53 protein-coding genes and 2 pseudogenes (1 of these 55 running past the window's edge) are annotated in these 55,769 nt (G+C 59.4%); 34 read left to right on the top strand and 21 right to left on the bottom strand.

Features of this window, described 5'->3' with window-relative positions; all coding sequences use genetic code 11:
- Positions 1–1,211, bottom strand: the 5' portion of a protein-coding gene (locus tag BMZ32_RS11695) for a class II fumarate hydratase (RefSeq protein ID WP_090242187.1). 184 nt of this gene lie to the left of the window's left edge; the window shows 1,211 of its 1,395 coding nt (coding positions 1–1,211); the start codon lies at positions 1,209–1,211; its stop codon lies off the left edge, out of view.
- Positions 1,212–1,327: 116 nt separating this feature from the next.
- A complete protein-coding gene (locus tag BMZ32_RS11690; RefSeq protein WP_090242186.1) occupies positions 1,328–2,338 on the bottom strand; it encodes a DUF2804 domain-containing protein in 1,011 nt (336 codons plus the stop codon).
- Between the two features lie 263 nt (positions 2,339–2,601).
- Here BMZ32_RS11690 and BMZ32_RS11685 point away from each other — a divergent pair, with 263 nt between their 5' ends.
- The 12 genes and pseudogenes from BMZ32_RS11685 to BMZ32_RS19820 all read left to right on the top strand — a co-directional run bounded on the left by BMZ32_RS11685 (position 2,602) and on the right by BMZ32_RS19820 (position 15,352).
- Positions 2,602–3,102, top strand: a complete 501-nt coding sequence (locus tag BMZ32_RS11685; RefSeq protein ID WP_090242184.1) for a DUF2059 domain-containing protein — start codon at positions 2,602–2,604, stop codon at positions 3,100–3,102.
- A gap of 13 nt (positions 3,103–3,115) precedes the next feature.
- Positions 3,116–3,409, top strand: coding sequence for a BolA family protein (locus BMZ32_RS11680; protein ID WP_090242182.1), 294 nt, complete (start codon positions 3,116–3,118; stop codon positions 3,407–3,409).
- 165 nt (positions 3,410–3,574) lie between these two features.
- Complete coding sequence (gene trhO / locus BMZ32_RS11675) at positions 3,575–4,513, top strand: oxygen-dependent tRNA uridine(34) hydroxylase TrhO (protein WP_090242180.1); 939 nt, start codon at positions 3,575–3,577, stop codon at positions 4,511–4,513.
- Positions 4,514–4,515: 2 nt separating this feature from the next.
- Complete coding sequence (locus BMZ32_RS11670) at positions 4,516–5,148, top strand: DsbA family protein (protein WP_090242176.1); 633 nt, start codon at positions 4,516–4,518, stop codon at positions 5,146–5,148.
- Positions 5,141–6,922, top strand: coding sequence for an ABC transporter ATP-binding protein (locus BMZ32_RS11665; protein WP_090242174.1), 1,782 nt, complete (start codon positions 5,141–5,143; stop codon positions 6,920–6,922). Before BMZ32_RS11670 ends, BMZ32_RS11665 begins: the two co-directional genes overlap by 8 nt.
- Before the next feature lie 394 nt (positions 6,923–7,316).
- Positions 7,317–8,399, top strand: a complete 1,083-nt coding sequence (gene hppD / locus BMZ32_RS11660) for a 4-hydroxyphenylpyruvate dioxygenase (protein WP_090242172.1) — start codon at positions 7,317–7,319, stop codon at positions 8,397–8,399.
- A 220-nt stretch (positions 8,400–8,619) separates the two neighbouring features.
- A complete protein-coding gene (locus tag BMZ32_RS11655; RefSeq protein WP_090242168.1) occupies positions 8,620–9,759 on the top strand; it encodes a homogentisate 1,2-dioxygenase in 1,140 nt (379 codons plus the stop codon).
- The gene (locus BMZ32_RS11650; protein ID WP_090242166.1) at positions 9,759–10,745 is read left to right on the top strand and encodes a fumarylacetoacetate hydrolase family protein; all 987 of its coding nucleotides are present in this window, start codon (positions 9,759–9,761) and stop codon (positions 10,743–10,745) included. The genes BMZ32_RS11655 and BMZ32_RS11650 overlap by 1 nt, the downstream gene beginning before the upstream one ends.
- A gap of 96 nt (positions 10,746–10,841) precedes the next feature.
- Positions 10,842–11,492 (top strand): maleylacetoacetate isomerase, encoded by a 651-nt coding sequence (gene maiA / locus BMZ32_RS11645; RefSeq protein ID WP_090242164.1) that lies wholly within the window; start codon positions 10,842–10,844, stop codon positions 11,490–11,492.
- Between the two features lie 82 nt (positions 11,493–11,574).
- Positions 11,575–13,035, top strand: coding sequence for a sodium-dependent transporter (locus BMZ32_RS11640; protein ID WP_090242162.1), 1,461 nt, complete (start codon positions 11,575–11,577; stop codon positions 13,033–13,035).
- A gap of 361 nt (positions 13,036–13,396) precedes the next feature.
- Positions 13,397–14,494, top strand: a pseudogene (locus BMZ32_RS19825) (methyl-accepting chemotaxis protein); the annotation flags it as partial.
- On the top strand, positions 14,471–15,352 hold the full coding sequence (locus BMZ32_RS19820) for a methyl-accepting chemotaxis protein (RefSeq protein ID WP_425272879.1): 882 nt from the start codon (positions 14,471–14,473) through the stop codon (positions 15,350–15,352). The pseudogene BMZ32_RS19825 and the gene BMZ32_RS19820, both read left to right, overlap by 24 nt.
- A gap of 25 nt (positions 15,353–15,377) precedes the next feature.
- Here the strand turns inward: BMZ32_RS19820 and BMZ32_RS11630 are convergent, their stop codons facing one another.
- The 7 genes and pseudogenes from BMZ32_RS11630 to BMZ32_RS11605 all read right to left on the bottom strand — a co-directional run bounded on the left by BMZ32_RS11630 (position 15,378) and on the right by BMZ32_RS11605 (position 23,637).
- Positions 15,378–16,442, bottom strand: a complete 1,065-nt coding sequence (locus tag BMZ32_RS11630) for a metal-dependent hydrolase (RefSeq protein ID WP_090242158.1) — start codon at positions 16,440–16,442, stop codon at positions 15,378–15,380.
- Positions 16,443–16,594: 152 nt separating this feature from the next.
- Positions 16,595–17,299: a methyl-accepting chemotaxis protein gene (locus BMZ32_RS19815; RefSeq protein WP_425272878.1), complete on the bottom strand. Its 705-nt coding sequence runs from the start codon at positions 17,297–17,299 to the stop codon at positions 16,595–16,597.
- 408 nt (positions 17,300–17,707) lie between these two features.
- A pseudogene (locus BMZ32_RS19810) lies at positions 17,708–18,232 on the bottom strand (MCP four helix bundle domain-containing protein); the annotation flags it as partial.
- A 299-nt stretch (positions 18,233–18,531) separates the two neighbouring features.
- Positions 18,532–19,941: a GntR family transcriptional regulator MpaR gene (mapR, locus tag BMZ32_RS11620; protein ID WP_090242153.1), complete on the bottom strand. Its 1,410-nt coding sequence runs from the start codon at positions 19,939–19,941 to the stop codon at positions 18,532–18,534.
- Positions 19,942–20,005: 64 nt separating this feature from the next.
- Positions 20,006–21,421, bottom strand: a complete 1,416-nt coding sequence (ccoG, locus tag BMZ32_RS11615) for a cytochrome c oxidase accessory protein CcoG (protein ID WP_090242152.1) — start codon at positions 21,419–21,421, stop codon at positions 20,006–20,008.
- A 201-nt stretch (positions 21,422–21,622) separates the two neighbouring features.
- Positions 21,623–22,957, bottom strand: coding sequence for an ATP-binding protein (locus tag BMZ32_RS11610; RefSeq protein WP_090242151.1), 1,335 nt, complete (start codon positions 22,955–22,957; stop codon positions 21,623–21,625).
- The gene (locus BMZ32_RS11605) at positions 22,954–23,637 is read right to left on the bottom strand and encodes a response regulator transcription factor (protein WP_090242150.1); all 684 of its coding nucleotides are present in this window, start codon (positions 23,635–23,637) and stop codon (positions 22,954–22,956) included. The genes BMZ32_RS11610 and BMZ32_RS11605 overlap by 4 nt, the downstream gene beginning before the upstream one ends.
- A gap of 176 nt (positions 23,638–23,813) precedes the next feature.
- On the opposite strand from BMZ32_RS11605, the gene dsbD reads away from it, so the two are divergent.
- The 5 genes from dsbD to BMZ32_RS11580 all read left to right on the top strand — a co-directional run bounded on the left by dsbD (position 23,814) and on the right by BMZ32_RS11580 (position 29,370).
- Positions 23,814–25,574: a protein-disulfide reductase DsbD gene (dsbD, locus tag BMZ32_RS11600; protein WP_090242149.1), complete on the top strand. Its 1,761-nt coding sequence runs from the start codon at positions 23,814–23,816 to the stop codon at positions 25,572–25,574.
- On the top strand, positions 25,574–26,383 hold the full coding sequence (locus BMZ32_RS11595) for a TlpA family protein disulfide reductase (RefSeq protein WP_090242148.1): 810 nt from the start codon (positions 25,574–25,576) through the stop codon (positions 26,381–26,383). Before dsbD ends, BMZ32_RS11595 begins: the two co-directional genes overlap by 1 nt.
- Positions 26,384–26,385: 2 nt before the next feature.
- Complete coding sequence (gene dsbG / locus BMZ32_RS11590) at positions 26,386–27,150, top strand: thiol:disulfide interchange protein DsbG (protein ID WP_090242147.1); 765 nt, start codon at positions 26,386–26,388, stop codon at positions 27,148–27,150.
- A 250-nt stretch (positions 27,151–27,400) separates the two neighbouring features.
- Positions 27,401–28,549, top strand: a complete 1,149-nt coding sequence (locus tag BMZ32_RS11585; protein ID WP_090242146.1) for a DUF2500 domain-containing protein — start codon at positions 27,401–27,403, stop codon at positions 28,547–28,549.
- 2 nt (positions 28,550–28,551) lie between these two features.
- Positions 28,552–29,370, top strand: a complete 819-nt coding sequence (locus tag BMZ32_RS11580; RefSeq protein WP_090242145.1) for a mechanosensitive ion channel family protein — start codon at positions 28,552–28,554, stop codon at positions 29,368–29,370.
- A gap of 43 nt (positions 29,371–29,413) precedes the next feature.
- Here BMZ32_RS11580 and BMZ32_RS11575 read toward each other — a convergent pair whose 3' ends face one another.
- Positions 29,414–30,040, bottom strand: a complete 627-nt coding sequence (locus BMZ32_RS11575; RefSeq protein ID WP_090242144.1) for a cysteine hydrolase family protein — start codon at positions 30,038–30,040, stop codon at positions 29,414–29,416.
- A gap of 118 nt (positions 30,041–30,158) precedes the next feature.
- On the opposite strand from BMZ32_RS11575, the gene BMZ32_RS11570 reads away from it, so the two are divergent.
- From BMZ32_RS11570 to BMZ32_RS11550, 5 genes are all read left to right on the top strand, one after another.
- On the top strand, positions 30,159–31,109 hold the full coding sequence (locus BMZ32_RS11570) for a helix-turn-helix domain-containing protein (RefSeq protein WP_090242143.1): 951 nt from the start codon (positions 30,159–30,161) through the stop codon (positions 31,107–31,109).
- A 243-nt stretch (positions 31,110–31,352) separates the two neighbouring features.
- Positions 31,353–31,601 (top strand): hypothetical protein, encoded by a 249-nt coding sequence (locus tag BMZ32_RS11565; RefSeq protein WP_090242142.1) that lies wholly within the window; start codon positions 31,353–31,355, stop codon positions 31,599–31,601.
- Positions 31,598–31,897 (top strand): cell division protein ZapA, encoded by a 300-nt coding sequence (locus BMZ32_RS11560; RefSeq protein ID WP_090242141.1) that lies wholly within the window; start codon positions 31,598–31,600, stop codon positions 31,895–31,897. Before BMZ32_RS11565 ends, BMZ32_RS11560 begins: the two co-directional genes overlap by 4 nt.
- Positions 31,898–32,254: 357 nt before the next feature.
- On the top strand, positions 32,255–32,623 hold the full coding sequence (locus BMZ32_RS11555; RefSeq protein ID WP_090242140.1) for a CidA/LrgA family protein: 369 nt from the start codon (positions 32,255–32,257) through the stop codon (positions 32,621–32,623).
- Positions 32,616–33,344 (top strand): LrgB family protein, encoded by a 729-nt coding sequence (locus BMZ32_RS11550; protein ID WP_090242139.1) that lies wholly within the window; start codon positions 32,616–32,618, stop codon positions 33,342–33,344. The genes BMZ32_RS11555 and BMZ32_RS11550 overlap by 8 nt, the downstream gene beginning before the upstream one ends.
- A 56-nt stretch (positions 33,345–33,400) precedes the next feature.
- Here the strand turns inward: BMZ32_RS11550 and BMZ32_RS11545 are convergent, their stop codons facing one another.
- Entirely contained in the window at positions 33,401–34,342 is a 942-nt protein-coding gene (locus tag BMZ32_RS11545) for a LysR substrate-binding domain-containing protein (protein ID WP_090242138.1), read from the bottom strand.
- 155 nt (positions 34,343–34,497) lie between these two features.
- Between BMZ32_RS11545 and BMZ32_RS11540 the strand changes: the two genes are divergently transcribed.
- The 6 genes from BMZ32_RS11540 to BMZ32_RS11515 are packed head-to-tail and all read left to right on the top strand — an operon-like array spanning position 34,498 to position 38,859.
- Positions 34,498–35,619: an NAD(P)/FAD-dependent oxidoreductase gene (locus BMZ32_RS11540; RefSeq protein ID WP_090242137.1), complete on the top strand. Its 1,122-nt coding sequence runs from the start codon at positions 34,498–34,500 to the stop codon at positions 35,617–35,619.
- Positions 35,609–35,947, top strand: coding sequence for a (2Fe-2S)-binding protein (locus BMZ32_RS11535; RefSeq protein WP_090242136.1), 339 nt, complete (start codon positions 35,609–35,611; stop codon positions 35,945–35,947). Before BMZ32_RS11540 ends, BMZ32_RS11535 begins: the two co-directional genes overlap by 11 nt.
- Entirely contained in the window at positions 35,937–37,343 is a 1,407-nt protein-coding gene (locus tag BMZ32_RS11530; RefSeq protein WP_090242135.1) for an NAD(P)/FAD-dependent oxidoreductase, read from the top strand. The genes BMZ32_RS11535 and BMZ32_RS11530 overlap by 11 nt, the downstream gene beginning before the upstream one ends.
- A complete protein-coding gene (locus BMZ32_RS11525; RefSeq protein ID WP_090242134.1) occupies positions 37,340–37,690 on the top strand; it encodes a RidA family protein in 351 nt (116 codons plus the stop codon). The genes BMZ32_RS11530 and BMZ32_RS11525 overlap by 4 nt, the downstream gene beginning before the upstream one ends.
- Before the next feature lie 49 nt (positions 37,691–37,739).
- Positions 37,740–38,522 (top strand): ABC transporter substrate-binding protein, encoded by a 783-nt coding sequence (locus BMZ32_RS11520; RefSeq protein WP_090242133.1) that lies wholly within the window; start codon positions 37,740–37,742, stop codon positions 38,520–38,522.
- Between the two features lie 4 nt (positions 38,523–38,526).
- Positions 38,527–38,859 (top strand): hypothetical protein, encoded by a 333-nt coding sequence (locus BMZ32_RS11515; RefSeq protein WP_090242132.1) that lies wholly within the window; start codon positions 38,527–38,529, stop codon positions 38,857–38,859.
- 96 nt (positions 38,860–38,955) lie between these two features.
- On the opposite strand, the gene BMZ32_RS11510 is transcribed toward BMZ32_RS11515, so the two are convergent.
- Positions 38,956–39,168: a co-regulatory protein PtrA N-terminal domain-containing protein gene (locus tag BMZ32_RS11510; RefSeq protein ID WP_090242131.1), complete on the bottom strand. Its 213-nt coding sequence runs from the start codon at positions 39,166–39,168 to the stop codon at positions 38,956–38,958.
- 286 nt (positions 39,169–39,454) lie between these two features.
- On the opposite strand from BMZ32_RS11510, the gene arfB reads away from it, so the two are divergent.
- Positions 39,455–39,868 (top strand): alternative ribosome rescue aminoacyl-tRNA hydrolase ArfB, encoded by a 414-nt coding sequence (gene arfB / locus BMZ32_RS11505; RefSeq protein WP_090242130.1) that lies wholly within the window; start codon positions 39,455–39,457, stop codon positions 39,866–39,868.
- 188 nt (positions 39,869–40,056) lie between these two features.
- A complete protein-coding gene (locus BMZ32_RS11500; RefSeq protein ID WP_090242129.1) occupies positions 40,057–40,476 on the top strand; it encodes a VOC family protein in 420 nt (139 codons plus the stop codon).
- Positions 40,477–40,529: 53 nt separating this feature from the next.
- Here the strand turns inward: BMZ32_RS11500 and ggpS are convergent, their stop codons facing one another.
- The 6 genes from ggpS to phhA all read right to left on the bottom strand — a co-directional run bounded on the left by ggpS (position 40,530) and on the right by phhA (position 48,152).
- The gene (gene ggpS, locus BMZ32_RS11495; RefSeq protein WP_090242128.1) at positions 40,530–42,797 is read right to left on the bottom strand and encodes a glucosylglycerol-phosphate synthase; all 2,268 of its coding nucleotides are present in this window, start codon (positions 42,795–42,797) and stop codon (positions 40,530–40,532) included.
- Between the two features lie 96 nt (positions 42,798–42,893).
- Positions 42,894–44,171 (bottom strand): MFS transporter, encoded by a 1,278-nt coding sequence (locus BMZ32_RS11490; RefSeq protein WP_090242127.1) that lies wholly within the window; start codon positions 44,169–44,171, stop codon positions 42,894–42,896.
- 127 nt (positions 44,172–44,298) lie between these two features.
- Positions 44,299–45,639: a DUF2254 domain-containing protein gene (locus BMZ32_RS11485; protein WP_090242126.1), complete on the bottom strand. Its 1,341-nt coding sequence runs from the start codon at positions 45,637–45,639 to the stop codon at positions 44,299–44,301.
- A 99-nt stretch (positions 45,640–45,738) separates the two neighbouring features.
- A complete protein-coding gene (locus BMZ32_RS11480; protein ID WP_090242125.1) occupies positions 45,739–46,935 on the bottom strand; it encodes an amino acid aminotransferase in 1,197 nt (398 codons plus the stop codon).
- Complete coding sequence (locus BMZ32_RS11475; protein ID WP_090242124.1) at positions 46,932–47,285, bottom strand: 4a-hydroxytetrahydrobiopterin dehydratase; 354 nt, start codon at positions 47,283–47,285, stop codon at positions 46,932–46,934. Before BMZ32_RS11475 ends, BMZ32_RS11480 begins: the two co-directional genes overlap by 4 nt.
- 81 nt (positions 47,286–47,366) lie before the next feature.
- Positions 47,367–48,152, bottom strand: a complete 786-nt coding sequence (gene phhA / locus BMZ32_RS11470) for a phenylalanine 4-monooxygenase (RefSeq protein ID WP_090242123.1) — start codon at positions 48,150–48,152, stop codon at positions 47,367–47,369.
- Between the two features lie 256 nt (positions 48,153–48,408).
- On the opposite strand from phhA, the gene BMZ32_RS11465 reads away from it, so the two are divergent.
- Positions 48,409–49,962 (top strand): sigma-54-dependent transcriptional regulator, encoded by a 1,554-nt coding sequence (locus BMZ32_RS11465; protein WP_090242122.1) that lies wholly within the window; start codon positions 48,409–48,411, stop codon positions 49,960–49,962.
- Between the two features lie 5 nt (positions 49,963–49,967).
- Here the strand turns inward: BMZ32_RS11465 and BMZ32_RS11460 are convergent, their stop codons facing one another.
- From BMZ32_RS11460 to BMZ32_RS11450, 3 genes are all read right to left on the bottom strand, one after another.
- Positions 49,968–50,525 (bottom strand): nucleoside deaminase, encoded by a 558-nt coding sequence (locus BMZ32_RS11460; protein WP_090242121.1) that lies wholly within the window; start codon positions 50,523–50,525, stop codon positions 49,968–49,970.
- Between the two features lie 300 nt (positions 50,526–50,825).
- The gene (locus BMZ32_RS11455; RefSeq protein ID WP_090242120.1) at positions 50,826–51,761 is read right to left on the bottom strand and encodes a hydroxymethylglutaryl-CoA lyase; all 936 of its coding nucleotides are present in this window, start codon (positions 51,759–51,761) and stop codon (positions 50,826–50,828) included.
- A 76-nt stretch (positions 51,762–51,837) separates the two neighbouring features.
- Positions 51,838–53,040: a CaiB/BaiF CoA transferase family protein gene (locus BMZ32_RS11450; protein ID WP_090242119.1), complete on the bottom strand. Its 1,203-nt coding sequence runs from the start codon at positions 53,038–53,040 to the stop codon at positions 51,838–51,840.
- Between the two features lie 181 nt (positions 53,041–53,221).
- Here BMZ32_RS11450 and BMZ32_RS11445 point away from each other — a divergent pair, with 181 nt between their 5' ends.
- The 3 genes from BMZ32_RS11445 to BMZ32_RS11435 all read left to right on the top strand — a co-directional run.
- On the top strand, positions 53,222–54,142 hold the full coding sequence (locus tag BMZ32_RS11445; RefSeq protein ID WP_090242118.1) for a LysR family transcriptional regulator: 921 nt from the start codon (positions 53,222–53,224) through the stop codon (positions 54,140–54,142).
- A 118-nt stretch (positions 54,143–54,260) separates the two neighbouring features.
- A complete protein-coding gene (locus BMZ32_RS11440; protein WP_090242117.1) occupies positions 54,261–55,265 on the top strand; it encodes a DctP family TRAP transporter solute-binding subunit in 1,005 nt (334 codons plus the stop codon).
- A 177-nt stretch (positions 55,266–55,442) separates the two neighbouring features.
- Positions 55,443–55,769 (top strand): TRAP transporter small permease (locus BMZ32_RS11435; RefSeq protein ID WP_139213954.1); only part of this gene is annotated, 327 nt, incomplete at its 3' end.

Genomic DNA, 55,769 nt, shown 5'->3' with positions numbered 1-55,769 from the left:
AGGCCGCGTTCCAGGTGTTCGGCCATGCGTTTAGCGTCTGGTTGCAGCCCAGCGATGCAGTGTTGCTGGAAGTTATGGCAACCGTCAGCCAACAATCGCACTGATTGCAGCAAGTTGTGAATAATTACTGGCTTAAACACATTGAGCTGCAGATGCCCTTGGCTCGCGGCAAAGGCAATCGTGGTGTCGTTCCCCAGTACCTGGCAGGCCAGCATCGACAGTGCCTCACATTGGGTTGGGTTGACCTTACCCGGCATGATTGAGCTGCCAGGTTCATTGGCTGGCAGGCGAACTTCGGCAATACCTGCGCGCGGCCCAGAGCCTAATAAGCGCAGGTCATTGGCCAGCTTCATAAGGACCACTGCGAGGGTTTTTAACGCGCCCGACAATGCGACCAGCGGCTCGTGGCCCGCCAGGGCGGCAAATTTATTGGGTGCGCTGACCAGTGGCAGGCCGCTCAGAGGGCCGAGTTCGGCCGCCATGGCTTCGGCAAACCCTTGTGGCGAATTCAGCCCGGTGCCCACTGCGGTGCCGCCTTGGGCCAGTTCGCAGACGGCGGGCAGGGCGACCTGGATGGCCCTTTCGGCGTAACCCAGTTGGGCGACGAAGGCCGACAGTTCCTGGCCGAAGGTCATCGGCGTGGCGTCCATCATGTGCGTGCGTCCGGTCTTGAGCAGATGGGTATGGCGCTCGGCCTGTTCCTGCAGGCTTTCACGCAACTCACGGATAGCCGGTAACAGTTGCTGCTGTACGGCCTGTGCGGCGGCGATATGCATGGCAGTAGGGAAGCTGTCGTTGGAGCTTTGCGCGCGATTGACATGGTCATTGGGGTGCACGGGTGACTTGCCGCCACGGCCATTACCGGCCAGTTCATTGGCCCGCCCGGCGATGACTTCATTGACGTTCATATTGCTCTGCGTGCCGCTGCCGGTCTGCCAGACCACCAGAGGGAATTGTGCATCGTGTTGACCGGCCAGCACCTCATCGGCGGCTTGCTCGATCAGCCTGGCCAGGTCGGCAGGTAACTCGCCAATGCGTTGGTTGACGCGAGCGGCAGCCTTTTTGATCAGCGCCAGGGCATGCACCACCGGCAACGGCATGCGCTCTTGGCTGATTGCAAAGTTGATCAATGATCGCTGTGTCTGTGCGCCCCAGTAAGCCTCATCCGGTACTTCAATCGGGCCCAGGCTGTCGGTTTCAGTGCGGCTCATTGCGGCTCTCCTTATCATGCGCATGCAGTATTGAGGGTTGCCGGGCCATTACCTGGCTCGACCTTATCTCAGCTTAGGTCGCCCAGTAGGCGCAGAGGTTCAACATTGAGGCTCTTCTACCAGCGCGCGCGAGTGTCGCCGAGCCAGCCAAGGGCGTTTTGGACTGGCACGCATTCGCCTTGCGGCCCACGCAAGACCCCGTCGAAATGCCCGAACCACTGCCGTGTATCGGCATAAAACGGACCTAGCCGACGATAGGCTTTGTGGCGTTGGCGCGGGGTAAAGGTCAGGTTGACGCTGTCATCCGCGCTACGCAGTTGCCAAGGCGCCAACGGGTTATGCGGTGACTGAGCGATGGCGATGGGCAAAGCCAGGTGCTGCAGTTCGCCGCCAAACCACAGGGTGTTTTCCGATAGACCGCTGTAGTCCGTCCAGCCCGAGCCAAAGTTACCGGCGATGCCGCCTGGCGCAGCGAAGGCGGCGCGGGTCCAGTGACTGTTGAGCGGCCAGACGCCGCGCCCGAAGTCCAGCGAGGCAAAGCTTTGCCCGGTGAGGCAGCTGTACTGCTGTTTACCCAAGCGCACGCTGCCGCTGCAGGGCAGGCCAAGATGACGGCTGGTGGCATGGAAGCACTGCGGGCCAAGCGGGGCGACCAAGTTGACTGAGTCCAGGTGGGACGGGCGTTGGACATCCAGATCAACCTGTAACGGCTGACCGCCAACACTCGAGGCGTTGATGGTGATGCGGCTGCGCCCCGCATGTTCGGCTACGCGTAATTGCAGGTGAGGATGGTTGAACGCGTGACTTTGCTGCGGTTGATCTGGCAGATCATGGCCGCGGCCGAACAGGTGGAACTGGCTATAGGCGGCGGCCTGACCGGTTTCCAGGTCAAGAAAATAGGCGGCGGCATAACCCAGATAGTCGAGGTCGGCTTGGGTAAAAGACAACATCCAGTCCGGCGTTGTGATGCACCAGTGATTCCAGCGTTTGCGCCGACCGAAGTGACCTGGGATGGCGCAATCAACCATCGGCCGAGGTGACCAGCCGACCGCTTGGGGGTTGAGTTGACCGCGGCTGTCGCATAGCGCGAGGGCTGCGAAGGGCTCAGGCTGAGCAAAACTATTCATCAGACACGTCCATGTGTGTACGAGTGCTTGGCCTTATAAGCCTGGGCACATTGAAGCGTAATAGGGCAATACGCCGAGCATGCCCGGGCGTGCGTTAGTGCGGCAATTGCTGGCATTTTGGCCTCTAAGCAGGCTGTGCGCCAGTGCACAGTTGTAGCGTCAATGAGCGGGAATATCCCCTGCGCTTGAGTAGGACGAGCGCTTGGGCACAAAATGCCGGTAGTTGAGTCAAACAGGCTCTTTCTCTGGTTCAGGAGTAGTACATGTCACGTTCACTTGCCTTTTGCGCTGCCCTAATACTGACGTGTGGCAGTGCTCAGGTGCTGGCAGATGCCGAAAGCCACGCCGCCGATGCCGAGCGCTTCTTGCTCCTGGCTCATGCCGACAAGCTGGCAGTGCCGGTGTATGCCCAAGTGCAGCAGATGTTTGCCCAGCGTTTTGCTGAGAGCAACGCGCCGCAGAGTGAGAAGGCCCTGCTCGAAACCTACCAGGCCCAGGCCAACACAGCTCTTCAGCAGGCGGTGGGTTGGGACAAGCTAAAGCCGGATATGATCACGCTCTACACCCGCAACTTTAATGAGCAGGAAATGAAGGAGCTGATCCGCTTCTACGAGTCGCCAGTGGGTAAAAAGGTCTTAGAAAAAATGCCGACTCTGACCGCGCAATCGGCCCAGCTTACCCAGAGCAAGCTCGAAGTTGCGGTACCCAAGGTCAACCAGTTACTGGCAGAAATGACCGCTAAGCTGACGCCAAAAACTCCCTGATTGGATGCCTGAAATGCCAAAAATAGATCTGTTGCAGGAAGTCCTGAACGGCCTGCAACCGCAACACCTCGAGGTGCTGGATGAAAGCCACATGCACAGCCGCGGCCTGGAAACCCATTACAAGGCAGTGATCGTCAGCGAGCAGTTCGCGGGGCTGAATGCAGTCAAGCGCCACCAAAAAGTTTATGCCAGCCTGGGTGAATTGATGGGCCAGATTCATGCACTAGCGCTGCACACCTATACCCCGGATGAGTGGGCGCTGCAGGGTGCTGCTCCCGCATCGCCGACCTGCAAGGGCGGCCACTGAGGCAATTCGCCTCTACACGGCGCTTCTCGAGAGCAGTAAACTACACACCCCGCCGGCCTAGCGCCGGCGGTTTTGTTTGTGGGCCGCCAGTCTATCAACGCGGCTGTTGGCCACTTTTTTATCCCAGTCCGCCCTTTACGTGGGTGACTACTGAAGGACATATCCATGACTGACAAAGTCGTCGTCGCTGCGCTGTATAAATTCGTCTCTCTTCCTGACTTCCATGAGCTGCGCGAGCCGCTGCTGCAAGCCATGCTGGATAACGGCATCAAGGGCACCTTGCTGATTGCCGAAGAGGGCATCAACGGTACCGTGTCTGGCAGCCGTGCCGGCGTCGATGGCCTGCTGGCTTGGTTTGGTTTGGATACGCGCCTGGCTGATATCGACCACAAAGAGTCGTATTGCGATGAGCAGCCGTTCTACCGCACCAAGGTCAAGCTGAAGAAAGAAATCGTCACCCTCGGCGTGCCCGGCGTCGATCCAAATCAGCAGGTCGGCACCTACGTCGAACCCAGGGATTGGAACGCACTGATCAGTGATCCCGAAGTCCTGCTGATTGATACGCGCAATGACTACGAGGTGTCGATTGGCACCTTCGAAGGTGCGGTAGACCCGAAAACTAAATCATTCCGCGAGTTCCCCGATTACATCAAGGCGCACTTCGACCCGGCCAAGCACAAGAAAGTCGCGATGTTCTGTACCGGCGGCATTCGTTGTGAAAAAGCCTCAAGCTACATGCTCGGTGAAGGCTATGCCGAAGTCTTTCACCTCAAGGGCGGCATCCTCAAGTACCTGGAAGAGGTGCCGCAGGAACAAACCAAATGGCAGGGTGACTGCTTTGTCTTCGATAACCGCGTCACCGTGCGCCATGATCTGACGGAAGGCGACTACGACCAGTGCCACGCCTGCCGTACGCCGGTTTCCGTGGAGGATCGTCAGTCCGAGCTGTACACGCCTGGGGTTAGTTGCCCGCATTGCTGGGACTCACTGCCGGAGAAAACCCGGGCCGGCGCCCGCGAGCGTCAGAATCAGATTGAACTGGCCAAGGCGCGTAACCTGCCTCATCCATTGGGCTATAACCCCCGTAAATCGCGCGAGGCTTAAACATGCACGCACGCCTGCTCTATGTGATGGACCCGATGTGTTCCTGGTGCTGGGGTTTTGCCCCCGTGCTGCAGTCCCTCGCCGAGCAGGCCGCTATGGCCGGGGTTAGCTTGCAGCTGGTGGTGGGTGGTTTGCGCCGCGACAGCGTGGCCATTGATGCCGCTGCGCGGGTGCGTTACCTCGGCTACTGGCAGGCGGTGAATGCCAGCACTGGCCAGTTGTTCAACTTCAATGACGGTTTGCCTGAAGGCTTGGTTTACGACACCGAGCCGGCGTGCCGGGCTTTGGTGACTGCGCGCCATCTAGCTCCGACATTAGCCTGGCCGTTGGCCCAGTTGATCCAGCGTGCGTTCTACACCGAAGGCGTGGATGTAACTCGAGCCAGCGTGCTGGTGGACCTGGCCGAGCGCGCTGGAATTGCGCGTGCCGCGTTTGCGGAAGCCTTTGACAGCGCCGCGCACCGTGCCGACACCGCCGCCGACTTCAGCTGGGCCCAGGATCTAGGGATTGCCGGCTTTCCGACCTTGCTGGCTGAGCGTAACGGCCAACTGGCGCTGCTGACCAACGGCTATCAACCACTTGAAGTGCTACAGCCGTTGCTGGCGCGCTGGCTGGAGCAGGTCGCCCATGCCTGATCGTTTAAGTTGGACGGAAATTCGTCGGCTGGCCCTGCAGCATCGCAAAGCTCTGGTGTGGGCCAATCTGGTCGCCGTGCTGGCGACCCTGTGCAGCGTGCCGATCCCATTACTGTTGCCGTTATTAGTCGACGAAGTGCTACTCAATGACGGCGACACTGCGCTCAAGGTGATGGATAACTTCCTGCCGAGCAACTGGGAAACGGCCGCCGGCTATATCGGCCTGATGCTGGTGCTGACCTTTTTCCTGCGCAGCGGCGCGTTGGTGTTTAACGTGTTACAGGCGCGGCTGTTTGCGCGCTTATCCAAGGACATCGTTTATCGCATCCGCATCCGTTTGCTTGAGCGGCTCAAACGTATTTCCCTTGGTGAATATGAAAGCCTCGGCGGCGGCACGGTGACCACGCACCTGGTCACCGACCTGGACACCCTCGACAAGTTTGTCGGCGAAACCCTTAGCCGTTTTCTCGTGGCGATGCTGACCCTGGCCGGCACCTCAGCGATCTTGATCTGGATGCACTGGCAGTTGGCGCTGCTGATCCTGTTGTTCAATCCTTTGGTGATCTACGCCACGGTATTACTCGGTAAGCGGGTCAAACACCTGAAGAAGCTGGAGAACGATAGCACCTCGCGCTTCACCCAGGCGCTGACCGAAACCCTTGAGGCGATTCAGGAAATCCGCGCAGGTAATCGTCAGGGCTTTTTCCTCGGCCGCCTCGGTGGCCGCGCTAAGGAAGTACGCGACTTTGCGGTGAACTCACAGTGGAAAACCGATGCCTCTAATCGCGCCAGCGGCCTGCTGTTCCAGTTTGGTATCGATGTGTTTCGCGCGGCCGCCATGCTCACCGTGCTGTTTTCCGACCTGTCGATCGGGCAGATGCTCGCGGTGTTCAGCTACTTGTGGTTCATGATCGGTCCGGTTGAGCAACTGCTCAGCCTGCAATACGCCTTCTATGCCGCCGGCGGCGCGCTGACACGGATCAATGAGCTGCTGGCGCGCCAGGATGAGCCGCAGTACCCCGCGCGCGTTGACCCGTTCAAAGGTCGCGACACCGTCGGTATTGAAATCAACGGGCTAACCTTCGCCTACAGCAACGCCGAACCAGTGCTGAACACACTCAACCTGAGCATTGCTCCAGGCGAGAAGGTGGCCATAGTCGGCGCCAGCGGCGGCGGTAAAAGCACCCTGGTGCAACTGCTGCTCGGCCTGTATACGCCGCAGGCAGGGACTATTTGTTTCGGTGGCAGCAGCCAGGAAGAGATTGGCCTGGAAGCTGTGCGCGAGCATGTGTCGGTGGTGCTGCAGCATCCAGCACTGTTCAACGACACGGTACGCGCCAACCTGTGCATGGGCCGCGAACGTACGGATGAGGCCTGCTGGCAGGCGCTGCAAATAGCCCAGTTGGCCGATACTATGCGCGCTTTGCCGCAAGGGCTGGACAGCATTGTTGGGCGCTCCGGCGTGCGGTTGTCTGGCGGCCAGCGCCAGCGCCTGGCAATTGCCCGCATGGTCTTGGCTCAACCTAAAGTAGTGATACTCGATGAGGCCACCTCAGCCCTGGATGCGGCCACCGAATACGCCCTGCACCAAGCCCTCAACCAGTTCCTGCGCGGCCGTACCACGCTGATCATCGCCCACCGCCTGAGCGCGGTGAAGCAGGCCGATCGGGTGCTAGTATTCGACGGCGGCAGCATCGCCGAAGACGGCGGCCACCAAGAGTTGATTGCCGAAGGTGGGCTCTACGCCAAACTCTATGGGCATTTGCAGCACTGATAGGCGCGCTGGGAAAAACCGTAGGGTGGATGACGCACTTTTCATCAACCTTGAAGTCGCATTGGTGGATGGATAAAGCGTCATCCACCCTACGATGCCTTTTGATCGCGCCTTTCCTTGCGGGTATTGACCCGGTTAGATGCACTGCGGCCCTGCACCTGGCAGTTAAATCGACCGCTTTGTAAATCTTTCGTTACGCGGTGTGGGTGGTTGCAGTCAGCAATCACGCTGTTTTCCTGGGTGTATTAAAAACTTGCCGGAAGGCCTAGCCAATCCTGCTGCAGGGTGCTCTGGGCCTGCTTGTTAGCGCGGCCGCGCTCGGTTGTTATGAGGTCAATGCGTGCCGTGCGACCAGGCGTCGCAGGGTTGATCAAAACAACAACGAGGAGGCGCAATGAACGCCGTGAACAAGATCGAACAGCACAACCCCATCGGCACCGACGGCTTCGAGTTTGTGGAATACACCGCACCGACGTCGGAAGGGATTCAACAGTTGCGTGAGCTGTTCACTGCCATGGGTTTTACCGAAACCGCCAAGCACCGCTCCAAGGAAGTCTGGCTGTTCCAGCAGCACGATATCAATTTCGTGCTGAACGGCAGCCCGACTGGGCATGTGCGTGAATTCGGTCTGAAACACGGCCCCAGCGCCTGCGCCATGGCCTTCCGCGTGCAGAATGCCGCGCAAGCTGCGGCCTATGTCGAATCTCAAGGCGCCACACTGGTCGGCAGCCATGCCAACTTCGGCGAGCTGAATATCCCTTGCGTCGAAGGCATCGGTGGTTCGCTGCTGTACCTGGTGGATCGTTATGGCGACAAAAGCATCTATGACGTCGATTTCGAGTACATCGAAGGCCGCACGCCGAACGACAACTCGGTCGGCCTGAAAGAGCTCGATCACCTGACCCACAATGTCAAACGCGGGCAGATGGATGTGTGGTCGGGCTTCTACGAGCGCATCGCTAATCTGCGCGAGGTGCGCTACTTCGATATCGAGGGCAAGCTCACCGGGCTGCTGTCGCGCGCCATGACTGCGCCGTGCGGCAAAATTCGCATCCCGATCAACGAATCGTCTGACGACAAGTCGCAGATCGAGGAGTTTATTCGCGAATACCAAGGCGAAGGCATCCAGCACATCGCCCTGAGCAGCGAAGATATCTATGCCACCGTGCGCCAACTGCGCGCCAATGGCGTGGATTTTATGGTCACCCCCGGCACCTATTACGACAAAGTAGACACCCGCGTGGCCGGGCATGACGAACCCACCGATGTGCTGCGCGAGCTGAATATTCTGATCGACGGCGCGCCGGGTGATGACGGCATCCTGCTGCAGATTTTTACCAACACGGTAATCGGCCCGATCTTCTTCGAGATCATTCAGCGCAAGGGTAATCAGGGCTTCGGTGAAGGCAATTTCAAGGCGCTGTTTGAGTCCATCGAGGAAGACCAGATCAAGCGCGGTGTGATCAAAGCGGATTGATCTGCAAACCGTAGGAGGGGGTAGGCACGTCTATTGTTACGGCAGGCATAGCGCGATGGCGCCGCGCCGTAACCCACCGTTGCGCGCCAATGAGGTGAGTAGTGGGTTACGCGGCGCCGATGCATCGCAGTATCCGCACCTTCGCGTTTAGCGCCGCTAACCCATCCTACGGTTTTGCTTTATTCGCCCACAGTGGCGTTGTATCGAGGAGACACCGGCCATGAGCCGTAACTGGATCAGTTTTCCCCTGCGTGAAGGCGAGTGCTCCCGGCAGGCGCACTGCGACTTTCCCGAAGGCACCTACGAACGCGAGATGGGCCGCGAAGGCTTCTTCGGCCCCACGGCGCATCTGCACCACAAGCATCCGCCCACCGGTTGGATCGACTGGGAAGGGCCGCTGCGTCCGCATGCATTCAACTTCAATGACATTGCCAGTGAGCGTGATTGCCCGCTGGCCGCGCCGCTGACGTTGCATAACAGCGACGTGAAGCTGCGCGTGTGGAAAACCGTTGGGGCCATGCGTCATCTGGTGCGCAACGCTGATGGCGATGACCTGCTGTTTATCCATGAGGGGGCAGGGCACTTCTACTGCGATTTCGGTCATCTGACCTATCGCGACGGTGATTACCTGCTGATTCCTCGCGGTACGGCCTGGCGTATCGAGGCCGATGAGCCGACCTTTATGCTGCTGATCGAAAGCACCGACGGCGCCTACCAGCTGCCGGACAAAGGCCTGGTTGGCCCGCAAGCAATCTTCGACCCGGCGGTGCTCGATCATCCGCGCATCGATGACGCCTTCAAGGCTCAACAGGACGAAAACACCTGGCAGATTCGCATCAAGCGGCGCGGCCAGATCAGCACTGTGACCTATCCCTACAACCCGCTGGATGTGGTGGGCTGGCATGGCGACAACACCGTGGTACGGCTCAATTGGCGCGATATTCGCCCGCTGATGAGCCATCGCTACCACCTGCCACCATCGGCACACACCACCTTCGTGGCCAATGGTTTTGTGATTTGCACCTTCACTCCGCGCCCGGTGGAAAGCGACCCTGGCGCGTTGAAAGTGCCGTTCTATCACAACAATGACGACTACGACGAAGTGTTGTTCTACCACCGTGGCAACTTCTTCAGCCGCGACAACATTGAGCAGGGCATGGTCACTCTGCACCCGTGTGGCTTCCCTCACGGCCCGCACCCCAAGGCGCTGAAAAAGGCCCAGACCGATCCAGCGACCTTTATCGATGAAGTGGCGGTGATGATCGACACCCGCCGCGCCCTGGAAGTCGGCGAAGCCGCTGCTGGGGTGGATGTTCCCGACTATGTAAATTCCTGGCGTGCGCCGGGCAAGGAATCCTGATGAAACTCGCCTCACTCAATCAAGGCCGCGATGGCGCGCTGGTCGTGGTCTCCCGTGACCTCCGTCGGGCGGTCAAAGTGCCAGGCGTCGCCGCCACCTTGCAGGCGGCGCTGGATAACTGGGCGGTGGCCAAGCCCAAGCTGGAAGCGGTGTATCAGCGTCTTAACGATGGCCTGGAAGAGGGCGCGTTCGCGTTCGATCAGGCGGCCTGTCACAGCCCATTACCGCGCGCCTATCACTGGGCCGATGGCAGTGCCTACGTCAATCATGTGGAGTTGGTACGCAAGGCGCGCGGCGCTGAGATTCCGGAAAGCTTCTGGCATGACCCGCTGATGTATCAGGGCGGCGCCGACTGCTTTATCCCGCCGCACAGCCCGATTCAGATGGCCGACGAGGCCTGGGGCATTGATCTGGAAGCCGAGATCGCGGTCATCACCGATGACGTGCCGATGGGCGCCAGCGCTGCCGAGGCTGCCGGGCATATCCAGCTGTTGATGCTGGTCAACGATGTGTCGCTGCGCAATCTGATTCCTGGTGAGCTGGCTAAGGGCTTCGGCTTCTATCAGAGCAAGCCGTCGTCGAGCTTCTCGCCGGTGGCGATTACCCCGGACGAGCTGGGCGATACCTGGCGCGATGGCAAGGTGCATCGGCCGCTGGTGTCGCATATCAACGGCGCGTTGTTCGGCCAGCCGGATGCCGGCGTGGATATGACCTTTAACTTTCCGACCCTGGTGGCCCACGCGGCCAAGACCCGCCCGCTGGGCACGGGCACCATCATCGGTTCCGGTACCGTGTCCAATTACGACCGCAGCGCGGGCTCCAGTTGCCTGGCCGAGAAGCGCATGTTGGAAATCATCGAGAGCGGCGAGGCGAAAACCCCGTTCCTCAAGTTCGGTGACCGGGTGCGTATCGAGATGTTCGACGCCGCCGGCCACAGCCTGTTCGGCAAGATCGATCAGCTTGTAGAACCGTACAACACCCACTGACATGAGCCGGTGCCGTGGGAAGGGCTTCAACCGCGACGCACGTCTCTAAGGTTAATCGTGGCTAAAGCCACTCCCACGCTCGGTAAGGACTTCGACATGTTGACGCTCTACGGCTATTGGCGCTCCAGCGCCGCCTACCGCGTGCGCATTGCCCTGAACCTCAAAGGCCTCGCCTATGAGCAGGTGCCGGTGCATCTGGTCAAGGATGGCGGCCAGCAGCACAGCGCGGCGTACAAGGCGCTGAATCCGCAAGAGTTGCTGCCGCTGCTGGCGGATGAAGGCCATGGCGGGGTGAAAATTGCCCAGTCGCTGGCGATTCTCGAATACCTGGATGAAGTATTTCCCGAAACGCCGCTGCTGCCGCGCGATCCTTTGCGGCGCGCGCAGGTGCGGGCATTGGCGCTGCACATCGCCTGCGACTTGCACCCGCTGAATAACCTGCGGGTGTTGCAGTACCTCACCGGCGAACTGGGTGTGAGCGACGCCGCGAAAGACGCCTGGTACCAGCACTGGTTGCACAACGGCCTGGCGGCGGTCGAAGCTGGTTTGGCGCCGTTTGAGGGTGGTTTTTCGCTCGGTGAGCAACCGGGATATTTGGAAGCCTGCCTGGTTCCGCAGCTGTATAATGCGCGCCGTTTTAACTGTGACCTTGATGCGTACCCTCGCATCCTCGCCATGACGGCGCGCTGTGAAACCCTCCAGGCGTTTGCGCAAGCCGCTCCGGAGGTGCAACCCGACGCTGTTTAAGGTGTATCCGCCTTGCCCACTCCGCCGCGCCATAAGCGCTGCGGGTTCTATTTCGTCACAGATAAAAACAAACAGGTGACGCATGACCCGTGAAAAACCCAAGAACCTCTGGCTCTCACGCTGGGGCTTTATCCTTGCTGCAACTGGCTCCGCTGTGGGCCTTGGCAATATCTGGAAATTTCCCTACATCACCGGCGAATACGGCGGTGGTGCGTTTGTATTGATGTACCTGGCCTGCATCCTGGCCATTGGCATTCCGGTGATGATGACCGAGATCGCCATTGGCCGACGCGGTCGCGGCAGCCCGATTGATGCGATCAGCCGGGTGGTCAAAGAGAGTGGTGGCAGCCAGCTATGGAAGGCCGTGGGCGGCATGGCCATGCTCGCCGGTTTTATGATCCTGTGTTTCTACGTGGTGGTCGCCGGCTGGGCGTTTGCCTATACGGTGAAAATGCTCGACGGCTCGCTCGCCGCAACCAGTGTCGATGCGCTCGGCGCGGTGTTTGAGGCGCACAACGCCAACCCCTGGCAGCTCGGCGGTTGGAGCGTGCTGGTGGCGTTACTGACCCTGTGGATCGTCGCCAAAGGCGTGCAGAAAGGCATTGAGAGTGCCGTGCGCTGGATGATGCCGGGTCTGGCCGTGATGCTGGTGGTGCTGGTGGGGTACGCCTTTACCAGTGGTGGTTTCAGCGCTGGCTTTGATTTCCTGTTCAGCTTCGATGCCTCGAAAATCACTGGCGAAGCACTGCTGGCGGCCTTGGGTCATGCCTTCTTCACCCTGAGCCTGGCCTCTGGGGCGATCCTCACCTACGGCTCCTACCTGCCGGATGGCCAGTCGGTGGCGCGTACCACCTTTGTTGTGGCCATCTGCGATACCTGTGTGGCGCTGCTGGCGGGTTTGGCGATCTTCCCGATCATCTTTGCCAACGGCATGAGCCCGAGCGCCGGCCCTGGGTTGATCTTTATGAGCCTGCCGTTGGCGTTCCAGCAAATGCCATTCGGTACCGCCTTCGGCGTGCTGTTCTTCGCCATGGTCTCGATTGCCGCACTGACCTCGGCGATTTCCATGATCGAAGCCACGGTGGCCTACCTTAACGAGAAGTACGGCGTCAGCCGTTTCAAGGCTGCGGCTGCTTCCGGCGCGGTGTTGCTGGTGATCAGCCTGCTGGCGATGTTGTCGTTCAACCTGATGGCGGGCTGGACGCCCATGGGCAAGAATTTCTTCGACTGGCTGGATTACCTGACCTCGCGTTGGATGATGCCCCTAGGTGGGATTTTTATCGTGCTGCTGGCTGGTTACTCACTGCGCAGCGACATCATGCGTGATGAGCTGGGGCTGCCGCCGCTGGGCTACGCCCTCTGGCTGTTTATGGTGCGCTACGTCAGCCCGGTGCTGATCATGGTGGTGTTCCTGCACGCCTTGGGCTGGTTGATGTTTGATCCGGTTGGCCACTGGTACTGGATTGTCGGGGCTATTGGTCTGCTGGCGGTGCTCGGTGAGGTGCTGCGGCCGCGGGTGATGCCGGCGCTTGCCGGGCGTTAAATCGTCTAACTGAGCCATCATATAAAAGGGTACACGGGCAAAAGTCGTGCGCCCTTTTTGCTGCCTGCAGCTTATTTCGTCATAAGTTTGGCGCTGATTTTATGGCGATAACTCGCCACGCCCAATGAATAATCGGCGTAAACCCGCCGATAAAGCCTGCGCCTGCGTCTCCTAATGGGCGGATGTATCACGCGGGCTCTGCGCTAACGGCTTTGGCGCTGGCCTTTTAGGTTTATCTATGGCGGAGCAGGGCTATGGCGCAAGGCTTGCAGTAAGGCGAGGCTGAACTGCTAGCTGTCGCTGGCCTGGGCCGTTATTGCGGCATCGGGTCGCGCTCGATAATAAAAATGGAGTCGTTGTTATGTCCTCTTCTGTTGCCCGCCTGTTGGCCGACTTGTCTGTCGGTAAAAAGCTTATGTGTGGTTTCGGCCTCGTGCTGGTGCTGACGGTTGCCGTCACCGGCAGTGGCTTTCTCGCGGTGCAAGCGGTGCTTGAAGGGCATGCCAGTACCAGCGGCCTGTCGGCAATCGATGCGCAGGTATTACAGGCGCGTCGTGCCGAGCGTGACTTTGCCTTGAACCAGAGCAGCGAGGCGGCCGCTCAGGTGCATGAGCAACTGGATCAAGTGGGCGCGACACTGGCTCAGCAGCTAGCGGCGGCCTCGAGTGCCGAGCAGGCGCGCTTTAACAGCATGCAGCAGGCCCTTGATGACTACCGCCGCCAGTTCGATAGTTTTGTTGAGCAGCAAAACAAAGCCCGCGCGGCGCGCCCGCAGATGCGCGAGGCGGCCGGCGAGGCGCGTGATCAGTTTGATGTGATCGAGTTGGATATGTATGACGCTGTGCGTGAGTTGCGTCTGGAGGGCGACAAGCTGCGCGGCAGTGATCCGCTGACTCTGGCCGAAACCGCTTCTGGCCTGAGCAAGCGCATGCTTGACCTGCGCAGCCATGAAAGCCAGTACATCATCGACGGTTCGCCCGAGGCCTTGGAAGAGTGGACCTATATCAACGATGACCTGCAAAGCGTCGCGCGTAGCCTGATGATTTGGCTCGACGACGACCAAAAGCGCTCGATCGAAACCGCCTTGCAGGCATTGACGCTCTACCAGCAGGCGTTCAGCAATTACCAGCAGATGCATGCGCAGAGCCAAAAAAATGAAGCCGCCATGGTGGAGCAGGCTCGCAACGTGCTCACGCTGGTGGGTGAAGCCAAGGTGCAGCAAGAGCAGATGATGACGACTGACAGCCGTCAGGCCTTATTGATGCTCGGTGCCATGGGCATTGCTGCTGTGCTTGTCGGCATGCTGGCAGCGTTGATTATTTCCCGTTTAATTGTTGCGCCACTGCAGCAGACCGTGGTGTTTGCCCAGCGCATCGCCGCCGGCGACCTGACCCATGACTTGCCGCAGGACCGCCGCGACGAGCCTGGCCAGCTGATGGCAGCCATGCAAGTGATGAGCGTAAGCCTGCGCACCTTGGTCGGGCGCATTGGCGGTGGCGTCAGCCAGATTACCGCTGCCGCCGAGCAGCTGTCAGCGATTACCGCGCAGACCAGCGCTGGCGTGCAGAACCAGAAGATGGAAACCGAACAAACGGCCACCGCCATGCATGAAATGGCTGCGACCGTGCAGGAAGTGGCGCAGAACGCCGAACAGGCGTCCCTGGCCGCCCGCGTCGCCGACAACGAAGCACAGCAGGGTAATCAGGTGGTGCAGCAGGCGGTTAGTCAGATCGGCCACCTGGCCTCCGAGGTGGAGGAATCAGCCGAAGCCATCGCCGCACTCAATCAGGAAAGCGCGCGAATTGGCGGTGTGCTCGAGGTGATTCGCAATGTCGCCGAGCAGACCAATCTACTCGCGCTGAACGCGGCTATCGAGGCAGCTCGGGCTGGCGAACAGGGTCGTGGTTTTGCTGTGGTGGCCGATGAAGTCCGTGCCTTGGCTAAGCGTGCGCAAGACTCCACCGAGGAAATCGAAGGGCTGATCGCCAGCTTACAGCGCATGGCCAAGGGTGCCGTGGAGAAAATGGACAGCAGCCGCAGCCTGACTCAGCGCACCGTAGTTTTGGCCGGTGAGGCGGGCGCTGCGCTCGGGCGCATAACTCAGGCGGTGAGCACTATCGAACAGATGAATCAGCAGATCGCCGCCGCCGCCGAAGAGCAGAGTGCAGTGGCGGAAACCATCAGTGAAAGCGTGACGCGGGTGCGTGACATTGGCGAGCAAAGCGCCAGTGCTAGCCAGCAGACCGCAGCCTCCAGCGCTGAGCTGGCGCGTCTTGGGGTTGAGCTGCAGGGGCTGGTCGCGCAGTTTCGCAGCTAACCCACTTTTCGCAGCTAAATCCGTGCTAGGGCGTGCGGCTGCTGGCTAGCGGCGCTCGGCGCAGTTCCTCCGCCCAGGCTAGGAGCGGCACCTGCACATCAGGCTGCCAGGTGCGTGACCACAGCAATTTTAGGCGCGAGAGGTCGCCGCGTTCAGTTGGCAGGCGCTGAATCTCGTTATGTAGGCGCCATTGGCCGTTTTCCAGGGTGGCAAAATCGAAGCGAAACGGGTGAAAGCCGGTCATACCCAAGCGGATATCAGTGACCACCAACTGCTCGCCTAACTGGTCATAGCGCAACACGCCATCGGTAAACCAGGCAAGGCGCGCATGTGCCGGCGAGTCAGCCAGGGCAGCAGCCAGGTGCGTGCCACGGGGGATGCGCTCCAGCGTTGGCGGCGCATCATCAAACCAGCTGACCAAGGCTTCATGGTAGTCCTCGCCATCCAACACGATCACCCGCCACAGCAGGCTATTGAACGGCGTCGGCGTGCTGAACAATTGCTGCGCCTGAATACCTTGTCGCGCCAGTTCGGCTTCTACCCGCTGTTCAGCCATGTATTTGCCGCCCAGGGTTGAAGCCAGGTACAGCGATGAAATCAGCAACGCCAGTGCAGGGGCTTTGGCGGCTTTGTCGCGTAAGCCAAGCAGCAGCCCCAGCGCCACGGCAATACACAGTGGCACTGTGTACAGCGGGTCGATGATAAAGATGCTCGACCAGGCCGTAGGGATCGGCGTTAGCGGCCAGAGCAATTGCGTGCCATAGCTGGTGAAACTGTCGAGCAGCGGATGGGTAATCAACACCAGCCATATCGTTAGAAACAGATGTTGTGATGAGTAACCGGGGTTATGCCTAAAGCGCCGGGTCAGCCAGGTCAGCAGAAGCGCTAGTCCGCTGAGGAAGAACAGCGAGTGGCTGAAACCACGGTGATAGGTCATGTCGGCTACTGCGTCGCCGTAATCGATGACCACATCCAGATCCGGCAAAGTGCCGAGTATGGCGCCATACAGCAGCGCCTTGCGGCCTTGCCAGCGGCCGAGCAGTGCGCCCTGAATACTGGCGCCGAGTACCGCCTGGGTTATCGAGTCCATGACCGCTCTCTAAATTTAACAGGGGTTAAATTAGCCGACTGATCTAGTTTTAGCTGTGGCTAATGTTCAAGCAAAGGTTTCAGCTCAGAGCTGAGCCGCGAGACTAGCCAAGCAGTCAGCCCATCTGACCAAGCTGCTTGGCTACATCCCGTTTAGAGTTTGAAGAAACTAACTTTGTCGGTCAGGCGATTCGCCAGGACCGTTAGCTCACGGCTGGAGGCGGCCACCTGCTCGGAGCCGGCTGAGGTTTCCAGGGTGGCGTTATGGATGCGGTTGATGTTCTGGTTGACCTCTTCAGCCACTGCGCTTTGTTCTTCTGAGGCGCTGGCGATCTGCGCGTTCATGTCGTTGATGGCCGTAACTTCACTGCGGATTTTGTTCAGTGCAGTTTCTGCCTGGCCAGTCTGCTCGACGGTTTGCTGCGCCAGTTGACGGCTGTTGCGCATCACTTCGGCAGCTTTGCCGGCACCTTCCTGCAGTTTGCCGATCATGCCGCGAATTTCCCGCGTGGAATCCTGGGTGCGAGTGGCCAGCGAGCGTACCTCATCGGCCACTACGGCAAAGCCGCGACCATGTTCGCCAGCGCGCGCGGCTTCAATAGCTGCGTTCAGGGCGAGGAGATTGGTCTGCTCGGCGATGGCGGTAATCACCTCGATGATTTTCTCGATATTTTCGCTGTCGCTGGAGACCTGCTGCACACTTTCAGCGGCGCTCTCCAGGGTACGTGCTAGGTTCTGAATGGCGCTGGCTGTGGCGCTGACCACCTGGTTGCCGGTGGCAACTTCGCCGTCAGCATTGCGTGTGGCCGATGCTGCACTGGCCGCATAGTTGGCCACTTCATTGACGGTGGCGGCCATCTGGTTAATGGCGGTGGCCATCTGTTCGGCCTCGCTGGACTGCAAGCGTATTTGCTGGTTATTGCTGTCAGAGGTGGTGAGCAGTTGGTCTGAGGCCAGGGTCAGCTCACTGGCGGCGCTGCGCACCTGAGCGATAGTTTCGGCCAGGTGTTTGACCGTGTCCTGCAAGGCGCTCATGACGCTATCCGGGTAACGGGTCTGGATGCGCTGGTTGAGTTCGCCATTGGCCAGGCGCTGAATCACCTGGGCGACTTCGTAGGGCTCGGCACCGAGGGTCGATTTCAGCTTATTGATGATCAGCACCGAGACGCCAATGCTCAGCAAAATAGCCGCCCCGGTCATTAGCAGTATCAACAAGCGGAAGCCATTTGCCGCCTCGCGCACAGCATTAATGTCTTTGCTCGTACTCTGTTCCTCAAGGTCGATAAAGGCATTGATGCGCTTGAGCCACTCACTGTATGCCGGCGCTGTTTGCTCCAGTAGGAAGTCGTTAGCCAGGGCTATGTCACCCTGGCGACGCGTGCTTAGCAGTTGTTCGGTTAATGCCAGCGTACGGCGCTCGATCTCCTTAATATCACTCAGCAGGCGTTGTTCATTGGCCGTGGGTGCCTGTTCGCTGAGCAAGCGATCCATCGCTTGGGCTGAATCTTGATAAAGACCATTGAGGCGTTGAATTTCCTGCAGTTGCCGCTCGAGAGCCTGGTCGTTATCCACCAGCACGGCATCACGAATCGCAATGGCGCGGTCGTGCACGCTGCCGCGGAAGTTAATGGCATAGCGCTGTTTTATCGAAGCGCCTTCGCTGACCATGGTCAGGGTTTCATCGATAAAACCAACGCGCTGCACACCAATAAAGGTAATCAGGATCATCAGTGACAGGATCAGACCAAACCCTAGGCTCAGGCGTTGAGCAATGCTCAGTTGTGATTGCATGAAATCAATTCCTCATACCCTGTTGGGCGGCGACGGCTGACTGCGATTAAAGGACGAGACTTAGCAAAAGTTAGAAGTGCTCTCTTGTGCAAATCTTATACATTAGATCGATTTTGTACAATTATGTTTTGCCTGTGAATAATCTTGAGCGATAGCCGGTTGTCGGCCTGCCGTGTATGCAGGCGACTTGATCTGGTTGCTAGTTCAAGGGTTGTACAGCTTTTGCGGGGCGGGGTGGAGGGGCTATGGGCAAAGAAAGTGCCGTCACCTGGTGCTTAACTCGGCCAGCTTGCTGAGAATTAGAAGGAGTCGATGATGCGCCCAAGCACGACCATGGCCTGTTCGCTTTGCGCGTCCCAGGGATGGCCATAATTGAGCCGGGCGCAGTGGCCGAAGCGTCGAGTAGCCGAAAAAATTGGCCCGGGAGCCAAGCTGATGCCCTGGGCCAAAGCCAGTTGGAACAGGCGCAGCGCATCAACCTGCTGAGGGAACTCAAACCAAAGAAAATAACCGCCACTGGGCCGGGTGACTTTGCTGCTGGCCGGGAAGTGTCGTGCTGCCGAGGCCAGCATCGAAGCCTGTTGTGCTTCCAGGGCATGGCGCAGTTTACGCAGGTGGCGGTCATAACCGCCGTGTTGCAGGTAATCCGCCAGCGCGGCCTGGGCCGGTACCGAGGGTGAAATGGTGGTCATCAGTTTGAGCCGGCTGATTTGCTCGGAATAACGCCCGCCGGCCACCCAGCCGACCCGATAACCGGGCGCCAGGCATTTGGAAAACGAGCCGCAGTGCATCACCAGGCCTTCGCGGTCGAAACTCTTGACCGGCTTGGGCGGCTGGCTGCCGAAGTACAGCTCGGCGTAAACGTCGTCCTCAATCAATGGCACCTGATGGCGTTGCAGCAGCTCATATAAGCCGCGCTTCTTGTCGTCACTCATGCTCGCGCCCAGCGGGTTCTGCAGGCTGCTCATAAACCAGCATGCTTTGATCGGCAGGCTGCTCAAGCGCTCGGCCAATACGTCCAGGTCGATACCCTCACGCGGATGGACTGGAATTTCCACGGCCTTGAGCTGCAAGCGTTCGAGTACCTGTAAACAGGCGTAGAAGGCGGGCGCCTCGATGGCCACCAAATCTCCAGGCTGGGTCACCGTCTGCAGGCAAAGGTTCAGCGCTTCCATGGCGCCGCTGGTGATCACCAATTCCTCCAGTGGCAGCATCACCCCACTGAGCATATAGCGCAGGGCAATCTGCCGGCGCAGGTTGGGGTTACCTTCGGTTATGTCGGCGATTATCGCTTGCGGCTGCATATCGCGCAGAGCGTGGGCCATGGAGCGGGCCAGTCGCGGCAGGGGGAACAGTTGCGGGCTGGGGAAAGCCGAGCCGAACGGCACGGTGCCGGGGTCTTTCAGCGAAGCCAGCACCGAAAACACCAGTTCGCTGACACCCACCTCGGTGGTTTGCGTCGGCTGTTGGCTGGTTTCGGGTTCGGCCAGCGAATGTCGCGCCAGCTCTCTAACGAAATAGCCGGAGCGGGCGCGCGCCTGAATCAGGCCACGGTCTTCCAGCAGGTAATACGCCTGGAACACCGTCGACGGGCTGACCCCGTAGGTGCGGCTGGCGTGGCGCACCGATGGCACTTTTTCGCCAGGGGCAAGCACGCCGGTGCGGATCAGTTCGGCAATCTGCTCGGCAAATTTCTCGTAGCGTTTCATCGTGTCCATCGTTGCGCTGAGCGGCTCTGCGCACTTTACGGGGACTTGCTTGGCCATGCGACTGTCAGCGCCCGCGAGGCGAGAGAAAGGTGCTTCGCGTTTGCGCTTGCTCGCGGCTATCGGCCAGGTTGTGGATCGCAAAGTGAACGGGCATGGCGCTCGTCTTGGCCTGTTGATCTTCTAGTACCACGGTGACCGGTACATCGAGAATTTCCCCAGGGTTCAGCTGCAACTGTTGCGGTGCATCCAGGCGCAGGCCAGGGCTGTCGAGCAACGCCAGGGCATACTGCTGCGGTTGCTGAGTTTTGTTGATCACTTTGAGCAGGTAGGTGTTTTCAATCTGCCCCAGCTGGTTTTCACGGAACATGCTGCGGTCCTTGGCCGAGTCGATGGACAACATCGAGCGTGCGTTCAAGGCCCAGACGAAGGCGGCGAGCATCAGCAGCAGCGCGATGGCATAACCCACCAAGCGTGGGCGCATCCGTTGGGTTTTACTCCCCTGTAGTTGGCGCTCGGAGTGATAGCCCACCAGCCCTCTGGCGTAGCCCATTTTGTCCATGACCGAGTCGCAGGCATCGATGCAGGCACCGCAGCTGATGCAGTCGATCTGCAGGCCGTCGCGGATATCGATACCGGTCGGGCACACCTGCACGCATACCTGGCAGTCGATGCAGTCGCCCAAGCCCTCGGTTTTGTGATCGCTGTCTTTTTTGCGTGGGCCACGGCCTTCGCCGCGTTTGGCGTCATAGGCGACTAACAAGGTGTCGTCATCGAACATCGCACTCTGAAATCGCGAGTAAGGGCACATGTGCACGCAGACCTTCTCGCGCAGCCAGCCGGCGTTGAGGTAGGTGGCCGCCATAAAGAACAGCACCCAGACCAGCGTACCGCCGTCCAATTGCAGGCGCAGCAGGTCGCCGGCCACGTCACGGATCGGCGTGAAGTAGCCGATAAAAGTCACTGCTGTGAGCAAGCTAACGCCCAGCCAGATGCTGTGCTTGGCACTGCGTCGCAGCAGCTTGTTCAGTGACCAGGGCGCGGCATCTAATTTGACCCTTTGGTGGCGCTCACCTTCGGTGATTTTCTCCGCCCACATAAATACCCAGGTCCACACGCTTTGCGGGCAGGTGTAACCACACCACACGCGCCCAGCCACCACGGTGATGGTGAACAGGCCAAAGGCGGCAATGATCAGCAGCGCCGACAGCAAGATGAAATCCTGCGGCCAGAAGGTCGCGCCGAAGATGTAGTAACGGTGCTCGGCGAGGTTCCACAACACCGCTTGACGACCGTCCCAGTCGAGCCAGGCGGTGCCGAAGAAAATCAGAAACAGCAGGCCTGCACCGTACAGGCGCAGGTTACGATAAAAGCCAGTGAAGCTGCGGGTGTGGATTGGGCCACCGGCCTGCGAAGGCGTCAGGCGGATGGGCTTGCTCGGATCGATAGTCTCGATGATCTGCGCGGGAATACGTTCGCTCATTGCGGGCCTCGTGGGCTTTATCAGGCGGGGCGAATGATGCGACTGGAGCTGATCCGATAACAGACTCAGGTTTTCAAATAAAAAGCGGATCAGATGGCCGAGCAGGCTATGTGGCGGTGAGTGGTGGCAGGCTTAGAACAGTGTTGGCGCTCAACAGCCGTCTTAATGCGCCACGTTTCGGGCTGCTCAAGGCTGGCTCTGCTAAAGCGGGTCACTGGCGGATCGGCTCGGCAGCACTAAGTTCACCCGCAGGCCGTTGGCGCTGCTGACAAACTCAAGCGCGCCACCGCAGCGCTGAGCGATGGCGTTGACGATGGAAAGGCCGAGGCCGCTGCCGTCACCGGATGAGTTGCGCCAGAAACGCGCGGTCAGCTGGGGCAGCTTCTCGGGTGCCACGCCAGGCCCTGCGTCTTGCACGCTAAAGCACACGTGCTCCCCACGAAGTTGCACACTCAAACTCACGGCCGTGTCGGCTGAGTTATGCCGTTGTGCGTTGTCAAGCAGGTTGCGCAACGCGGCAATGGCCAAGGTGGGTGGCATCGCCAGTAGACGCTGGGCGCTGGCATCGAGCAGGTGCAGTTCGATAGGCTGGCTGCCCGGTTGCTGAGCATCACTGATGGCCATATGGGCCACTTGCGCGGCGCTGTATTGCAGGGGTTCGTCAAACGGTAGACGGCCTTCCACGCGGGCCAGTAGCAGCAGTTGTTCCAGGGTTTGGTGCAGGCGGTCAGTGCCGGCTTCGGCATGCGCCAAGGCCTGACGGGCAGTCGCGCCTTCAGTCATGCTGGCCACTTGCAGGTGGGTTTTGATTGCCGTGAGCGGGCTGCGCAACTCATGGGCCGCGTCGTCGGTCAGCCGGCGTTCGCGCTCAATCGCCTGGCCAATGCGTTGAAACAGCTGATTCTGGGTGGCTACCAGCGGTTGTAGCTCTTGCGGCAGGCCGTCGATATGCAAGGGTTCGATGCTGTCGGCGCTGCGCTCAGCCAACGCCTGGCGAATGCGCCGTAAGGGCGATAGCTCGCGGCTCAGGCCAACCCATAGCACAAGCAAACTGCCGAGCAACGCGAGCACTACAGGTGCTGCAGCCGCCAGCAAAATCGAGCGGTTGAGGGTGTCGCGCTCGTCTAGACGGTCTGCTGTGGTCACGCGCATGTCACCTTCAATTAAGGTGAAGGTGCGCCAGGTGACGCCGTCAATGTTGCGCTCATGGAAGCCTTTTTCCTCCACGCCCAGGGCGCTGCCCGGCGCGGCGCGGCTGCTGGCGAGAATCTCGCCACGCACCGAACTGATCTGGCAGGCAATGCCTTCCGGCATACCCAGCTGTTCGGTACTGAGCGGAGCGCTGCCCTCGGTTTGCTGCAGTTGCGGCAGTTGCAGGAGCAAGCCCGAGACCATCCGCGCCGAGGACGCCAGGCGTTGATCGAGGGTCAACATCAGTTGGTTACGCAGGTCGAACAGCATCCACACGGCGGCCAGCGACCAGAGCAATACAAAGGCAGAGCCGAGAATCAGGCTGAGGCGCAAGCGTAAGCTCATGGCGTGTGATCCTCGTCGTGTCCGGCAGGGCCGAGGCGGTAACCCAGGCCGCGCACCGTCTCAACGATGGCGCTGCCTAACTTGCGCCGCAAATGGTGAATATGCACGTTGAGGGCATTGCTCTCGACCTCGCCGTCAAGGCCATAGACCGCATCCTTGAGCTGTTCGCCACTGAGCACCCGGCGAGGGTTGTGCAGCAGCGCTTGCAGCAGCACCTGCTCGCGGCGTGACAGGTCGATTGGCTGCCCATGCAAAAATGCTTGGCAGGCCACCGGGTCGTAGCGCAGCGGGCCGTGTTCGATCAGTGAGCTGGCGCGCCCAGCTGCGCGGCGTAGCAGGGCATGCAAGCGGGCGGCGAGTTCACGCAAATCGAACGGTTTGACCAAATAGTCGTCCGCCCCCTCTTGCAGGCCAGACACGCGGTCGGCTACCGAATCGCGGGCTGTCAGCAGCAACACCGGTATGACCACACCGCGTTGGCGCAGGCGCCGCAGAAGGCTCAAACCGTCTTCATCCGGCAGGCCCAGATCCAGCACCCACGCATCGAACTGCAGCGTGCGCAGCAGGGCTTCAGCTTCAGCGGCGCTGGCCGCATGCATAACGCGAAAGCCCTGGGCGGTGAGCCCGGCCACAACGCCGCTGGCAATCAGGGCATTGTCTTCAGTCAGCAATATGTTCATGACGCCGATCCGTGGAGGGGAGGTGAAGTATCCATCAGCAGGATTAAGTCAGGGTTATAGCTGGGCCACGAATGATAACGGGCGGGGGACATTTACGCGGATTAACCCGGGTTTAATCCTGACTTAACCGCCAACTGCGATGCTCGCCGCCTGGTTATTTATCGGTGTGGTTTTGCATGCGTTGGTTTCTGCTGTTTTCGTTGTTCTGGGCTTGGCTGCTGCAGCCCGTCCAGGCCGCCAGTTTTTCCGCCAACCCGCTGCAGGCGGGCAACACCCAGCAAGCGGTTTTCCTGCCTGTGGAGCAGGCATTCAACCTCAGCGTCGAGCCGCAGGCCAGTGGTGAAACCCTGCTGCGCTGGGACATTGCCCCCGGCTACTACCTGTATCAGCAACGGTTGCAGTTCAGCGGCTTGCCGGCAGATGCCTACCCTGAGTTACCGGCAGGCTTGCCTTATAGCGATGAGTTCTTCGGTGATTCGCAGATTTATCGCGAGCACTTAACGCTGAAACTCCCCGCTGGGGTTGCCGGCAGCATTCAGGTTGGCTGGCAAGGCTGCGCCGATGCCGGGCTGTGCTACCCGCCACAGACCCAGCAGGTTGATGTGTCGAGCCCCGGTGCGCCAAGCGAGCCGGGCGCCAACCTGGCTGAGGACCAAGCCCTGGCCGGTGGTTTGCAAAACCAACACCTGGTGTTGAGCGTATTGCTGTTCTTTGGGCTGGGCCTGCTGCTGGCATTTGCCCCGTGTTCCTTGCCGATGCTACCCATTCTCGCTGGCATTGTGGTGGGCAGCGGAGCCTCGCCCCGACGCGGCTGGGCGCTGGCTGCCACCTATGTGGTGAGCATGGCACTGGTGTATGCCGCGCTGGGCGTGGTCGCTGCATTGCTGGGCGCTAATCTGCAGGGGCTGCTGCAACAGCCCTGGTTGCTGGCCAGCTTCGCCGCGTTGTTTGTGCTGCTGGCCTTGCCGATGTTCGGGCTGTTTGAGCTGCAGTTGCCCGCGGCCCTGCGTGACCGCTTAGCGCATGCAGGGCGCAAGCAGCAAGGCGGTAGCTTGGTCGGTGCGGGCATGCTCGGTGTGTTCTCCGGCCTGCTGGTGGGGCCTTGCATGACCGCACCGCTGGCCGCCGCGCTGCTGTATATCGGGCAAAGTGGCGACGCGCTGCACGGCGGCCTGGTGTTGTTCGCCCTAGGCCTGGGCATTGGTACGCCGCTGGTTTTGTTGGTGACGCTCGGCAATCGCTTCCTGCCGAAACCCGGCGCGTGGATGAATCGGGTCAAGGTGGTGTTCGGCTTTCTGTTTCTGCTCACCGCACTTTTAGTGATTCGCCCGCTGCTCGCGGAGCCGACCTGGCTGGGTTTGTGGGGCGCGCTATTGATTCTGCTGGCCAGTGCGTTACTGCACCTGTCGCGGCAAGTGCTGCAACACGCCAGCGTGGCCAAGGCCATTGGTGCGTTGCTGGGTATTTGGGGCATGGCGATGGTGCTGGGGGCCGCCGGGGGTGCCAGCGACCCGCTGCAGCCCCTCAAGGTGTATGCCAGCACGGGCATTGCGGCCGCGCCGAATGCACAGCACGTTATCGGCATGAGCGAGCCGGCCACGCTGGAGCGTGAGCTGGCGGCGGCCAAAGCCGAGGGCCAATGGGTGCTGATTGATTACTACGCGGACTGGTGTGTGTCGTGCAAAGTCATGGAGAAAACTGTGTTCGCTAACCCCGACGTGCAGGCCCGCCTGCAAGGCGTTCGCGTCTTACGCCCCGACGTGACTCAAAGCAATGCGGCAAGCCGTGCGCTGCTGGAACGCTTTAAAGTGCTGGGCCCGCCCACGTTGTTGTGGATCGGCCCTGACGGTGAGGAGCGCCGCGCACAGCGCATAACGGGCGCGGTGAATGCCGAGCAGTTCTTACACATATGGACGACCACCCAGGAGCGCGGTTGATGCTGACAGTGAATATCGGTCCTCTGGCCCTCAGCACCGCCCACGTGCTGTTGATGATCAGCCTGCTGCTGGCGACCGTTACCGGCTGGTACGTCGGGCGGCGCAGTGCGGTCAATCCGGAAAAACAGCTGTTTCGTTTGTTGCTGGTGGCCTTGCTAGTCGCACGGCTGGCGTTTGTTGCCGTGTACGTCGAGCACTACCGCGCACAACCTTGGCAGGCGCTGGATATCCGTGACGGTGGCTTTATCGCCTGGCCTGGCGTGCTGGCCGCGCTGCTGTTGGGGGTCTGGCAGGCCTGGCGTACGCCGGCCATCAGAACATCCTTAGCCAGCGCATTGGCCGTCGGCGTGTTCAGCTGGGGCTTGGGCAGCCTGACGCTGTATGGGCTTGAGCAGGGCACCCGGCTGCCATCGTTGTCCTTTAGAGACAGCAACGGCGCCACAGTGGCGCTGCACGACTACGTCGGTAAACCGCTGGTGGTCAACCTCTGGGCCACCTGGTGCCCGCCGTGCCGCCGGGAAATGCCGGTGCTGGCCGAGGCGCAGCGCAATCATCCCGAGTTAACCATCCTGTTCGTCAATCAGGGCGAGGGCCAGGGTGAGGTCAACCAATACCTGGACGCTGAAGCCCTCGGCTTGGACAACGTATTACTCGACAGCGGCGGCCGCTTGGGCCAGCACGTCGGCTCCATGGCGTTACCCAGCACGCTGTTTTACGACGCCAAGGGTCGCCAGGTTGGCAGCCACTTGGGTGAATTGTCTCGCGCCAGCCTGGCTCGCGCGCTTGAAGTACTGAAGAAGGATCAATAATCATGCTGCGACCTACCCACCTGGCTGCACTGTTCTCGACGCTCTTGGTGATGCCCCTGGCGCAGGCCGAGGAATGGCCGGCCGCGATCAAGGCGATCGAGGCGCGTGGCGCTGAGATTATCCAGCGCTTTGACGCGCCCAGTGGCCTGCAGGGCTATGCCGCGCGCTTCAACGGCCAAGGCGTGGCCCTGTACCTGACGGCCGATGGTGAGCACGTGTTGGTCGGCAGCCTGCTTAATGCCCAAGGTGAAGACCTCAGCCGTGAACCGCTGGATAAACTGGTGTACGGACCGCAGGGTAAGGCAATGCTGATCAAGCTGGAAAACAGCAGCTGGATCACCGACGGCAAGGCCAGCGCACCGCGTATCGTTTATGTGTTTTCCGATCCTAACTGCCCGTACTGCAACCTGTTCTGGAAACAAGCGCGACCTTGGGTTGAGGCTGGTGCTGTGCAGGTTCGCCATGTAATGGTCGGCATGTTGCGCCAAGACAGCGCCGCCAAAGCCGCCGCATTACTCAGCGCCAGTGATCCCCAGGCGGCGCTGCATGAGCATGAGGCGGCCGGCAAAGCCAGCACCTTGCAAGGGCTGAAAAAGATCCCAGACGCCATTCAGCAGCAGCTTGACCACAACCTTGGCCTGATGGCTGAAATGGGCGCCTCGGCTACGCCGGCGATTTTCTATAAAGATGCAAGCGGCCAGCTACGCCAACAGCTCGGCGCACCGAGCCCCGAGCTGCTTATACAAATCCTGGGGCCGCGCCCCTGAGTTCAATACGGAGAAATGGGCTGGGGGATCGGGCGGTGAGTAGTCTGCTGTTTGGCTGCCAACCGCGTGGTGAGCGCGGTCGCAAGTCTCTGCGGGTTGCGCAAGCTTTTCTCTAGCAATCGCGATGCCGTTGGTTAAAAGCTTGGCGTTGCCGGCCACGAGCACATCACCTTTACTTAAACATGCGCTCCGTGTCGGCTACCATCGGCACAGCCGATTTAGGCAGACGCGTGCACAAAGGCGGTGCCCATTGACCGAATTGATTCCACTGGCTGACTACGCAGCGCCGACGATGCCGACTGAGCATGCCGTTCGCAAAGCGCTGGACAAGCTTAAGAAGAGGCTTGTCGGCGACAACGAAGAGTCAATGCTGCAACAGGAGGGGCTCGAACGGGCTTCGCTTAAAGGCCTCGACGAGGTGTGCTCAAACCCCAATGGCTTCTTCCGTGATGCCCTTGATGAGCATCTGGCCCCTTGGTTGACGGACGAGGAGCCGAACTCGTGGCTTAAGCTGCTGATTGTGCCCTCGTGTGACCCTCGGGGGCTCGCCGAGGACTGGGCCCATGCCGCTGGGCACCAAGTGCTTGCGCCGCCTCAGCGCCAGCAATTGCTGGAGGGTTACAACGTCGTACCGAACCTGCATGGCAGTGGTCTGTTGGTGATACCGCACCTTGAACACTGGTTTATCCGCCAGCGCCACGGCCTGCACATGTTTCGCGCCTTGCTAGCTCAGCTGGCGAAGCTGGAACGGCACTGTTTGATCTGTTGCAATTCCTGGGCTTGGCGCTTTTTGGTCAAGGCGGTGGGTGCCGATCTCTCGCTGCCAAGCCCACAAACCTTGGCTGCTACCGATGCGCCAAGCCTGCAAGCCTGGTTCGAGTCGATTGCAGTTGATGATGACGGCAAGCGTATTACCTTTCGCCTGGCGAAATCGGGCTATGACGTGCTGGCGAGCGGCGACAGCGGCAAATTACACAACACCCACTTGCAGCAGCTCGCGGCGCGCAGCGGCGGCATTCCCTGGGTGGCTGCGCACCTGTGGCGAGCGAGTTTGAACGTCAGGCGCAGCCCCGACGCCGACCTGCCAGAACGTGCCCGCCGCGCGACCGGAAACGACGAGCGCACGTTGTGGATCATCAGTGTGGATGACAGTCGTTTGCCACAGGGCCACGAGGACCGATCGTTATTGGTGCTGCAGGCATTACTGATTCATGGCTCGTTAACCGCCGAAGAGCTGAATACGGTGCTCCCGGCGACCGGTGAACCGGATGTACTGCCGGCACTGTTATCGACTGGAATTGTCGAGCGTGATGCAGCTTTATTCCGCGTCCGAGCAATCGCCTATCCCGCCGTGCGCCAGGCTTTGCGCTCGGCCGGCTTTCCGTCGGGAGGGCTATAAATATGGCCGCTGTGCATGAAAATCAGCAGAAAACCGCCCAACTGATTTACGACCTGCAGGACATTAGCTTTACCAAAATCGGCTTAATCTTATTCGGCACCTGGCTCATCGTTTTGACCGCGCGCCGGTTGCTGCCGTACCTCGCCGAGCGCGGACCGAGCCAGTTACGCCTGTATTTGCTCGGTGGCGTGCCCATCATCCGTATGCTGATGCTGGTGATCGCGGTTCTGTGGGTCATCCCGATCATCTTCAACATCACCTTCCAGAACTTTCTGATCATCTCAGGTGCGCTGGGCGTAGCCGTCGGCTTTGCGTTTAAAGATTACGTAAGCAGCCTGATTGCCGGCATGGTGGCCATTTTCGAGCGCCCCTATCGCCCCGGTGACTGGGTTGAGATCGACGGTGATTATGGCGAAGTGCGCACGGTGGGTATGCGTGCGATTGAAATTTGCACAGCGGACGACAACGTCATCCACGTACCGCACGACAAAATCTGGAAAAATAACATCTCCAATGCCAACGATGGCTCCCACACATTGATGTGCGTGACGTCGTTCTACGTCGCCCCTGATCATGATCCTGCCAAGGTGCGCGCTGTGCTGCGCGACGTGGCCATGACCAGCGCGTTCCTCGAGTATGACAAGCCGGTGCTGGTGATGCTGACCCAGACCCCGCTGGCAACGCACTACCAGCTAAAAGCCTATCCGTTCGATTTGCGCGACCAGTTTGAATTTGTCAGCGACCTGACCATCCGTGGCAAGCATGCCCTCGCTGACGCTGGTGCCACTGAGGTGCAAGCCATATCCAGCCTCGCCGGTTGAGGCAAGGCCGCGCAGCGCAAGGTGCGCGGCCCAAACATTAGGCTCAGCGGTCTTGGATAGCGCGCTGGTTAGACAGATAGATGTTATCTGATTGCAGCACTTCGCCATTGTCCAAGGCTGCCAGCCACTCTTCGGTGCTGACCACGGCGGCAAAACCGGTGTGCATGACGATGCTGAATACCCGGTGGATTTCCTCGGCGGTAGCCGTACCCAGGCTGTTGCGGTAGGGCGGCGTGCCGGTAGCGTCGTGCAGCAGTTCGACCTGCCAGCCTTCGTGGTGGGCTTGGCGCACAGTCGAGTCGTCGCAGTGCTGGAGCATGTAACCGACCACGCTGAGGGTGTCGATCTCACGCTCGCGCAGCCATTGGCCGAGCTCGGTGCCGACGAAGGAACTGGCCATGGCCTTCTCGATTAGAAGGTCGCGTGGGCGTTCGCCAACCAGCGGGTGCAGCTCGGCGGCCTGGCTGCCGCGCGCGAACACTGGTGAGTCGGCGCCGGCGAAGTGCTGCACCACGACTACAGGAATATTCGCGGCGTGGGCGGCGTCCATGGCTTTAGCGATGTTGCCCAGGGACAGCTCGATGCTTGGGTATTCGATACGTAGGTTGCCGCTGACGTATTCGTTCTGCACATCGATGACGATCAGTGCGCGCTTCGGCTGTTGGTTCATATCGCAACTCCTTGATGAGTGGGGGGTATCGATTGTTCTCCGGCGCCGATGCGGGCAGTGAGTGGCCCGATAGTCAAACTGCGCTAGGATCGGGCCAAGTCTTTAAGCAGGAATTCCCATGCAGCCTCATCGTGTTGCGGTAATTGCGTTCGACCAGATCAGCCCCTTCCATTTATCTGTACCTTGCTTGGTCTTCGGCGAGTCCTTGCCCGGTGAGCAGCACTATCAGCTGTCGGTGTGTGCGACAGAGCCAGGCCGCCTGCGCACCAATGCAGGCTTCGAACTGAACGTCGAGCTGGGGTTAGCGGCGTTGAGCGAGGCGCAGACAATCATCGTGCCGAGCTGGAACGACCCGGCCGTGCGCCCACCGCAAGCGTTACTTGATGCGCTGCGCGCCGCCCATGAGCGTGGCGCACAGCTGGTGGGTTTGTGCCTGGGCGCTTTTGTACTGGCTGAGACTGGCTTGCTCGACGGGCGCCAGGCCACCACTCATTGGGCCTGGGCACGGCAGTTTGCCGAGCGTTACCCGGCAGTGCACCTGGATGCCGACGTGCTTTATGTTGAGGATGGCACGCTGCTGACGTCGGCCGGCACCGCCGCCGGAATCGATTGCTGCCTGCACCTGTTGCGTCAGCACTATGGGGCCAAAGCGGCCAACCGAGTGGCGCGACATTTAGTGGTACCACCCCACCGCCAGGGTGGCCAGGCGCAGTTTATTGAACAACCGCTCCCCGCTACCGCCCGTGATGACCGGCTCAGCGATTTGCTCGATTGGGTGCGCAGCAACCTGGAGCAGGTACACAGCCTCGACAGCCTCGCGGACAAGGTGCTGATGAGCCGACGCAGCTTCACTCGGCATTTCCGCCAGCTCACCGGCACCACGGTAGGAGATTGGCTATTGGCTGAGCGATTGGCCTTGAGTCAGCGTCTGCTGGAAAGCACCGAGCAGTCGATCGACAGCATTGCTACGTTGGCCGGTTTCGGTTCGTCGGTGTCCCTGCGCCATCATTTCGGCCGCAGCCTAAGTGTGTCTCCCAGTGCTTACCGGCAGAGCTTCAGGGAACGCTAAATCGACTGACGGATTTGAAGAAATCAACCGCTGTTGCTGCAGCGAGTCTACCCGCTGCGCCCTTATCTGGCGGTGAGAGTCAGGGCAAGGGGCTTTACTAGGCGCAGCCTCAAGCTTTAGCGGTAGGGTGTATTGTTGATCAACCTCAACCCGTTAAACGACCTGACCGTCCAGCTGCTCACCTGGCTTCTCTCGACGCTTTTCTTTATTCTAGCTACCCGCCAAAAAGCTTGAGTAATCAATATGTTGGAAAATAATCTGAGTCAGTTGGAACAACTTGTCAGCGAGTTGGTGCAAGAGAACAAAGCGCTGCAGGCGGCGACCCAGCAGATTCGTAACGAATTGGCTCAACTCAAGGACGAGAATGAGGCGCTGCAGATGAGCGCGCTGGAGCAAGACGAGCTGCACAGCACCACCGCCGCGCGCATTCAAGCGCTGGTTCAGTTGGCCAGCGGCAGTGCTAGCGCGTCGCCGAGTCCTGCCCAGGCATGAGCCTCGAAGGGGACACGGTCACAGTCATTTCCATTCTCGGCAATGACTACAGCATCAAGGCGCCTGCCGGAAAACAGCAGGCCTTGAGCGAGTCGGTACGCCTGCTCAAAGAACGCCTGGCTGAAAGCAAGGCGGGCTCACCAGCACTGATTGGCGACCGCTTGCTGGTACTTACGGCGTTAAAACTGTGCGCCGAGCAGGCTGAGCAGGAGCAACGTCATCGTCAGGACGTGCAGCGCCTTGAAGAGCAGGTGAGTCAGCGCATCGCTGGCATTGCCAGCCTGATCCCGCGATAAATCGTCCTGTTCGGGCTCGCCGCCTATAGCCAGGAGCCCAAACCGGCTAGCTGCCCTCCACATAAACATCTCAGCCCGTGCATTCTGCGAACCATCTGATCCGTGTTTTTCCGCCAGATCTGCAGCTGTTTCCGTATCAGCTGCGCGGGCATAGTGTGGCGCAGATAAAAGCCACGCCCGTAGCCGTTCCCATTTTCTATACCCCGGCATATGAGTGAGTAGGTGATCAGCTTAGCTGTGCGCTAGGGCAAGACCGCCGAGGCGGCGTTCAAGGGACTGCTCGGCGTGAGTGTGGTATACGAGCGGTCGGCGGTTGAGCCGCACCACTGTTACGCCGGCACAATTAAGGAGTTTGTCATGGTGTTGAAAGGGCTGACCTGGCTGGTCCTGCTGCAAATTTTCGGCAGTCTCGTCAGTGAGTTGTTGTTACCCATTCTGCCCGGCAGCGTGATCGGCCTGCTGCTGTTGTTTGGCTATTTATTGCTGTGTGGTGAGGTCAGTGAGCCATTGAGCCAGGCCACCAGTACCCTGTTGCAGTACCTGCCGCTTTTGTTCGTCGTACCCGCTGCGGGGATTATGGTGGCCAGCGACGAGCTGCTCGCCGACTTGCCGGCGATCCTGACAGCCTTGTGTGTATCGCTACTGGTTACGGTGCCGCTGTGCGGCTGGATGATGCAGCGCCTAGCGCGACGTGTGGAGCAGCGCGCGAAGGCTGATCATGAGTGAGTTTTCCTGGCTGACGGTGGGCCGTCTGGTGGTCGATCACCCGCTGTTCCCCGTAGGACTGACGCTGCTGGCGTTCCAGTTTGCCTTGTGGCTGTACCGGCGCAGTGGCTGGCTGGTGCTGCAACCGGTGATGGTTTCTATGTTGTTGGTGGTGGGCACGTTGCTGGCCTGCGGCATGGATTACGCTACTTACCGAGAAGGTGCTGCGCCCATCGCCTTTCTACTCGGCCCGGTGACCATTGCCCTGGCCGTGCCCTTGTACAACAACATCAAACGTATTCGCCTGCTGGCTATGCCAGTGCTGCTGACTGTACTGGTCGGCGGTACGCTGACGGTTATGTTGACGCTGTTGATTGCCCATAGCATGGGTGCGCAACTGCCGGTGCTGGCGAGCCTGTCAGGCAAGTCGGTGACCATGCCCATTGCCATGCTGGTGGCCGAGCAGCTCGGCGGTCTGGCGTCTTTGGCTGCGGTGTTCGTCATGCTGACTGGGGTGATCGGTACCGCATTGGGCCCCTGGCTGCTGGGGTTGTTTAAGGTGACCCACCCGGCGGCGCGTGGCCTGAGTTACGGCATCAATGCCCATGCCATCGGTACGGCGCGTGCGCTGGAAGAGAGTTCGGAGTGTGGCGCTTTTGCCGCGCTGGGCATGAGCCTGCTCGGGGTGATCAGCGCGGTGTTGCTGCCGTTGTTGATGGGCTGGGTGTTGGCCGGCCTCTGATCTGCGGGTTGCTGTTGCGGGGCGCGCGCGTGTCCCGCAGGCCTCTAGGGTTCAGCTCATGCGGGCGGCGCGTCATGGTCTGGAGCAACCGTGGTTGCCTGCAGGGTGTTCGCCACCTCGCTCGCCACAAATTCGCGCATATGTTGCATAAAGCTTTCCTGAATCCGAGAAGGGCGGCTCTGCGCTGACATCAGCATGCTGAAGTCCACCTCAACAGCCGGCTCAAACGGCCGAAACACAATGCCGTCGCCGCGGTATTCCAGCGCACTGATGGTGTCCACCAGCGCCACCCCTGCACCCAGCTCAACGAAGGCGCACATGGATGCCGACAATTGGGTTTCCAGTTGCAGCTGCCGGGTAACCCCATGGGCGTCGAAAATGGCATCCAGGTGGTGCCGTGAGCCGACTGCCTGGGGATAGGAAATAAACGCCTCACCCTCGAGGTCCTCGGGCACTACCACGGCTTTATCCTGCAGGCGGTGGCCGCGGGGCAGGGCGCAGAGCATGCTCGAACGCAGCAACTGCTCACCCCGTGGGCTGGGGTAGGTGTTGGGTTCTGCGATAAAACCCAGATCGCAGCGCTGGCCCACGACCTGATCGACCACCTCGCGTGAGGGCAGCACCTGCAGGCTGATTTGCGCGTGCTGATGCTGCTTGGTGAACGCGTGTATGGCCCTGGGCAGAAAGGACAGGCCCATCACTGGCGCGCAGGCTAGATGCAGCGAGCCGCGCGTCAGGCTGCCAATCTCCTTGGCGGTGCGGGCGATGCGCTCCACCCCCAGCAACGAGCGCTGCACCTCTTCATACAGCACCAGCGCATCGGGTGTTGGATGCAGCCTGCCTTTGATGCGCTCGAACAATAGAAAACCAATGTCCTCCTCCAGCGCCGCGATCAGCCGCGTCGCGGCGGGCTGGGAGATGTGCAGCATTTCCGCGGCACGAGTCACCGTCTGCCCGAGAATGACTGCGCGGAAGGCCTCAAGCTGTCGTAGGTTCACTGTGGAGTCCATAACAAAAAGACATAGGCTGGCGAAAATAAAGCATTTTTAACCGACAGGTAAGCCTCCTAGCATCCGGGTTATTCAAATAGTGATCTTGAGTCTAAAAGCCTCAAGGGCATAGTCACCTTGCTGCAATGGCCGAGACGCACCCTATGCATAAAACACAGACGACAGTCATTGGTGGGGGCCTGTTAGGCATGGCCACCGCGTATGGCCTGGCTCGGCTTGGGCAAAAAGTCTGCGTGCTGGATGAAGGTGATACGGCATTTCGCGCCTCGCGCGGTAACTTCGGCTTACTTTGGGTGCAGGGCAAGGGCTACGGCATGGCCCCCTATGCGCGCTGGACCCGGCAGGCGGTTGCGCTATGGCCAGAGTTGGCCAGCTTGCTGCTGGCGGAAACCGGCATTGACGTGCAGCTGCGTCAGTCGGGTGGTTTCCAACTCTGTTTGTCTGAGGCTGAGCTGGCAGAAGAAGTGCGCCGCCTGCAGTGGTTAAAAGATGAATTGGGCGACTACCCTTTTGAAGTGCTACGGAACGCGCAGCTGAGCCAGCGTTTGCCAGGGGTTGGCCCGGCTGTGGTCGGCGCGTGCTATTCGCCTATGGACGGCGATGTAAATCCGCTCAAGCTGCTGCGCGCCCTGCATCAGGCCTGTCAGCTGCAGGGCGTGCACCTGCTCAGTGGCGATAAGGTCATGGGCATCGAGGCGGGTGATAACGGCTTTGTCGTCACGGCGGGCGAGCAACAGGTACGCAGTGAACAACTGGTGCTGGCCGCCGGGCTCGGTAATCGCGAGTTGGGCGCGCACCTTGGCCATGCCATACCGTTGCAGCCGAGCCGTGGGCAAATTCTCGTCACCGAGCGGGTCGAGCCTTTCCTCAGCCACCCCACCTCCACTGTACGGCAGACCGACGAGGGCACCGTCCAGTTGGGCGATTCGGCAGAGTCGGTGGGCTTTGATGATGGCACTAGCACCGCGGTCATGGCCGACATCGCTGATCGCGCCGTACGTAGTTTTCCGCGTCTGGGCAATGTTCGCCTGGTCCGCGCCTGGGGCGCACTGCGGGTACTGACCCCGGACGGCTTCCCGATTTATCAGTCATTAAGCAAAGCGCCGGGTGCCTACCTGCTGTCCTGCCACAGCGGCGTCACCCTGGCCGCTATTCATGCATTGCGCCTGGCACCCTGGATAGCCGGGAAGATCGCGCTGCCCGAGGTGGCCGCTTTTGCCCTGGACCGCTTCAACTTTGCTCCCGAGGTGCGCCATGCCGGCTGACAGTCTGTTTATCCAGCTGCCCACGGACAGCCCCTGCGTGATGATTGAATTTGAAGGTCAGCCACTGGCCGTGCCTTCCGGTATCTCTGTGGCCGCCGCTTTGCTGGCGAGTGGCATTCGCCAAACCCGCCGCACAGCGGTCAGCGGCGCACCGCGCGCGCCCTATTGCATGATGGGCGTGTGCTTTGAATGCCTGGTGGAAGTGAACGGCGTGCCTAATTGCCAGGCCTGCATGGTGACTGTCAGCGACGGCCTCAAGGTGCGTCGCCAGCAGGGGGCGCGGGCGTTGAATGCGCTGGCTGAAGAAGGCGCGCACGATGGCATCTGAACGTATCGACCTGCTGATCATCGGAGCCGGCCCTGCGGGCATGAGTGCGGCCGTCGAAGCCCGCCGTCATGGTCTCGAGGTGCTGGTATTGGACGAACAGCCAAGCCCTGGTGGCCAGATCTACCGCAACATCCGCGAGAGTGATCCGCAGCGGCTGGCGATATTGGGTGATGACTACAGTGCCGGCCGCCGCTTGGCCGATGAATTTATCGCCAGTGGCGCGCGCTATGTGCCTGGCGCGGCCGTCTGGCAGGTCGGCGAGCAGTGTCAGGTGCATTACCTGCTTGAGGGGCGCAGCGTGGTCGTCCAGGCGCGTCGGCTGCTGATCGCCACCGGAGCCTTCGAGCGTCCCATGCCGATACCGGGCTGGACGTTGCCAGGGGTCATGAGCGCCGGTGCCGGGCAGATCCTGCTCAAGAGCGCCGCGCTGCTGCCCGCCGGCCCCGTGGTGCTGGCCGGCTGCGGGCCGCTGCTGTATCTGCTGGCCGTGCAGTACCTCAAGGCGGGCATTCAACTGTCGGCCCTGGTGGACACCGCCGAGCACCGCGACATTCTGCAGGCGTGGCGACATATCCCGAAAGCCTTGCTCGGCTGGCGTGACCTGCTCAAGGGCCTGTCGCTGTTGGCGAAACTGCGCCTGGCCAAACTGCCGCATTACCGGGGGGCGCGAGCGCTACGCATCGAAGGCGCTGAGTGCGCCGAAGCATTCTGTTTCAGCAGCGGCGGCAAGGTCCATCGCTTACCCACCAACCTGGTGTTGCTGCATCAAGGTGTGGTGCCGAATACCCAGATCAGTTGGTCCCTGCGCATGCGCCACCAGTGGAGCGATGCGCAACTGTGCTGGCGTGCCGATCGCGACCAGTGGGGCGAAACCAGCCTTGCTGGGGTGTTTATCGCTGGCGACGGTGGTGCCATCGGCGGTGCACTGGCGGCGCGCGAGCAAGGTCGGCTGGTGGCCCTGGCCGTGGCCAGCCAGTTGCAACGGCTGGATGGCGCGCGTCGCGACCATCTGGCCCGTGAGCCTCAGGGCGCACTGGCGCGCTGCCTGGCCGCGCGGCCGCTGATCGATGCCCTCTACCGTCCGCAGGCGGAGAACCGCATTCCCCACAACGAGGTGATCGTCTGTCGTTGCGAAGAGGTCACCGCCGGCCAGGTCCGCGCCGATGTTCGGTTTGGCTGTCTCGGCCCTAGCCAGGCCAAGACCTTCAACCGTTGCGGCATGGGGCCTTGCCAAGGTCGGTTGTGCGGCCTGAGCGTGACTGAAGTCATCGCCGAGCAGCGCCAAGTGTCGCCGTCTGTGGTCGGCTATTACCGCGTTCGCCCGCCGCTAAAACCCATCACGCTCGCGCAACTGGCGAGTCAATCCAATCACGATCTAAGTCCGGAGACGCCATGAACAGCATCCAACGTATCGACAGCAACACCAAACTCAGTCGCGTGGTCGTCCATCAGGGCGTGGCCTGGCTTAGCGGCCTGGTCGCCGCTGATTGCAGTCAGGGCATTGTTGGCCAGACCCAGCAGGTGTTGGCGCGGCTTGATGAACTGCTGGCCTCGGTGGGCAGTGACCGGAGTCGGGTGCTCAGCGCGCAACTATGGATGAAGGACATGAGCGCCGATTTCGCCGCCATGAACGAAGAATGGAGCGCCTGGTGTGCGGGTGAGCCGCCGGCGCGCGCCACTTGCCAGGTGACCTTCGATGATCCCGACATCCGCCTCGAGCTGATCGTCACAGCGGCCGTCTGAAACAGCCGGCCAAGCCCCGTTTTACAACAACAATAGAAGTGGAGCCTGTATGAACCAGAAAATGAGCCTGACCACCCTCGGCCTGAGCGGTCTGATTGCCCTCTGCAGCAGCGTCCAAGCCGCCGGTGAAAGCCTGCGCTTAGGCATTGAGGCGGCCTATCCACCTTTTGCATTTAAAACCGCAGACAACCGCATTCAAGGGTTTGACTACGACATTGGCGAAGCTATCTGCGCAGAAATGAAGGTGCAGTGTGAATGGACGGAAGTGGAGTTTGACGGCCTGATCCCATCACTCAAGGTGCGCAAGATCGATGCTGCGATCTCCTCCGTGTCGATCACCCCGGACCGTCTCAAGTCAGTCGACTTCAGCAACAGCTACTACCGTTTGCCCGCCAAGATTGCGCACCGCAAAGACAGCGGCGTCCAGGCCATCCCAGCTGATCTGGCTGGCAAGCGTGTTGGCGTGCAGCGTTCTACCAACTTCGACCGCTACGCCACCGATTATTTCGAGCCTGCGGGCGCGAAGATTGTTCGCTACGGCAATCAGAATGAGGTGTTTCTCGACCTGCTGGCCGGGCGCATAGACGTGACTCTTGCCGGTTCGGTAGCGATTGAGGAAGGCTTGCTGAATAAACCTGAGGGCAAGGCCTTTGAATTCGTTGGCCCGAGCTACACCGATGTCAATTACTTCGGTATGGGTGCCGGTATTGCCGTGCGCAAGAATGATCCGTTGGCTGGACGCATTAACCAAGCGCTTGCCGCCATTCGTAGCAATGGCACCTACGACAAGATCCGTAGCAAATACTTTGCCTACGATATCTACGGCGAATAAGCCCATGCGCCTTTCTCCGCTTGAGCACTTCGCACTGGAGAAGCTACTGGTGAATGCGGGTGCGTCTTTCTGGGAGTGTGACCAAGAGCGATTCCAGGTGCTGGCGCGAGAAAGGACCAACGCTGGCTTTTACGCTGTTGTCCTCAGCCAGGGTGGGCTTGAACAGGTAAGTCGTCATCAGGAGCTGTGCCTGACGTTTACCCACTTTGCCCTGCGCCGCGGTGGTTACTTCGTCTGTTGGATCGAAGACGACACCACCTTCTGTCTTGAGGCGGTCGCCAACCAGCAAGACTGGCCTAGTGATCTGTCCCCCGTTGATATTCGCTGCACGGGTTAATCACAGCAGTCGCGAGTGTCGACATAACCTGCTCTGTAGCCGCTGTGGTGCAGCGGCTAGATCTCAGTCTTCGCCATGGCTCATGCGTCTTAACCGCTACTGGGTTAAACCCTTGGCGTGCTCAGTGTGCTCGGTGTGGCTGCTAGCGAGGGTTGTCTCGGCCTGCTGCTGGGTCGCCTGGTAAGCCTGCAGCGACATTTCGCGGGCCTGCTCCATATGCGCGAAGGTACGATCAGCACCGCCTTCGGCCATAGCAAGGCTGGAAACACTCAGAGCCGCGAGTACGAGTAGGCTTTTGATTGATTTCATTTCGGTAATCCTATGAGTTTGGTAACCCCTGCTAACTACAGAGGTTGAGCGTTAGGCTCGAAACAACAATAACCAAGGCACCTGGTCACTAAGCTGAAGCTAGGGTTACATTTTCGTAATCTTGGGCGTGCTGACGCCCTTTACTTGCGCCTGCTGGCCGCTGCTGAGCAGCCGTAGTTACACCGCCGTCATCAGCGCTGAAGCAGCAGGGGCGTGGTGATGTCTGCGGGCAGCCAGGCAGTGTTCGCGTTATCCTGAGCGTCCTTTTTTGTGTTGAAGCCTGGCCATGCTGGTTATTTCCAACAGCGTTCATCTCCCGGATGTCGAAATCGAGCTGACGGCTATTCGTGCCCAGGGCGCGGGTGGGCAGAACGTCAATAAAGTTTCCAGTGCGATGCACCTGCGTTTTGACAGCCAGGCGTCATCCCTGCCGCCGTTCTACAAGGAACGCTTGCTAGCGCTGCGTGACAGCCGTATCACCGCCGAAGGGGTAGTGATCATCAAGGCCCAGCAGTACCGCACCCAGGAGCAGAACCGCGCCGATGCCTTAGAACGCTTGGCTGAGTTGATACGCAACGCCGGTAAAACCGAGAAAGCCCGCCGTCCGACTAAGCCCACACTGGGCTCGAAAAAGCGCCGCTTGGAAGGTAAAACCAAGCGCGGGGCGATTAAGGCGGGCCGGGGCAAAGTGGATTTTTGAGCCTTGCCCCCAGCCACGACGCTTTCCGCTGCACGGCATACAACACTTACCTCAGACGCCGTCAAGGTGTCTGAAGGGCGAACCTCGCTGGCCAGGTGGGGTCTGCTTTAAAGGGTGGACGCTGCTGTGCCTAAGCTGATCTGCCTGTGACCGATGCATAACGACTGTTAACGCTAAGGAGTAAGCAGATGAAAATTCACGCCTATTTAACCTTCGATGGCCAGTGTGAGGCGGCGTTTACGTTCTATGCCGAGTGCCTGAACGGCAGCCTGGAGTTGATGCATTTCGGTGAGAGCCCTGAGGCCAAGAATGTGCCTGCGCAATTTCATGACCGCGTCATACACGTGTGTTTGACCAGCGGTGATCAGGTGCTGATGGGGGCTGACGCGCTCCCGGGTACGCCTTATGACGGCATCAAAGGCTGCTCGATTTCTCTGCAGGTAGAAAATGTCCCAGAGGCTGAGCGTTTGTATGAAGCCTTATCGGCGCAGGGCAGTGTGCAGATGGTGCTGCAGCCAACCTTTTGGGCGACGCGGTTTGCCGTGTTTACGGACCGCTTTGGCGTGTCATGGATGATCAATTGCACCATTGATGCGCAGATGGGCTAAGCCTCTACGCAACAGCCCGGCCATGGGCCGGGCTGTTTTTACACAGGCTTAGTTCAGACGACCAGGCCCAATGCGCGGTCGAGCTTTTCTTCCGGGTCACTGACGGCCGCCAGAAACTCATCGCCCCAGCGGCGGATATCGTTATAGCTGACGATATCGAACAGTTCACGCAGGCGATCTTGGGCTTCAGCTTTGGGCATGTTCAGTGCCACATAACAGGTTTGCACCATGTCCACCGGGTCGTGCGGATTGGTCAGCAATGCGCCCTTAAGCTCAGCGGCAGCCCCGGCAAACTCGGACAGCACCAGCACGCCGCGCCCACCGAGCAAGCCTTGTGCGGCGACAAATTCCTTAGCCACCAGGTTAAGGCCGTCGCGCAGTGGGGTAATCCACATCACGTCAGCCATGGCGTACCAGGCGCTAACTTCTTCGAACGGTAGGCTGCGGAAGAAGAACTGCAGCGGCGTCCAGCCGATGCGCGCGAAGCGGCCGTTGATCCGCCCCACAGCTTGTTCGATCTGCCCTTGCAGCTCGTCGTAGATGGTCATTTCTTTGGCCGCCGGTACGCAGACCGTGACCAAGGTGACCTTGCCTAGCAGCTCCGGGTTCTCTTCCAGTAAGCGCTCGTAAGCGTTGAGTTTTTCCAAGATGCCTTTGGTGTAGTCGAGGCGCTCCACCGAGAGAATCAATTTGACTGAGCCCAGATCTTTGCGCAAACGCTCCATCATCTCCTTGATCTTCGGCGACTCCAGGGCGCTGCTGACGCGATTGATGTCGAGGCCCACCGGGTGTGCACCGAGCTTGACCACTCGAGTGCCAGTGTCGACGGCGGTGGTCATGCGTTCCAGACCCACCGCGCAGCCATAGGTTATAAAGCGCGGCGCGCAGTTCTGCCGGCTGACAGTTTGCAGCGGCATTACACCGCGCGCGGCATCGACGAAGTTCTCAACCTGACGTGGGATGTGAAAGCCGATGTAATCGCACTGCAGCAGGCTGCCGATGATCTGCTTACGCCAAGGCAGTACGTTAAACACATCCGCCGAGGGGAAGTAGGTGTGGTGGAAGAAGGCGATACGTAGGTCTGGGCGCAGCTCACGTAAGTAGCCTGGCACCATCCACAGGTTGTAGTCATGCAGCCAGACGGTAGCGCCTTCGGCGGCTTCCAGCGCGGTGCGTTCGGCAAACGCGCGGTTAACCTTAAGGAACACCTGCCAGTCGTCTTCGCGGAACTGCGCACGCTCCCAGAAGGTGTGCAGGGTCGGCCAGAAGGCTTCTTTGGAGAACCGTTTATAGAAAATATCGACTTCTTCTTTGCTCAACGCCACCCGTGCGGCGGTCAGCGTGGGGTAGCGCTCTGCGTCGACTGTGGTGTGACTGTCGAAGGTTTCGCCGCTTGCTTCGTCATGCTCGGCCCAGGCCACCCAGGAACCGGCACGGCCGTCGCCGAAAAAGCTCAGCAAGGTCGGGATAATGCCGTTAGGGGAGGTCGGGCGGCGGCGTTGTAACTTGCCATCCTTGCCGCGAAATTCTTCATAGGGCAAGCGGTGATAAACCATCACCAGATCCGCTTTACCGGGCTCGGCAACTTGTTTGCCTTCGGCGGCAATGCCTTGCTTGCCGAGAAAACCAAAATGCACAAAGGCTTCGAGAATGCCGCCACAACCGGCACGTTCGGCATGAAATACCCGCGAGAACTGACGGGTGGCTTGCAGCAAGCCTTCTTCCGATTCACCCACACACACACCCTTGAACTGCCCGCTGAGCATGCTCAGGTCATTTAGGGTGTCGCCAGCGGTCAGGACCTGGTCGCTGTCCAGTTCCAACCAGTCAATCAGCGCTTGTAGGCTGCTGCCCTTGTTGACGCCTTTAGGCAGGAAGTCCAGGTAGCGCTCTGCCGAATACAACAGGTCGCAGCCCAAGCTCTCGGCGATTGTCAGGAGTTCTGGGTTACCCGCTTCTTCAGGGCTGCAGAAGTAGGAGCAACGACGTACTTGCGGCACGTCCTGGCGTTCTAGAGCCAGGTGTTCGATGGCGCTGGCGACCTGGCTGTCACCGGGCCAGAGGGCGTCTACCGCGCTTTGCAGCGGTTGGATTGGCTGCAAGGTGTCGCCATGTACCAGGCTGGCACCGACGTCAGAGATGATGAAATCCGGTTGCGGCAGGGTCGGGTCGGCCAGCAGTGGCAACACTGATTCCAGGCTGCGCCCGGTGACATAGGCCAGGCGTATTTCCGGGTGCGCGGCGATGGTCTGGTAAAGGCTCAAGCGATCCTTGGGATCGCCGCCGAGAAAGGTTCCATCGAGATCGGTAGCAAGTAACATGTGCTGTCCTCCTGTCCTGTTAGTGGGTGCAGTGACACGCCGAGATAAATCGACGCGCTGTACCAGGCGTTTACGCTTCATGCGTGCGCCTTTTATTTACGTCGGAGTCTGCTGCTCCTGATGTTGAGATTCTTCAGTGTGCTCAGTTGAGTCTGTATGGGGGGCGTCAGGCATCAACTCAAGCACCGTATGGCTGGTGCGTAGCATAGGCATAAAGTGTCCAGCAGGTGCGCTGACCAGATCGCTAACATGGCGCAGGCGATACAGGGTGTAAGCCGCAAGCAGGCCGAGGGTTGCCGCGAAATACAGCGGCAAGGCCTTAGCGCCTAGATGCTGCATCAACAGGCCAGCAAGCAGCGGGCCGCAGACTGAGCCGATGCCGTTGACCATCAGCAAACTGCTGGAGCCGGCGAGTATTTCATCGCTGTGCAATTGGTCGATCAGCTGCGCCACGGCAATCGGGTAGATAGCAAAGGTCAGACCACCCCAGACAAACATCATCCCAAGCAATAGAGGGCCTGCCGGTAGTAGGCTCATCAGCAACGCCACCACGACTGACAGCGAGACGACCCATAGCAGAACCAAGCGGCGGTCGTGTTTGTCTGAGTAAATCCCAATCGGCCACTGCAACAGCGCGCCGCCGAGAATGCTGCTACTCATCAACAGGCCCACGCCCGTCGCATCAAAGCCATTCAGGCTCGCATACACCGGGGCCATGCCCCAGAAGGCTCCCAGCGCTAAGCCGGATAAGCCTGCCGCGGCGATTGCCAGCGGCGCAATGCCGGCAATTTGGCGCAGGTTGGTGTGCAGGGTGTCCGGTACGCTGGGCTGGACCTGTCGAGTCAGGGTAATGGGCATCAGCGCCGCGCTGATCAACATGGCGGCCAGCACGAACAAGACAAAGTCTGTCGGCTCAGCCAGGTTGAGCAGCTGCTGTGCAGCAGCCAGTGCGCCGAGGTTGACCGCCATGTACACAGCGAACATCTGGCCGCGCTTGTCGTTTGGCACCTGGGCGTTAAGCCAGCTCTCGATCACCATATACAAACTGACCAGCGCCAGGCCGTAGAGCACACGCAAACCCAGCCAGACCCAGGGGTCGACGATCAGCACATGCAGCAGGGCAGTGATAGCCGCCAGTGCGGCACAAAAGGCAAACGCACGGATGTGCCCAACGCGGCGAACCAGCGGAATCGCTAGCCAGGTGCCAAGGAGAAAACCGACGAAGTACCCAGACATAATCAGTCCGAGCATCGAGGTGGAGTAGCCTTCGGCGACGCCACGCAGAGTCAGTAAAGTGTTAAGCAGGCCATTGCCGAGGAGGAGTAATGCAACCCCTCCTAGCAATGAGCTAATTGGGGCAAGTAAGGTCCACATAGGAACCTACCCTAAGCAAAAGAGGGCCGTTTGGCAAATCAGGGATGGTCGTCAATCTGCTATGAGGTCCATGTAAAGCATTGTTTTATATATATTTATTATTGTTCGTGAGCGTGCTAATTATTTTTTAAAGGCTATTTCTAGGTACGGTAAGCAATGCCAGAGGCTGCTGCAGATCGCAGGTCTGGTTGATGCGCTCCAGCAGCTGGTTGATGGCCTCACGCTCACGGCTGTTGTGCAGGAACTGGTCTGCGCTTTCCTGCACGCTACGAACATGCCTGAGTAAATCTGTTTTTTGTTGCGCGCGCAGGGGGTGATAAAACAGGCTCTTGTAGGCCTGTAGCAGCCCAAACAGCACGCTGGCATCAGCGCGGCCGTAGTTACGAATAGGGCCGAAAACCAGCAGCAGTAATTCATCCAGCGATAATTCGTAATGGAACAAGCGAGGCGGCTCATCGTCCAGCAGCGCGAAGTCCAGGTCAGGTAAGGCCAGGCGTTTACTGAACAGCACGCTGAGCAAGTCGATGGCGGTCAGCGCAGTGCCAGGGTCGTTGGTCCCTGGGCTGAGTGCCTTGACGGCAATTTCAGAAATTTGCGTGCAGCCAAACAAATAGTGGGAGTGGGCGTATTCTTCGATAAAAAAATCGAAACAGTCGAGTAGGGCGTTGGCTATATCTTCATCGACTCGCCGATCCAACTTGAACAGCGGGCGACCACTCATCACAAAAAAACCATGATGGATCATCACGGTCATGCGCAGGTCATGCTCACTCAATAGAGCGTTGATGGCATTGATGTTGAGTTCTTTAAAGTAGCCATTGCGTTGTGCGCGGACTTCCTGCCAGTGCTGATCATCGGGCCAGCTTGGTATGTCCTCGATATTGGCCAATTTGGCTTCTCTAGCGGCCAGTTTTTTCAGGGTGGTGTGGTAGAGGTTGTTGAGTATGTATTCGACCTGGATCGAGCGGGAAATGGAGTGAATAAAGTGCACAAACAGGCCGAGGCAGGCGATACCCATAGCCAGTGCCATAAGCACTCCGAGGCTGGGTACTTGCGTGGAGTTACCCTGTTCAATACTGGTGATCAGTAACAGCGAATAGAGAATAGTGCCGAGATAGAATCCAAGCGTTTTCTGGTGGCCTTTGTCACTGATCAGGCCTGGTATCACCCGGGGTGAGAGAGTGGCCGATGCGTTATTAAGTACCACCATAACCATGGAGAAGCTAAATACCGTCAGCGATAAGATGCCGCCGACCAGGGTGCTGAGAATCAAACGGGCATTTTCAGCGTTGCGCACCAGGCCCACATCCATGTCGCGCTTGAGCGACATCAGCCAGGGTTGATACTCGATGCTCATGACCAACAGACACAGAACGAAAAAGCCCAAGGCGATCAGCGTCGGATAAAGCGCCAGGCTGTGCAGTGTGCGTTGGTAAACGCGGAAAACGATGTTAGAGAGGCGGGACACAGGTATCTCGGCAGGATGGGCGTACTGCGACTATAGCAAGCCTATAGTCGCATGCGCTCAGCTGAGCCCTGGCGCTGCAGTGATGGGTTCAGCTGCACTTTAGTCGGCGCAGACACGCGCAATAGCACTGGCCAGTTGATCGAGACGATTGGCATCCAGTCCCGCCATATTGGCCCGGCCGCTGCCGACCATGTACACGCTGAACTCATCACGCAGGCGCTGCACATGCAACGCGGAAAGGCCGGTGTAGGAGAACATCCCGCGTTGTTTTGCGATATGCGCGAAGCGCTCTGCCAAACCGTGGGGTTTTAAGGCCTCAACCAGACCACTGCGCAGGCTGGCAACCCGTTGCCGCATGCTTTCCAGCTCGCTCATCCACAGTGCTTGCAGTTCGCTATCTGCCAGAATAGTGGCGACCACTGCCGCACCGTGGGCGGGCGGTGTGGACCACAGGTTGCGGGCCAGAGATGCTAGCTGGCTGCGCACATCTTGGAGTTTTTCCGCTGTTTCGGCGCAAACGATCAGCGCGCCCGTGCGCTCGCGGTAGAGACCGAAGTTCTTTGAGCAGGAACTGGTGATCAGTAACTCTGGCAATTCAGCGGCAAACAGGCGTACGGCAAAGGCGTCCTGCTCCAGGCCATCACCAAAGCCTTGGTAGGCAAAGTCGATCAAGGGCAGCAGTTCGCGGGCTTTGACTATCTCTAATACGCGCTTCCAGTCACGGGGGGTGAGATCGAAGCCGGTGGGGTTGTGGCAACAGGCATGCAGCAGCACCACATCGCCTTTCGGGACATGGCTGAGCGTGGCGAGCATGGCCTCGATATTCAGCTGGTTGTCCGCCCCTACATAGGGGTAATGGCTGACGCGCAAGCCGGCGGCGGCAAAGATGCTTTCATGGATCGGCCAGGTCGGGTCGCTCAGCCAGATGCCACGGCCCGGCAAGCAGTTGGCAATAAACTCGGCGCTTAGGCGCAGCGCGCCGGTGCCACCAGGGGTTTGCGTGGTCGCCGCGCACTCTTCCAGTAAAGGGTTCTCTGCACCCAGCACCAGTTGGCACAACAGCCTGCCGAACAGTGCGTCGCCATGGCCGCCGATATAGCTTTTGGTAGTCTCGCTCTGGTGCAGCGTCAGCTCCGCCAGTTTTACAGCCTGAGGAATAGTTGTCAGACCGTGGGCGTCCTTGTAGACGCCCACGCCGAGGTCGAATTTAGCCGGGTTGCGGTCAGCCCGATAGGCGTCCATCAGACCGAGAATGGGGTCCCCTGGCACGCGGGCAATATGTTGGAAATGGCTCACTTGCGTCCCTCGGCGCTATCAGCCAGTACATCGGTGCGTGCAGCCAAGATGAAGTCATTGCGGTGCAGGCCGCCCATTTCATGGCTCCACCAAGTTACCGTGACTTTGCCCCACTCGGTGAGTAATGCCGGATGGTGACCGACTTCTTCGGCGATGGCACCGACAGCGTTGGTAAAGGCCAAGGCATGGCGGAAGTTTTTGAACAGGTAAACCCGCTCCAACTCCATGTGGTCGTCACGTACTTCGATGTTCCAGTCGGGTATCTCGCGAATCAGTTCGGCCAGTTCATCGTCGCTGACTTTTGGCGCATCGGCGCTGCAGGCTTCACATTGGGCTTGGGCAAGGGACATCGGCTTTCTCCAAATTAATTGAGCTGCGTAGAGGCGGTCTGGCTGCGAAATGCTAGCGACCAATACTTACCCTACAGAATGTTAGGCGGCTTTTGGCGCAAATTTCGGCGCATGCAAGCCCATTTTCATGGCCTGTTGGACCATACCCATAATGTCTTCATGGGCCAGGTCGAACAGGCGCTTGAGCTCCGGCAGGGCGAAATACACAGGCTGCAGAATGTCGATGCGATAAGGCGTGCGCATCGCCTCGATTGGATCAAAGGCCAGGTGCTCAGGTTCATTGGACAAGCAATACACGGTTTCCTTCGGCGAGGAGAGAATGCCACCACCGTAAATTTTGCGGCCCTGGCTGGTATCGACCAGGCCGAACTCGATGGTCAGCCAATACAGGCGCGCCAGGTACACCCGTTCTTCCTTGCTGGCCGCTAGGCCGAGCTTGCCGTAGGTGTGGGTGAACTCGGCAAACCAGGGGTTGGTGAGCAGCGGGCAGTGGCCGAAGATCTCGTGAAAGATGTCCGGCTCTTGCAGATAATCCAATTCTTGCGGGGTGCGAATAAAGGTGGCTACCGGGAATTGCTTGCTGGCCAGTAATTCAAAGAAGGTCTGGAACGGAATCAACGCTGGCACCCGCGCCACCCGCCAGCCGGTGCTGGCTTCGAGCACTTTGTTAACTTCGCTCAGTTGCGGAATGCGCTCATGAGGCAGGCCGAGTTGCTCGATACCATCCAAGTACTCCTGACAAGCACGCCCTTCGATCACCGTGAGCTGGCGGGTGATCAGGGTGTTCCAGACGTGATGCTCGCTTTCCGGGTAAGCGATAAAACCACAGTCATCCGGTTCACGAGCCTGGTAGTGCGTGCTCTTCATTGCTGCCTCCTGCTGGGGCTTTGTTGTTGTATTGGAGTTAGAAATACCCTGCTTAGTGCCCTTGCGCAGCGCTTCAGCATGCGAGGGGGCTGTGATTGACCTGTTTTTTTGTAAAGAATTGATTACGCCTTTGCTGGCATGGCGAACTATCGCCTTGCTGTTGCGTCAATCTGTCACATATTCTTGACGAACAATCCGCTGCTGCCGCCGATTTCCTCTGCCGCCGCCTATAAAACTGCCTGATCAGAGCTCTGCCATGCGTATCAAAGTCCACTGCCAGAACCGAATTGGCATCCTGCGTGACATCCTTAATCTGCTGGTTGAGTACGGCATCAACGTCGCCCGTGGCGAAGTGGGTGGCGAGCAGGGCAACGCCATTTACCTGCATTGCCCGAACCTGATCAATTTGCAGTTCCAGTCACTGCGGCCCAAGTTCGAGGCGATATCCGGGGTTTTCGGGGTTAAGCGCGTGGGGTTGATGCCCAGCGAGCGGCGTCATCTGGAACTCAACGCCTTACTGGGTGCGCTGGACTTCCCAGTGCTGTCGATTGACATGGGTGGCTCGATTGTCGCCGCCAACCGCAGCGCCGCACAGCTGTTGGGCGTACGGGTGGATGAAGTGCCGGGCATTGCACTGTCGCGTTACGCCGAGGATTTCGACCTGCCGGAGCTGGTGCGCACCAACAAATCGCGTATCAATGGCCTGCGCGTGAAGATTAAAGGCGACGTGTTTCTTGCCGACATTGCACCGCTGCAAACTGAACACGATGAAAGCGATGCCCTCGCGGGTGCGGTGTTGACGTTGCACCGGGCTGACCGTGTCGGTGAGCGCATCTACAACGTGCGCAAACAGGAACTGCGCGGCTTCGACAGCATCTTCCAAAGCTCCAAGGTGATGGCTGCTGTGGTGCGCGAGGCTCGGCGCATGGCCCCACTGGATGCGCCGCTGCTGATTGAGGGCGAAACCGGTACCGGCAAAGAGTTGCTAGCGCGTGCCTGCCACCTGGCCAGCCCGCGTGGGCAGTCACCGTTTATGGCGCTGAACTGTGCTGGACTGCCGGAATCGATGGCCGAGACGGAGCTGTTTGGCTACGGCCCCGGCGCCTTCGAGGGCGCACGGCCGGAAGGCAAGCTCGGTTTACTCGAGCTCACCGCAGGCGGCACGCTGTTCCTCGATGGCGTCGGCGAGATGAGTCCACGTTTACAAGCTAAGCTGCTGCGCTTTTTGCAAGACGGCTGCTTTCGTCGCGTGGGCAGTGACGAGGAGGTCTATCTAGATGTGCGCGTAATGTGCGCCACCCAGGTTGACCTGTCCGAGCTTTGCGCCAAGGGCGAGTTCCGGCAGGACCTCTATCACCGTCTTAACGTACTGAGCCTGCATATTCCGCCGCTGCGTGAGTGCCTGGACGGCTTGCCACCCTTGGTTGAGCATTTTCTCGATCAGGCCAGCCGGCAAATAAGTTGCCCGCTGCCCACGCTTGCGCCTGCGGTGCTGGACAAACTCAGTCATTACCATTGGCCGGGTAATGTGCGTCAGTTAGAGAACGTGCTGTTTCAGGCCGTATCGCTGTGCGACGGCGGTACGGTTAAGGCCACGCATATCCGTCTGCCGGACTACGGCGCGCCGCAGCCTTTGGGCGAGTTCTCGGTAGAAGGCGGGTTGGATGAGATCCTCGGGCGTTTCGAGAAGGCCGTGCTGGAGCGCTTGTTTCATGACCATCCAAGCAGTCGCCAGCTCGGCAAGCGTCTCGGCGTATCTCACACCACGATTGCTAACAAACTACGCCAGCATGGTTTAGGCAAGGAGTAGGGCTTTCAAGTCTGCAGACTGCCGCGCCACGCTTGTATGACGCGTTGGCGCATTACCTGGCGATCCTGCAGCCTGCTGATCGCCTGTTCAGCCAGGTTGATCCAGTAGGGTTCGACAGTGGCTTGGCGTATCGAGGTGCGTGCGGCCAGTTCGGCCCAGGCAGCAGGCAGGTGCTTGCCGTTAAAGCCGCCTGGTTTGTCCTTGGCCAGGTAACGCACATTGATGATGCCTGCTATCAGGATGCGGCCGTAACACATCATGCAGGGCTGTAGGCTGACATAAAGCGTGAGCTTGCTACGGTTCTGCTCAGGGTACTCAGCCTCCAGCTGGTCGAGTAACAGCATTTCGGCGTGAGCGGCACTGTTGTAGTGCCCATCGACAAATACCTGATTGCGGGTGCTGAACAGTAACTCCTGACTCTCGGTTATCAGCACTGCCCCTACGCCATAGCAGCCCTGTTCCACCGCTAGCAGCGCCTGTTCACAGCAAAGCCTGGCCCAAGTGTCGGCGGATGATTGGCTGTGTGGGGCATGTTGCAGCAACGCTGCATGGTGCTCGTTCATCGGTGTTTCCATGGGGTGAATGGCGTATCGAACAGCTGTAGTTTAGCCAGGCTCATGCTGTTTGTAGGCGAGCTTTAGTCGCGAGGGCTGATATGCGAATGGTCAAATGCTGTTTGCTACGGTCGAGGACGTTTTTTGCCTGCTTTTCTGATGCAGGAACGGGCAGAGAACGCCCCCTCATACTTTTCCTGAATCCTGTAAAAAATATTGAGGAGCGCTCACTCGAGGTGAGCGCTCTGGTCAGGATCAGGGGAAGGGGATTAGGCTCATCGCAACGCCAGGGACTGTTATAACCACCATTCAGGCGTTATCAGCAGTCATCCATTTCGGTTTCGGATAGCGCTTGTCTGCCTTGCCCGCTTTGAGGATTGCTCCCGGTACATCATGACCGAGCAATTGCGGCAGGCGGGCGGCGGTACTTAACAGAGCATCGAGGTCCACGCCGGTATTCAGGCCCATGCGCTGGAGCATGTGGACCAAATCCTCGGTGCAGATATTGCCGCTGGCACCTGGGGCGTAGGGGCAGCCGCCCAGGCCGCCGAGGGAGGCGTCGAAGCGTTCGATGCCGGCATTCAATGCCGCCAGTGCGTTAGCCAAGCCCATACCACGAGTGTTGTGGAAGTGTGCGGTAAAGGTTGCTTGCGGCCAGCGCTGCAAGGCTTCACTGCAGATCCGGCTAACGTGGGCGGGGTCGGCCATGCCGGTGGTATCACATAGGGTGATGCCCTGTACGTCGATGTCCAGCAGGCGCTGGATCAGGTCGTAGACGCGGCTATCCGCCACTTCACCCTCGAAGGGACAGCCGAAGGCAGTCGACAGTGAAGCGTTGATAAATACGCCGCTGCCACGGCTGACCTCAATGATCTCGCGAAACTGCACCAGCGATTGCGCGGGTGTCATGCGCAGGTTGGCCAGGCCATGCGTGTCGCTGGCCGACATTACCAGGTTCACTTCGTCCACTTGGCACGCCAAGGCACGTTCGCAGCCTTTAACGTTGGGCACCAGTACGGTGTAGTCAACGCCGGCTACGCGGGTGATGCTGCGCATTACTTCTTCGGCGTCGCGCAGATTAGGAATGGCTTTGGGCGAGGTGAAGGAGGTCACCTCAATCTTCGCCAGACCGGTGCGCGACAGCTGGTCGATCAAGGCGACTTTACTTTCGGTGGGCACGAACTCAGGCTCAATCTGAAAACCGTCGCGGGTGGCCACTTCCTGAATGTACAGACGCTTGCTCATGTTCGAAATCCTGATTGTTTATCACTGATCGTTCCTCACGCTTTGCGTGGGAGTTATCGGCATCCTAAGTAGGGGCTCAAATAATCCCGCGCTCACGTAGACCGTTTACCTGTTCATCGTTCAGGCCCAGGCCGGCCAGAATGTTGTAGCTGTGTTCGCCCAGTTGCGGGCCGCCGTTACCAAGGCGTCCCGGCGTGCGGCTGAGTTTAGGCAGCACACCCGGCACCTTGAGCGGGCCGGCGCTGGTTTGCACGGTCTCGATCATCTGTCGCGCCAGGTAGTGCGGGTCCTTGACGATGTCGGCGGCGGTATAGGGATAGCCCGCCGGCACGCGCGCCGCTTTGAGTGCGTCGATCACTTCGTCGCGGCTACGCAGTGCAGTCCATTCAGCAATGGCAGCGTCGATCATTTCGGCGTGCTCGCTGCGGCCATCGTTCTGCTCCAGGCGCGGATCGTTGCCCAGGTCATCACGGCCGATCAGGCTCATCAAGCGCTTGTAGATGCTGTCGCCATTACCGGCGATAAGTACGTAGGTACCATCGTTACAGGGGTAGGAGTTGGACGGTGTGATGCCGGGTAGGGCGCTGCCGGCCGGTTCGCGGATGTGGCCAAAAGCATCGTATTCCGGCACCAGGCTTTCCATCATGGCAAACACCGATTCGTACAATGCCACGTCGATTTCTTGGCCCAGGCCACTGCGTTGGCGTTCCTGCAGGGCCAGTAATACGCCGATCACGCCATACAAAGACGACAGCGAATCACCAATGCTAATGCCCACACGTACGGGGGCTTGGCCGGGGTAACCCGAAAGGTGGCGCAAGCCGCCCATGGCCTCGCCGATCACGCCGAAGCCGGGCAGGTCACGGTAGGGGCCTGTTTGGCCGTAGCCCGAGATGCGTAGCATGATCAGGCGCGGATTGATTTGTTTAAGGTCGTCATAACCAAGCCCCCAGCCTTCGAGGGTGCCAGGGCGGAAATTTTCCACCAGCACATCAGCTTCAGCGATCAGTTGGCGAACGATGTCCTGAGCTTCGCGCTCCTTCAAATTGAGGGTCAGCGAGCGCTTGTTACGAGACTGCACGTGCCACCAGAGTGAGGTGCCATCCTTGATCTTGCGCCATTTGCGCAGCGGGTCGCCGACGCCGGGTGGCTCGATCTTGATCACATCTGCGCCGAACTCGCCGAGCATCTTGCTGGCGAAGGGACCTGCGATGAGCTGCCCCATCTCGATCACTTTCATGCCCTGCAGGGCCATGGTGGCTGTGCTTATTTGTGTCATTGCGGCACCTGTGCGGATATCGGTTCTTATGCTGAGCAGAGTGGCGCAGTGGTGTTATGCCGACAATTGATCAATCGCCAAGCTAGGCTTCGTGTATCACGAAGTGAGATGCTGTGATGGCTTGAAGTGGGGCGTCTCCAGCTCTGCTGCTTCGTATAACACGAATCAAAAGGCCGTCAGCATGCGTCGTATCGACTTTGTCACCCTCAAACTGTTTGTCGCCATTGCCGATGAGCGCAGCCTGACCCGTGCCGCGGAACGTGAGCACTTAGCCCTGGCGGCAGTCAGTAAGCGGGTCAGCGATCTGGAAAGCCAGCTAGGCATTGCACTGCTCTATCGCCAACCCAAGGGTGTTGAGCTGACACCGGCGGGTCATGCGCTGCTGCACCATGCACGCAACATGATGAGTAACCTTGAGCAGCTGAATGCCGACCTCAGTGAGTTCAGCGAGGGGGTTAAAGGGCATGTGCGGATCCATGCCAATACCTCGGCAGTGATCGAATTCCTTCCGGAAGACCTCGCCAGCTTTTGCCGTGCATACCCACAGGTAAAGATTGACCTAGAGGAGCGCGTGAGCAGCGAAACGCTGCGCGCGGTGCGTGAAGGGTTGACCGATATTGGCATCTTCGCCGGTCATGTGCCGGCCGATGATTTACAGGTGTTCACCTATCGTCACGATCAATTGGTCTTGGTCACCCCACGCGATCACCCACTGGCCGAGTGCGCAGGTGTGCATCTGCGCGAGACGGTCGGTTATGACTTTATTGGTCTGCAGCAGGACGCTTCGCTACACAGTCTGCTGCAGCACTCGGCGCATAACTTGGGTATAGGCCTGCGTCTGCGCATTCAGGTGCGTAGTTTTGAGGCGATTTGCCGAATGATCCACACCGGTATGGGCATCGGTATATTGCCCGAACTGGCAGTGCGCACCTACTTGCCGGCGTTGGATGTCCGGGTGATTCCGTTGTATGACCCCTGGGCCAAGCGTGAACTGAAGATAGCCGTACGCCAGCTGGATAGCCTTTCGCTAACCGCGAAGCAGTTGCTTGAGCATCTATGTAGCAGCGAGGAAAACGGCAAGAAGTCGATTTTGCCTTCGTGAATGCCGAAGGCTGAGTTGTTCAAATGTGAATTTCAGGCCTTAGGAACGCTGGGGTAGAGTCCGCTCAATCGCTCGGTATACGCCTGCGACGCTCACACAAAAACAACAGGAGCTCCTCATGAAGTACTCATCTGCCCGTCGTGGCTTGGCCGGGTTGCTTGCCGGTTGCGCTTTACTGGGTACATTGTCGGCTCAGGCCGCCGATCCTATTTTGATCAAGTTCTCCCATATCACGGCCGACAGCACGCCCAAAGGTCAGGGCGCACTGCTGTTCCAAAAACTGGTGGAAGAACGCCTGCCCGGTAAAGTTAAGGTAGAGGTCTACGCCAACTCCTCGCTGTATGGCGATGGTAAGGAGATGGAGGCGTTGCTGCTCGGCGAAGTGCAGATGCTGGCACCGGCACCGTCCAAGCTGGAGCAATACACCAAGCAACTGCAGCTATTCGACATGATGTTCCTGTTCGACGATGTGGCTGCCGCCCAGCGTTTCCAGGGTTCGGACAAGGGCAAAGCACTGCTCAAGTCCATGGAGAGCAAGGGCATAACCGGGCTGGCTTACTGGCTCAACGGTATGCGCCAACTCACCGGCAACAAGCCGTTGATCGAGCCTGCCGATGCGCGTGGGCAGAAGTTCCGCGTTCAACCATCCGATCTTCAGGCGGCGCAGTACAGTGCGTTGCGTGCGGTGCCACGTAAGATGTCTTTTGCCGAGATCTACCAAGGCCTGCAGACGGGTGTGGTCAATGCGCAGGACAACCCGTGGTCGAACATTTACTCACAGAAGTATTTCGAAGTGCAGAAGTACATGACGGAGTCTAACCATGCCATCGGCAACTACTTGCTGATCACCAATAGCAAGTTCTGGAACGGTCTGCCTGCCGATATCCGCAGCGAGCTGGAGCTGATCGTTGATGAGGTCACCGTTGAGGTGAATAAGCGTGCCGAAGCGCTTAATGCCGAGGCGCGGCAGGGAATCCTCGACTCCGGTAAGAGCGAGATTGTCGTATTGACGCCCGAGCAGCGTACTACCTGGCGTGATGCTGTAAGCCCGGCCTGGAGCAAGTTTGAAGCCGATATTGGCCTCGATGTAATCGAAGCGGCCAAAGCGGCCAACCAGCAGTAACACCTTTCGCCACTTCGGGCTTAGGTGCCTGAAGTGGCTATCCACTCCTTGTCTTCTCGCGGTCCGTGAGCCTCTTTAGCGTGACCGGCGAAGGTGGCGTGCATCCAGCATGATGTGCTTTTTCCTGCTTGGTTAGAGTTCCCCTCCCTGCAACTACACAGCCCAACGGAGATACCCATGAACGCTTTTTGGCGCGTCTGGGAACACTTCGAGGAAGGCTTTATCGCTTTTCTCCTGGTCACCATGACGCTGGTGACCTTCGTCTACGTGATCCTCAACAACCTCTACACGCTGTTCTACAACCTGGCCGATCGCTGGGAAGGCAGCAGTGAGCTGTTCTTCGCCATTGGCGACAGCATTCTCGGCATGGCCCAGTCGATGACTTGGAGCATTGCCCTGACCAAGGCGTTATTCGCCTGGTTGATCTTTTTTGGCCTGGCCTACGGTGTGCGCACCGCCGGACATATCGGCGTCGATGCACTGGTCAAGTTGGCCAGCAAACCT

The organism is Pseudomonas guineae, assembly GCF_900113745.1.
Classification (GTDB): domain Bacteria; phylum Pseudomonadota; class Gammaproteobacteria; order Pseudomonadales; family Pseudomonadaceae; genus Aquipseudomonas; species Aquipseudomonas guineae.
Note: the sequence above shows the minus strand (reverse complement) of the source record. Positions and strands in the feature narration are given on the sequence as shown.

What these genes read in the sequence shown, in the direction of transcription:
- BMZ32_RS11685 (WP_090242184.1), top strand. Translation starts at nt 2,602, where the DNA reads ATGTCACGTTCACTTGCCTTTTGCGCTGCCCTAATACTGACGTGTGGC.
- BMZ32_RS11570 (WP_090242143.1), top strand. Translation starts at nt 30,159, where the DNA reads ATGCAGCCTCATCGTGTTGCGGTAATTGCGTTCGACCAGATCAGCCCC.
- ccoG (WP_090242152.1), bottom strand. Translation starts at nt 21,421, where the DNA reads ATGAGCGAACGTATTCCCGCGCAGATCATCGAGACTATCGATCCGAGC.
- BMZ32_RS11510 (WP_090242131.1), bottom strand. Translation starts at nt 39,168, where the DNA reads ATGAAATCAATCAAAAGCCTACTCGTACTCGCGGCTCTGAGTGTTTCC.
- BMZ32_RS19820 (WP_425272879.1), top strand. Translation starts at nt 14,471, where the DNA reads ATGGCAGCCATGCAAGTGATGAGCGTAAGCCTGCGCACCTTGGTCGGG.
- BMZ32_RS11565 (WP_090242142.1), top strand. Translation starts at nt 31,353, where the DNA reads ATGTTGGAAAATAATCTGAGTCAGTTGGAACAACTTGTCAGCGAGTTG.
- BMZ32_RS11515 (WP_090242132.1), top strand. Translation starts at nt 38,527, where the DNA reads ATGCGCCTTTCTCCGCTTGAGCACTTCGCACTGGAGAAGCTACTGGTG.
- ggpS (WP_090242128.1), bottom strand. Translation starts at nt 42,797, where the DNA reads ATGTTACTTGCTACCGATCTCGATGGAACCTTTCTCGGCGGCGATCCC.
- BMZ32_RS11535 (WP_090242136.1), top strand. Translation starts at nt 35,609, where the DNA reads ATGCCGGCTGACAGTCTGTTTATCCAGCTGCCCACGGACAGCCCCTGC.
- trhO (WP_090242180.1), top strand. Translation starts at nt 3,575, where the DNA reads ATGACTGACAAAGTCGTCGTCGCTGCGCTGTATAAATTCGTCTCTCTT.
- phhA (WP_090242123.1), bottom strand. Translation starts at nt 48,152, where the DNA reads ATGAAGAGCACGCACTACCAGGCTCGTGAACCGGATGACTGTGGTTTT.
- BMZ32_RS11605 (WP_090242150.1), bottom strand. Translation starts at nt 23,637, where the DNA reads ATGAACATATTGCTGACTGAAGACAATGCCCTGATTGCCAGCGGCGTT.
- BMZ32_RS11555 (WP_090242140.1), top strand. Translation starts at nt 32,255, where the DNA reads ATGGTGTTGAAAGGGCTGACCTGGCTGGTCCTGCTGCAAATTTTCGGC.
- BMZ32_RS11530 (WP_090242135.1), top strand. Translation starts at nt 35,937, where the DNA reads ATGGCATCTGAACGTATCGACCTGCTGATCATCGGAGCCGGCCCTGCG.
- BMZ32_RS11610 (WP_090242151.1), bottom strand. Translation starts at nt 22,957, where the DNA reads ATGAGCTTACGCTTGCGCCTCAGCCTGATTCTCGGCTCTGCCTTTGTA.
- BMZ32_RS11640 (WP_090242162.1), top strand. Translation starts at nt 11,575, where the DNA reads ATGACCCGTGAAAAACCCAAGAACCTCTGGCTCTCACGCTGGGGCTTT.
- BMZ32_RS11670 (WP_090242176.1), top strand. Translation starts at nt 4,516, where the DNA reads ATGCACGCACGCCTGCTCTATGTGATGGACCCGATGTGTTCCTGGTGC.
- BMZ32_RS11690 (WP_090242186.1), bottom strand. Translation starts at nt 2,338, where the DNA reads ATGAATAGTTTTGCTCAGCCTGAGCCCTTCGCAGCCCTCGCGCTATGC.
- BMZ32_RS11650 (WP_090242166.1), top strand. Translation starts at nt 9,759, where the DNA reads ATGAAACTCGCCTCACTCAATCAAGGCCGCGATGGCGCGCTGGTCGTG.
- BMZ32_RS11460 (WP_090242121.1), bottom strand. Translation starts at nt 50,525, where the DNA reads ATGAACGAGCACCATGCAGCGTTGCTGCAACATGCCCCACACAGCCAA.
- maiA (WP_090242164.1), top strand. Translation starts at nt 10,842, where the DNA reads ATGTTGACGCTCTACGGCTATTGGCGCTCCAGCGCCGCCTACCGCGTG.
- BMZ32_RS11490 (WP_090242127.1), bottom strand. Translation starts at nt 44,171, where the DNA reads ATGTGGACCTTACTTGCCCCAATTAGCTCATTGCTAGGAGGGGTTGCA.
- BMZ32_RS11465 (WP_090242122.1), top strand. Translation starts at nt 48,409, where the DNA reads ATGCGTATCAAAGTCCACTGCCAGAACCGAATTGGCATCCTGCGTGAC.
- BMZ32_RS11440 (WP_090242117.1), top strand. Translation starts at nt 54,261, where the DNA reads ATGAAGTACTCATCTGCCCGTCGTGGCTTGGCCGGGTTGCTTGCCGGT.
- BMZ32_RS11630 (WP_090242158.1), bottom strand. Translation starts at nt 16,442, where the DNA reads ATGGACTCGATAACCCAGGCGGTACTCGGCGCCAGTATTCAGGGCGCA.
- BMZ32_RS11520 (WP_090242133.1), top strand. Translation starts at nt 37,740, where the DNA reads ATGAACCAGAAAATGAGCCTGACCACCCTCGGCCTGAGCGGTCTGATT.
- BMZ32_RS11500 (WP_090242129.1), top strand. Translation starts at nt 40,057, where the DNA reads ATGAAAATTCACGCCTATTTAACCTTCGATGGCCAGTGTGAGGCGGCG.
- dsbG (WP_090242147.1), top strand. Translation starts at nt 26,386, where the DNA reads ATGCTGCGACCTACCCACCTGGCTGCACTGTTCTCGACGCTCTTGGTG.
- hppD (WP_090242172.1), top strand. Translation starts at nt 7,317, where the DNA reads ATGAACGCCGTGAACAAGATCGAACAGCACAACCCCATCGGCACCGAC.
- BMZ32_RS11655 (WP_090242168.1), top strand. Translation starts at nt 8,620, where the DNA reads ATGAGCCGTAACTGGATCAGTTTTCCCCTGCGTGAAGGCGAGTGCTCC.
- arfB (WP_090242130.1), top strand. Translation starts at nt 39,455, where the DNA reads ATGCTGGTTATTTCCAACAGCGTTCATCTCCCGGATGTCGAAATCGAG.
- BMZ32_RS11580 (WP_090242145.1), top strand. Translation starts at nt 28,552, where the DNA reads ATGGCCGCTGTGCATGAAAATCAGCAGAAAACCGCCCAACTGATTTAC.
- BMZ32_RS11665 (WP_090242174.1), top strand. Translation starts at nt 5,141, where the DNA reads ATGCCTGATCGTTTAAGTTGGACGGAAATTCGTCGGCTGGCCCTGCAG.
- mapR (WP_090242153.1), bottom strand. Translation starts at nt 19,941, where the DNA reads ATGAAACGCTACGAGAAATTTGCCGAGCAGATTGCCGAACTGATCCGC.
- BMZ32_RS11575 (WP_090242144.1), bottom strand. Translation starts at nt 30,040, where the DNA reads ATGAACCAACAGCCGAAGCGCGCACTGATCGTCATCGATGTGCAGAAC.
- BMZ32_RS11445 (WP_090242118.1), top strand. Translation starts at nt 53,222, where the DNA reads ATGCGTCGTATCGACTTTGTCACCCTCAAACTGTTTGTCGCCATTGCC.
- BMZ32_RS11595 (WP_090242148.1), top strand. Translation starts at nt 25,574, where the DNA reads ATGCTGACAGTGAATATCGGTCCTCTGGCCCTCAGCACCGCCCACGTG.
- BMZ32_RS11680 (WP_090242182.1), top strand. Translation starts at nt 3,116, where the DNA reads ATGCCAAAAATAGATCTGTTGCAGGAAGTCCTGAACGGCCTGCAACCG.
- BMZ32_RS11560 (WP_090242141.1), top strand. Translation starts at nt 31,598, where the DNA reads ATGAGCCTCGAAGGGGACACGGTCACAGTCATTTCCATTCTCGGCAAT.
- BMZ32_RS11540 (WP_090242137.1), top strand. Translation starts at nt 34,498, where the DNA reads ATGCATAAAACACAGACGACAGTCATTGGTGGGGGCCTGTTAGGCATG.
- BMZ32_RS11475 (WP_090242124.1), bottom strand. Translation starts at nt 47,285, where the DNA reads ATGTCCCTTGCCCAAGCCCAATGTGAAGCCTGCAGCGCCGATGCGCCA.
- BMZ32_RS11550 (WP_090242139.1), top strand. Translation starts at nt 32,616, where the DNA reads ATGAGTGAGTTTTCCTGGCTGACGGTGGGCCGTCTGGTGGTCGATCAC.
- dsbD (WP_090242149.1), top strand. Translation starts at nt 23,814, where the DNA reads ATGCGTTGGTTTCTGCTGTTTTCGTTGTTCTGGGCTTGGCTGCTGCAG.
- BMZ32_RS11450 (WP_090242119.1), bottom strand. Translation starts at nt 53,040, where the DNA reads ATGACACAAATAAGCACAGCCACCATGGCCCTGCAGGGCATGAAAGTG.
- BMZ32_RS11525 (WP_090242134.1), top strand. Translation starts at nt 37,340, where the DNA reads ATGAACAGCATCCAACGTATCGACAGCAACACCAAACTCAGTCGCGTG.
- BMZ32_RS11455 (WP_090242120.1), bottom strand. Translation starts at nt 51,761, where the DNA reads ATGAGCAAGCGTCTGTACATTCAGGAAGTGGCCACCCGCGACGGTTTT.
- BMZ32_RS19815 (WP_425272878.1), bottom strand. Translation starts at nt 17,299, where the DNA reads ATGGCCGCCACCGTCAATGAAGTGGCCAACTATGCGGCCAGTGCAGCA.